Consider the following 57,671-nt stretch of genomic DNA (forward strand, 5'->3'; position numbering starts at 1 on the left):
CAGTGGATCTTTATCCAGCTTTTTGAATCCTGGTATGATCTTGAAGCTGAAAAATCCAGGGCAATTTCTGAATTAGAGGAAGTTTTTGCCTCGGAAGGGAATTCCCGGGTTAATGCTGCTTGCGATGATGATGTAGAAGAATTTTCAGCAGATAGCTGGAATAATTTCTCTTCAGAAGAAAAACAAAGAATATTACTGAAATACAGACTTACCTATTTAGCTGAAACTGAAGTAAACTGGTGCCCGCAGCTGGGAACCGTTTTGGCGAACGACGAGATTGTAAACGGCGTTTCTGAACGTGGCGGTTATCCCGTGGTACGTAAAAAAATGACGCAGTGGAGTATGCGAATTTCTGCATTTTCAGAGCGTTTGTTGCAAGGTTTAGATCAACTGGATTGGACCGAAAGTCTAAAGGAAAGTCAGCGTAACTGGATCGGGAAATCTGTGGGTGCGATGGTGCATTTCAATTTATATGGCGAGACCCTAAAAAAGGTGAAGGATGACGGAAGTCTTTCTGAACACCAAAAAAGAATATCAGTTTTTACAACGCGACCTGATACCATTTTCGGTGTAAGTTTTATGACTTTGGCGCCGGAACACGATTTGGTTAAAAAAATCACCACGCCGCAACAAAAAGAAGAAGTGCAGGCTTATGTTGCTGCCAGCGCAAAACGCAGTGAGCGCGAACGTATGGCCGATGTAAAGAGTATTACCGGTGTATTTACCGGTGCCTATGCCGAACATCCATTCACCAAAGAGCCGGTACCGATATGGATTGGTGATTACGTGCTTGCCGGTTACGGAACCGGGGCGGTAATGGCCGTTCCTTGTGGCGATCAGCGAGATTACGATTTTGCAAAGCATTTTGAAATTCCTATTCCTAATATTTTTGAAAACGCCGATATTTCTGAAGCCGCTTTTCCAGGAAAAGAAGGTACGGTGATCGCGAACTCCGATTTCCTTAGCGGATTGGAATATAAAGAAGCGCTTCAAAAAGTGATCCTGGAACTGGAAAAAACCGGTCACGGTTACGGAAAAACCAATTATCGTTTACGCGATGCTGTTTTCAGCCGCCAGCGTTATTGGGGAGAGCCATTTCCTGTTTATTACGTAAACGGAATGCCACAAATGATAGATGCGCAGCATTTGCCTTTGCGGCTTCCCGAAGTTGAAAAATATTTACCTACCGAAACCGGCGAGCCGCCATTGGGCAACGCGACAAACTGGGCCTGGGATACAAAAGCCAACGAGGTGGTAAGTAATAAGGAGATAGATGATAAAACGGTATTTCCACTGGAATTAAATACTATGCCGGGCTGGGCCGGGAGTTCCTGGTACCTTTTTAGATATATGGATGCCGGAAACGAGCAGGAATTTGTTTCTAAAGAAGCTCAAAAATACTGGGAAAACGTCGATTTATATATAGGCGGAAGCGAGCACGCTACCGGTCATTTATTGTATTCCCGTTTCTGGACAAAATTTTTACACGATCGCGGACAGCTTTCAGTTGAAGAACCTTTTAAAAAGCTGATTAACCAGGGAATGATCCTGGGGCAGAGTGCTTTTGTTTATAGATTGGAAGGAGAGAACGTGCTGGTTTCTAAAAATCTGTTAGGTAAGAATGAGGTTCAACCTATTCACGTAGATGTTTCTTTGGTGAATCATTCTGATGAATTGGATATTGAAGGCTTTAAGAAATGGCGTCCTGAATTTAAAGACGCTAAATTTTTAACCGAAAAAGATGGTTCTTATATAGTTGGTCGCGAAGTCGAAAAAATGTCGAAATCCAAATACAACGTGGTCAATCCCGATGACATTTGTGAAGACTACGGCGCCGATACTTTAAGAATGTACGAGATGTTTCTTGGTCCGCTGGAACAGGCAAAACCCTGGAATACCGCAGGAATCACCGGAGTGCATAATTTCCTTAAAAAGCTTTGGAAATTGTACCATAACGGGGAAGAATTTGAAGTTTCCGAAGAAAAAGCTTCAGCCGATTCTTTAAAAAGTCTGCACAAAACCATTAAAAAGGTAACTGAGGATATCGAGGAATTCAGTTTTAATACTTCGGTTTCAACTTTTATGATTTGCGTAAATGAGCTTTCGGCACAAAAATGCAACAGCAGGGAAGTTTTGGAACCTCTGGCTGTACTTATCGCGCCTTATGCTCCTCATATTGCTGAGGAACTGTGGAGTAAGTTAGGGAATTCAGAATCTGTAGTCAATGCTGAATACCCGGTTTATGAAGAAAAATACCTGGTAGAAAGCATCAAAAATTACCCGATTTCCTTTAACGGGAAAATGCGATTTACCATGGAACTTCCTTTGGATATGCAAAAAGATGAGATCGAAAAAACCGTAATGGCAGATGAACGTACCCAAAAACAATTAGACGGTAGAACTCCTAAAAAGGTAATAGTTGTTCCGGGTAAGATTGTAAATATTGTAGGGTAAAAAAGATCTGAAGATTATATAATTTGAAGATTTGAATAAATCCGTTTCCTTGGTTTGGGAACGGATTTTTTTATCTGTACTTATCGTCACCCTGAATTTATTTCAGGGTCTAACTTGTATAATTTAATTACCTTAAAAATCATTATATTTATTTGAAATTGTCTCATTATGAAAAAGCAAGCGATTTTAAAAAAGACAATGCAGGATATTTCCAGACTTCCTGAATGGAGGATTCGGGAAGTATCAGATTTTGTTGAATTCTTGCTACAAAAAAGTGAAGAGAAGGAATTGGTTAATGACCTTCAAAGCAACGCTGCAAAATCTAAATCTTTTCATTTTTTGGAGGAAGAGGAAGAGTTGTATAGTGATGAAGATTTAACTGAAAAATTTTGATCAATAAAGGAGATATTGTGTTGGTTTCTTTTCCTTTTACCAATCTAAAGGGTAGCAAACGAAGACCGGCGGTAATTCTTTATATTGGAGAAATGGATGTTGTTGCAGCTTTTATAACTTCCCGAATCGCTAAAATCTCTTCTTTCGAGTTATTAATAAATCCTTCTGAAACTAATAGATTAAAAAAGCCTTCTCTTATTAAAACTACAAAAATCTGTACGCTAGATAAGAATTTGATTGTTGGTAAATTAGGTGAATTGACTGAAAGGGAAAAAGAGCAATTAAATACAAAATTAAAAGAAGCCTTTGCTTTGTAAAGTGTTGAATTACTGTCCTCTGCCAACTAAAAAACTACCAACTGGATGCTACCCAAGATATAATTCAACCAAGCCTTCCGGAGTAGTTAAATAGATGGTGTTATTTTCCTTATCTATTTTCTCGATAAATTCATCATTCATAGGGATAAGGATTTGCTTTTCGCCTTTCTGAATTTCAAAAAGAGCCTGGGCGGTACTGTCATTTATGGAGGTGATTTTGCCAATATTGCCGTGGGTGGCATCTATAACGTCAAAACCTATAATTTCGTGAAAGTAGAACTGGTCGTCGTCCAGATCGGGGAGCATGGTGAGGGGAAGATAAGTATGTGCCCCTATAAGATCTTCAGCATCCTGCTCGGTTTCAATATCTTCAAATTTAACGCGAAGTAAAGTGCTTTTTTGTAGATTACTTCTTTCAATAAAAAATGGAACCAGGTTCTCATTATATTCAATGAGCACTGATTCCATTTCTGTGTAAGCTTCAGGTTCATCGGTGTCCAGTTTGATGAGCACCTCCCCTTTAAAACTAAATTTAGCAACGATTTTTCCTAAATAGAAACATTCATCTTTAGTCATCGCCGCCTAAGAATTAGTCTTTTTTCTCTTCTGTTTTTGCTTCTTCGGCAGTCTCTTGATCAACTTCCTTTTCCACATTTGCTTCTGGTTCACCTTCTTCGGTTACTGCAGCACCTTCAGCTTCAGCAGCAGCTGCCGCGTCGGCTTCTTTTGCTTCAGCTTCACGCTTAGCGTTCACCTCTTTTTCAGCATCAAGAGCTTTCTTTCTTGCTTCTTGTTCTTCTTTAGAAAGGTTGTCTTTTTTAGCAGCGATTTTAGCTTCTTTTTCTTCCAACCAGGCTTCGAATTTCTTCTCAGCTTCTTCTTCAGTTAAAGCGCCTTTTTTAACGCCACCGGCAAGGTGTTTTTTAAGTAAAGCACCTTTGTAAGAAAGAATAGCACGAGCCGTATCTGTTGGCTGTGCACCGTTTTCTAACCATTTTACCGCTCCGTCTACATCTAATTCGATAGTAGCTGGGTTGGTATTTGGATTGTAGATTCCTAATTTGTCTAAGAATTTACCATCTCTTTTTGAGCGCGCATCTGCGGCTACGATCCAGAAAAAAGGTTTTCCTTTTTTACCGTGTCTTTGTAATCTTAATTTTACTGGCATAAAAATTAAATTGTGGGGTTCCCGACCCCGATTATTAATAAGGCTGCAAAGATACTATATTTTTCTATTTCACAAGGAGTTGGCTAGAAATATATTTGTTGCTTTGAATTGCGCAAAATTAAAGAAAATTAGGAAGTTTTTTGGTTAAAATCGCGGTCGGCTGTTAAAAGCAGTTAATTAGTGCTAAACCCTGTTAAACAGGTTGTTGCTGTGGTTTGTGCAGATTATCTTTATACTACGAATTTTAATAAAATGAGAGAGGATGAGTTATTCTGAGAAAGTATCTAAGAAACTAAATATGTTGCTTGAAAAGAACTACGATGCCGAGAAAGGCTATAAATATGCTGCTGAAAATGCTCAGGATCCACAGTTAAAAGCGTTTTTTTCTGAGCGGGCTCAGGAACGTTACGATTTTGGCCACGAGCTTAAAACTGAAATCCGCAATTTCGGGGAAAATCCCGATAAAGGTTCCAGTTTAGCCGGAGATGCTCATCGAACGTGGATGAACCTAAAAACCAGTCTTTCTTCGAATAAAGATGATGCGGCTTTAGAAGAAGCAGTTAGAGGAGAGAAGGTAGCAGCAGATGAATACGAAGATGTTTTAAAAGATCCGGAAATTCCACCATCTACAGCCAACCTATTGTTGAAACAGAAAAATGGAATTGTAGCTGCCCTAAATAAATTAAAAAGTATGGAGCTGCAAAGTTGATTATAGGCTTCGAAAATTAAAGTGTACGAACAGATGTTTGATTGAAGTAGTAGTTTTTATTGTTCGTATAGGCCTCACAGGTTCCCGAAAACGGTATTTGTGAGGCTTTCTTTATTATTGAATATCGCAAACGGTCTTTGAAATGCGGAATATGGACCGTTAATAAATCCTGAAAAATTAACTTGAGGCTGCGCTAAATTATATGTAATTTTAGCCTCGAAGCAGGTGGTTTTTCTTCAGAAATAACCGCCTCATATTCAGCTTAATTCCTAATTTTCGCCGCACATGTACCTAATTTTTGATACCGAAACTACCGGTCTTCCCAAACGCTGGGACGCTCCCTTAACCGATTCTGATAACTGGCCAAGATGTATCCAAATTGCCTGGCAGTTACATGATGGAATGGGGAATTTAATCGAAAGTCAGGATTACCTGGTAAAGCCGGAAGGTTTTAATATTCCCTATGATGCTGAAAAGGTTCACGGAATTTCTACTGAGCTCGCTGCAGAAGAAGGAATTCCCCTTTCTGAAATGCTGGAGAAATTTCAGGAAGCCTTAACTAAAACCAAGTTTGTAGTAGGGCAAAATGTAGGTTTTGACCTGAATATTATGGGCGCTGAATTCCATAGAAAAGGAATGGAAAATATGCTTCAGCAGTTACCGGTTTTAGATACCTGTACCGAAGTTACTGCCAGGATGTGTGAAATTCCCGGTGGGCGTGGTGGGAAATTTAAATTACCGACCTTAACCGAACTGCACGAATTTTTATTCGATGAACCTTTTGGAGAAGCCCATAACGCAACTGCAGATGTTGAGGCAACTACACGTTGTTTTCTGGAACTGGTTAGACAGCGTGTTTTTACCAAAGAACAGCTTGATGTACCTGTAGATTATTTTGAAAATTTTTCAGAAGTAAATCCGCAGCCTATAGAGCTTATCGGGTTAAAACACATTAACCTTAAAAAAGCTTCCGAAGAAATAAGAAAAAGACTTCAGAAGCAACAACCCACTTCAGAAATTACCACCGAAGAGATAGAGGAAAACCTTGAAAAACTGGATGAGGTTCCTTTTGCTCATTTACACAACCATTCGCAGTTTTCGGTGTTGCAATCAACTATTAGCATTAAAGACCTGGTAAATGTTGCTGCAGAAAATAATATGCCTGCGGTAGCACTTACCGACCATGCGAATATGATGGGTGCGTTTCATTTTGTAAAAGAAATTGGTGATTATAATAAGTCAGTAAGAGCGAAAAATGAAGAGGCACTTGCCAATAACGAGCCTGCCGAGGCCAGAGAATTAAAAGGAATTGTAGGCTGTGAATTTTTTGTTTGTGAAAATCACGCCGATAAATCCCGAAAGGATAATGGCTACCAGGTGGTGATGTTGGCTAAGAATAAGAAAGGTTATCATAACCTGGCAAAAATGTCTTCAAAAGCCTATACCGATGGGTTTTATTATGTGCCGCGGATTGATAAAGAAATTGTAAAGCAATACAAGGAAGATATTATTGTGCTTACCGGTAACCTTTATGGTGAAGTGCCGAGTAAGGTTTTAAATGTTGGGGAACACCAGGCTGAAGAAGCTTTGCTTTGGTGGAAAGAAGAGTTTGGCGACGATCTTTACATAGAGATCATGCGTCACGATCAGGAAGATGAAAATCGTGTAAATACGGTGCTGGTAGATTTTGCTAAAAAGCATAAAGTAAACCTGGTTGCAACTAATAACACCTATTATTGCGCTAAAGAAGATGCCAACGCCCACGATATTTTATTATGTATAAAAGACGGGGAAAAACAGGCCACACCAATTGGTCGCGGCCGTGGTTATCGTTACGGTTTACCTAACCAGGAATATTATTTTAAGAGTGGGGAAGAGATGAAAAATCTCTTTAAAGATCTGCCGGAAGCCATTAGTAATGTGCAGGAAGTAGTTGATAAAATTGAACCATTTGAGTTAGCACGAGATGTACTTTTACCTGCTTTCACCATTCCTGACGAATTTTTAGTTGAAGAAGATAAGCAAGACGGCGGAAAACGCGGGGAAAATGCTTACCTGAAACACATCACTTTTGTTGGTGCTAAAAAACGTTACGGCGAACTTACTCCGGAAATTGAGGATCGACTTAATTTCGAACTTTCGGTTATTGAAAATACGGGGTATCCGGGGTATTTTCTTATTGTAGAGGATTTTATTCGCGAGGCCCGGAATCTCGATGTTTCGGTAGGGCCGGGTAGGGGTTCTGCAGCGGGAAGTGCCGTAGCCTACTGTTTGGCGATTACTAATATAGATCCTATTAAGTACGATCTGCTTTTTGAGCGTTTCTTAAATCCCGATCGTGTGAGCATGCCCGATATTGATATCGATTTTGATGATGAAGGTCGAAGCCGGGTTATGGATTACGTAATTAAAAAATACGGAGCCAACCAGGTGGCTCAAATTATTACCTACGGAACTATGGCCGCGAAATCTTCCATCCGTGATACGGCCAGGGTACTGGATCTTCCGTTAGGTGATGCCGATAGGATTTCGAAACTGATCCCTACCATGTCCAAGCTCGGAAAGATCTTTGGAATGGATGAAAAGGAACTGAAAAAGAAATTCAGGAGTGAAGATTTAGAGAAAGTAAATGAACTTTTAAATATTGCTGAAGGGGACGACCTGGAAGCGCAAACCGTAAATCAGGCGCGTGTTTTGGAAGGCTCGGTAAGGAATACCGGGATTCACGCTTGTGGGGTAATTATCACACCGGGAGATATTACGAATTATGTGCCGGTTTCGGTAGCTAAGGATTCCGATCTTTATGTTACCCAGTTTGATAACTCGGTTGTAGAAAGCGCCGGACTGCTGAAAATGGACTTTTTGGGGTTAAAAACGCTAACCCTGATTAAAGATACGGTTCAAATTGTAAAAGGCAGGCACAATATAGATTTGGTACCCGATGAATTTCCGCTGGATGATGAAGAAACCTATAAACTTTTTCAACGTGGGGAAACGGTAGGCATCTTTCAGTATGAATCGCCGGGAATGCAGAAGCATATGAAGGACCTGAAACCAACGGTTTTTGACGACCTTATCGCGATGAACGCCCTATACCGTCCTGGCCCGATGGAATATATCCCGAGTTTTATTGCGCGTAAACACGGAAGCGAGGAAATAGCCTACGATCTACCCGAAATGGAAGAATACCTCCAGGAAACTTACGGGATTACAGTTTACCAGGAGCAGGTGATGTTGCTCTCGCAAAAACTAGCAGGGTTTAGTAAAGGTGAAGCCGATGTTTTGCGTAAAGCGATGGGTAAGAAAATCTTCGCTTTGCTGGAACAACTAAAACCAAAATTTTTGGATGGAGGGGAAGCAAAAGGCCATCCGCGTGATGTTTTGGAGAAAATTTGGAAAGACTGGGAAGCTTTTGCAGCTTACGCTTTTAACAAATCTCACTCCACTTGTTATGCCTGGATCGCCTATCAGACCGCTTATTTAAAAGCGCATTATCCTGCGGAATATATGGCGGCGGTGCTTTCTAATAATATGAACGATATTAAGCAGGTTACTTTCTTTATGGAAGAATGTAAGCGAATGAAGCTTGATGTACTTGGCCCCGATGTTAATGAATCTTTTTACAAATTTTCGGTAAATAAAGATTATGCGGTGCGCTTTGGAATGGGTGCTATAAAAGGAGTAGGATCTGGCGCGGTAGCAACTATTGTGGAAAACAGAAAAACCGAAGCGGGACATTATAAATCAATTTTTGATATGGCGAAACGTATTGATTTGCGTTCAGCCAACAAAAAAGCCTTTGAAAACCTTGCCCTAGCCGGTGGCTTCGACGGATTTGGAGATACTCACCGCGCACAATATTTTCACGATGATGGCGACGGAATCACCTTTTTGGAAAAAGTGATAAAATATGCCGCGAAGTTTCAGGAGAATGAAAACTCTTCCCAGGTGAGTTTGTTCGGGGAAGCCAGTGAAGTGCAAATTCCGGAACCGGTGGTGCCTCCTTGTGAAGAATGGGGAACCATGGAAAAACTTAGGCGGGAACGCGAAGTAGTAGGGATTTATATTTCGGGGCACCCGCTGGACGATTTCAGGTATGAAATGGATTATTTTTGCAATTCGAAATTAGGCGAGTTTAATGATCTGGAAAAATGCGTAAACCGGGACCTTACTTTTGGCGGTGTGATAAGCGATGTGCAGCACCGGGTTTCAAAAATGGGGAAAGGCTGGGCGATGTTTAGCGTAGAAGATTATACCGATACTTATGAGTTTAGGATGTTTGGCGAGGAATATTTAAAATTCCGGCATTTCCTGGTACCAAATTCTTTTGTACATATCAAGATCTTTGTTAAAGAAGGCTGGACGAATAAAGAAACCGGGAAGAAAGGAGAGCCGAGAATTCAGTTTAATAATATTTATTTATTGCACGATGTGATGGACCAGTTTGCGAAAAAACTCACCATACAACTGGATATTGCCGATCTTCAGGAAGAGAAAATTAACTGGTTTAAAGATACTTTTAGAACCCACCGCGGAGAGCATAAGTTGAATTTTGTGGTTTATGAAATGAAAGAGCAGGTAAAACTGCATATGCCGAGTAAAAAGCAAAAAGTAAAGATCTCACAGGAATTATTACAAACCCTGGAAGATGAACAGGTGATGTATAAGTTGAATTGATTTCAGTTTGCAGTTTTGCAGTTGCAGTAGGCAGTAATAAATTTTTAAAGCCACGAATGCACGAATATTTTTCACCCTGCCCACTGCCTACTAAAGCCTGCTAACTGATATTTCCGGTTAGGGATTGAAGCAAGACCATGTAGCGCTGAAAGCCCGACCCCGTGCTACGAGCGCAAGGAAACCGCCAAATAAACGAGTTGAATAAGCGTATAACCAAATACAATATCGCTTCTGTAAGGAAAGCAAAAATATTTGACTAATTTTACACTTTAATGATAATAACAGAAATTAAAAATACATTATTATGGCTATTGAAATAACTGATGCGAATTTTGAAGAACAGGTGCTAAAAAGCGACAAGCCTGTAATGGTAGATTTTTGGGCTGCATGGTGCGGACCTTGTAGAATGGTAGGACCAATTATTGATGAAATTGGTACTGAATATGAAGGGAAAGCTGTTGTAGGAAAACTAGATGTTGATGCAAACCAGGAATTTGCTGCTAAGTACGGTGTGAGAAATATCCCGACGGTACTTATTTTTCAAAATGGAGAAGTAGTAGGCCGCCAGGTAGGCGTTGCGCCAAAAAATACTTATGCTGAAGCTTTAGACGAATTGCTATAAGTTTTAGCATTTTATATAATTTGAAAACCCGGTCTTGTGCCGGGTTTTTTTATTGGATGTTTTTTAGGTTTAAAACACAGGGCTTTTATTTATCTTAGTGGAGTATGAATATAAAGGAAGAAATATATAGTTCGGCTGCGGGTTTTACTCAGCTGGAATTGTTGGCAAAGCAGGTGGTAGAGGGCTATATTTCGGGAATTCACAAGAGTCCGTTTCACGGTTTTTCTGCGGAATTTGCCGAGCATAAGATTTACAACAATGGCGAAAGCACCAAACATATAGACTGGAAGCTTTTTGCTAAAACCGAGAAGCTCTACACAAAACGATACGAGGAGGAAACCAATTTGCGTTGTCATTTTATTATGGACAATTCGGCTTCGATGCATTATCCTGAAGTGAAGAAATTTTCGGCAGATTCGCTTAATAAAGTCGGTTTTTCGGTATTATCCATCGCCAGTATTATGCAAGTTTTAAAACGCCAGCGCGACGCGGTTGGTCTTAGTATATATAGTGATGAGTTCGAGTTTTACGCCCCTGAAAAAGGTAGTGACAGGCATCAGCATATGTTACTGGATGCCCTCAATAAAAGCCTGGAAAGGAAAACCGATCACAAAGAAACCAAAACCTATACTTTTCTTCATCAAATTGCTGAAAAACTAAAAAGGCGTTCTCTGGTTTTTTTGTTTACCGATATGTTCCAGGCCGATACCGAAGAAGCAGCGCTTTTTGAAGCTTTAAGGCATTTAAAATATAACAGACACGAAGTGGTGCTCTTTCACGTGATGGACAAAAAACGGGAATTCGACTTTGATTTTGAAAATATTCCTAAACGCTTTACCGATGTGGAAACCGGGGCTGAAATAGACCTTTATTCGGAAAACATTCGGGAAAGCTACCAGGAAGCGGTGCAAAAGTATGTTGCCGACCTAAAATTAGAATGCGCCAAATATAAGATCAACTACGTTGAAGCGGATATTAATAAGAATTTCGATAAAATTTTGACGGCCTATTTTATTGAAAGACAAAAGTTTGCCTAATGACTTAAAAATAATGCTGAAAAAACTTTAAAAAAAGGTTTGTGTAATAATAAAACAGATGTATATTTGCACTCGCAATAAAGCAACGGTCTGGTAGTTCAGTTGGTTAGAATACCTGCCTGTCACGCAGGGGGTCGCGAGTTCGAGTCTCGTCCAGACCGCTTTTAAAGTATCAAAATCACTCAAAAAGCCTCAAAATCAATGATTTAGAGGCTTTTTTTATTCCCCAACATATCAAAATGACACAAATTAACCTAAGTAATTGGTGCTGAATTCGGTGCGTCTTTTTTTCGTTCAAAAAGACGCACCGAATTTTTCGTAAAGTACTGTTAATAAAATGGTTGCGTAGTTTCTTTAACACTTTTGAACCTTCTCTTTTTGTACCTTTCAGGTGAGCATTTTAAAAGACGCACCTATGTCAACATTATTAAACATTCTATTTTTTCCAAAAAAAGGGAGATCCACACCGGAGGGAGAAGCAATTTTATATACCAGAATCACCTATAGAGGTAAACGGGCGGAATTTAGTACTAGCCGAAGAATTAATCTTAAGGTATGGAACAGTAAAAGCGGGAAGGCCAGGGGAACTTCAGAAGAAGCCAGGGTTATTAATAGATTTATTGATTCTATTCGTACCTCATTATATGATATACATGATAGGCTTTTAAGAGAGAATAAGCGTATATCAGCTTGTATTGTAAAAGATATTTATCTGGGCAAAGAAGAGAAACAGTATATGCTGGTAGAAATTTTCCAGGATCATAATGATCAAATGGAAAAACTAATAGGGAAAGGATATACCAAAGGAACCCTGCAGCGATATAATGCCTGCAAGAAACATATTGAAGATTACCTGGCATTCCGATGGAAGGTGAAAGATATCCCTGTAGAAGATGTGGACCATCAATTTATTACCGGGTTTGATCATTATTTAAAATCAGAAAAAGACTGCGCCCACAATACATCTCAAAAGTATATCGTAAATTTTAAAAAGATAATTCGTATCGCCTATGCCAATCAATGGATTGAAAAAGATCCATTTTTTCACTGGAAAGGAACTTGGAAATCTTCTGAGCGGGAATATTTGACAGACGCTGAACTTCAGCGCATGGTGGAACAGGAATTCGATATGTTGCGCATGGATAAGGTTCGGGATGCCTTTGTGTTTTGCTGCTATACCGGACTGGCATTCTCCGATATAGAAAAGCTTTCTGAAGATGATATCATAACCGATATAAATGGAAAGAAATGGATAAAAACAAAAAGGCAAAAAACAAAATCGCTCAGCAGCATACCTATATTGGATGTTCCGCAAGCGATATTGGATAAATATGCGGATCAACCTCGAGTAAAAACAGGTAAAGAGGTGATTCCGGTTTTATCAAACCAGAAGTATAATTCTTATTTAAAGGAAATAGCGAATGCCTGTGGCATTAAAAAGAACCTTACTACCCATTTAGCACGTCATACCTTTGCGACCACTGTAACACTATCTAAAGGGGTTCCTATTGAGTCTGTAAGTAAGATGTTAGGACATAGATCACTTAAAACAACTCAAATCTATGCTAAGGTTTTAGATGAGAAGGTAGAAAGAGATATGGATATGCTTCAGAAACAACTTAGGTTGGCGCAGAAAAAGGAAGGAAGATAGAAGTTAATAGCTACCAGCCACCTAATAAAGCTACTTTTAGTCTACTATAGGAGTGAGTTTCACATGGAATTAGTTCGGGGGAATTACCTAATGTATTAATTAACATTTTATAATAATACAATTATGACATCCTTATATTGTATGTCATTGATACAAAGACTAATCAAGGTTAAAATTATCACTGAAATCGATTGCATATGCCGCTACTTTGATCAGATAACATCAATTTTATTGTTAGAATACTGCCAAATACACTAATTTTTCAAACTTTATAAGAAAAAATATAATTTTAAAGTGTAAATGTTTTGGATATGTTAATTAAATGTTTACGTTTGTGTAATCGATTACAATAAATTGTTTAACTTAGAACAGGAATTGTACTTAGTACGTCAATTTAAACGAAATCGATATAGTATTAGAATTTAAATTTTTGAGAAATTATATCTAATAGATTCTCAATAACAATTAACCAATGAAAACTATTAATAATCAAAAAGATCAGTTATGCATCAAAAAATGCTGAGACTATCCCGAAGACAACTATTCTTGTTTGGGATGTTTATTTGTTTCTGTGCTCAATTAAGTGCTCAGGAGAATCAAGTGACGGGAACTATTTTAGATACTGAGACTAACGAACCCTTGCTCGGTGTAAATGTACTTGAGAAAGGAACTTCTAATGGTGCGATGACCAATTTTGATGGTGAATATTCACTTGAAGTTTCAAGTCCGGATGCCGTTTTGGTGTTTAGCTATATTGGCTTTCAAACCCTTGAGGTTAATGTAGATGGGAGAAGCACTATCAATGCCAGCCTTCAAGTAGATTCAGATTCACTGGACGAGGTTGTGGTGGTAGGATATGGTACTACTAAAAAATCAGATTTAACAGGTTCGGTGGTATCAATTTCAGGAAACGAGCTTACGGAACAGGCAAGATCCAGCGTGGCTGAAACGCTAACGGGTAGACTTGCTGGTGTGCAAGTGACTTCTACAGAGGGTTCTCCCGATGCTGAAATAAATATTAGGATACGTGGTAACGGCTCTTTGACTCAGGATAGTTCGCCCTTAATAATTGTAGATGGTTTTCCTGTGGGTAGCATGAATGATATAAGTCCTACTGATATTGCGAGCATTTCAGTGTTGAAAGATGCCTCATCTACCGCTATTTACGGTTCAAGAGGAGCAAACGGAGTTATAATTATCACTACCAAGGAAGGAAGGAGTGGTGAAATAAATGTGAATTTCAATACTTTTTATGGATTTCAAAAAATTGCCAATACCCTGGATGTTCTAGGGCCGGAAGATTATGTTAAGTGGCAGTATGAATATGCGTTGCTTAGAGATTCTGAAAACTTAGATTCTTACGAGAGATATTTTGGACTTTGGCAGGATTACGATCAGTATGTCGGCCAGGAAGGCAATAACTGGCAGAAACAGATTTATGGTAATATGGGCGAAGTTCAGAGCCATGATATTGCGATTAGGGGTGGTTCTGAAAAGGCCAGTTTCAACTTTAATTATGCTCATTATGATGTAAATACTATTATGCTTGGTTCAGATTATAAAAGAGACAACTTATCCTTAGCTCTTAAGAGTCAGGCTGGAGAGAAGGTAGATTTATCTTTTACCATTCGTTATTCCGAAACAGAGATCAACGGGGGTGGAACAAATGAACAAAATGAGATTTCTTCTGCAGATTCCCGATTGAAATATAGCGTTCAATATTCTCCTATTCCAATTTCAGGGCTTACAACTACAAATACAGACCAGGCCTTAGCCGGTTATCTGGTTAATCCTTTTGTAGCTACATCTGATAATCAAAGACAGCAGCTTAGAAAGAATTTTAATATGTTAGGAAGTTTTGGCTGGGATATAATAGATAATCTTAGATTTCAATCTGATTTTGGACTTGACCATCGTATTGAACAGGATTATCGCTATTATGGCCGCTCCACTTATTATTCGCGTAATAGACCATCTGCAGATAATCAGGGATTACCTGCGCTGGTTTATAGTGATCGAAAACGTGAAAGTTTTAGAAATGCTAATACGATTAATTATGATTTTAATAATTTCCTTAATGAAGATCATAATCTTAAATTGCTATTAGGTGAGGAGATGATTATCACCAGGGATAACGAGGAAACTTCTGAAATTCAAGGTTTTCCAAAGGATTTTGATTTCGAAACTACAAGAAAGTTAACTACTCAGGGTACGCCGCAAAGCGTCGATAATTTCTACAGGCCTGATGATAAGTTATTGTCTTTCTTTGGGCGTGTTAATTATGATTATAAAAGTAAATATTTAGTTACAGCTACTTACCGTGCTGATGGATCTAGTAAATTTCTGGGCGATAATCGTTGGGGATACTTCCCTTCAGCAGCAGTAGCCTGGAAGCTAAAAGAGGAGAACTTTCTAAAAAACGTGGAATGGTTAGACGCTCTTAAGTTGAGATTAAGTTATGGTGAAGCTGGTAATAATAATATACCTGCCGGTCAAACCGTGCAAAGCTTTCAGTCAAATACTACTACCTATTTGAATGATATTCCAACTTATTGGTCATCTTCAAGAGTTCTGGCTAATCCAGATCTTAAATGGGAAACTACGGTTACACAGAATGTTGGTCTTGACTTTGATATGTTCGGAGGTGTCTTAAGGGGTAGTGTTGAGGCATATAAAAATATAACTACAGACCTGTTGCTTGCATTTCGTACGCCGGGATCTGGATATGAGTTTCAGTATAGAAATCTTGGAGAGATTCAAAATACAGGTATAGAAGGCTCATTAAATATTAATGCAATTACTAGGCAAGACTATGGATTAAGTTTCGCTGTTAATGCATCCGCAAACAGGAACAAAATTAATTCCTTAGGTTCTCTGGAAGATTATCAGGAATACTCAGGTTGGGCCTCTTCAGAAATTGGAAGTGATTATGCTGTATGGGTTGGCCAACCTGTAGGTGCGATGTTTGGTTATAAAAATGATGGGCGTTATGAAGTATCAGATTTTGATTTTGATCCGGCCACAAGTACTTATACACTAAAACCCGATGTGGTAGATAATAGTGAGCTTATTGGTGAAGTAATGCCTGGTTCTTTGAAGTTAAAGGATATTAATGGCGATGGAGTAGTAGATATTAATGACAACTCTATTATTGGAGACTCTAACCCCGATTTTACCGGTGGTTTTGTGTTAGATGCTTATGCATACGGATTTGATTTTACTGCGGCTTTTAACTTTAGCGTGGGGAATGATGTTTATAATGCTAACAAAGTTCAGTATGCCACAGCCAACGAGAACAGTCAGTATCGAAACTTAAGCACAATTATGGGAGATGGAAGTAGGTGGACAAACCTTAATCCTGAAACTGGCCAGCTTATAACTGATCCTGATGCGCTTACAGCTGCAAACACTAACACAACTATGTGGTCTCCAAATATGCGAAGTTACGTATTTAGTGATTGGGCAATAGAAGATGGTACATTTCTTAGGTTGAATACACTTAGTTTAGGTTACACCATACCTAGTTCGCTGATATCAAAATATAATATTACTAAACTAAGATTTTACGCAACGGCAAGTAATGTGTTTATCCTAACCAATTATTCAGGTCTTGATCCAGAAGTTTCTACAAGGAGAAGTACTCCTCTTACTCCGGGAGTTGATTATTCTCCGTTTCCTAGAAACAGACAAGTGGTATTCGGATTAAACCTTAATTTTTAAAATTTAGATGAAAATGAAAAACTTAATAAAAATCTGTTCGGTATTTCTTTTAACAGGCCTACTACTATCCTGTGAAGAGGATTTTTTAGATGAGGACTTTTTGGAAGCTCCTGCAAAATCAACCTTGGATGAATCTACTATTTTTTCGACGGTTGGTTTAGCAACAGGTGCCGTTGATGGTATTCTTGAACCCATGGGGCAAACAAACTCCTATCGTGGTCGATTTATCCCTTTTTATGGATTTAATACTGATGTGGAATATCATTATCGTGCTGGTAATGAAGGCTCAGATGCTGATTTACTGTATTACGATGCCAAACCGGGCAATTCCAGAATGAATACTGATAATAACGCCTGGGCCATGATGTACCAGGGAATTGAGCGAGCAAATATTGTAATACGTGGTTTAAGAAATTTTGGCAACCCTGAGCCTGGTACCGAATTCGGTCAACTTTTGGGAGCAGCACTTACATATAGGGCTGTTTATTATACAGACCTTATGAAAGCCTGGGGGGATGTTCCCGCCCGTTTTGAGCCTATCACATCAGAGACTCTGTATTTGCCAAAAACAAGTCGTGACACAATTTACAAACGCCTTATCGCTGATCTCGGTGAAGCCTCAACATTAGTTGCATGGCCTAATGAAACTCCTGCTACCACTTCAGTAGAACGCATTAATAAAGCATTTGTCAAGGGACTAAGAGCAAGGCTTGCTCTGGTAGCCGCTGGCTATCAACAGTATCCTGACGGGGTAAGGAGAAGTAACGATCCCGATCTCTCTGTGGAGAATATGTATCGTTTAGCACTTGACGAAACTAGATCAGTTATTAATAGTGGGAGAGCTTCTTTAAACACTTCGTTTGAAGGATTTTGGAGAAGATATAATGAAGAAAACATTAACGCTGGTGGGGAATCATTATGGGAAATTCCTTTTGCTGATGGGCGCGGTAGGGTATTATTTTCATTCGCCGTTCCCCACAATAGTGTGGATCAGTTTACTGGTCAACCCAGGGGTGGAGATGCAGGTCCTACACCTACGGTTTGGTACGATTTTGATGAAGATGATACCAGAAGAGATGTTACCGCTGTACCGTACCAATGGGGTGCTGCAGTAGAAGGGATTGCCCAACAGGAGCTTCAGGGTATTGATACCTGGTACTTCGGTAAATATAGATACGAATGGATGGATCGTTATGTGACTTCTACAAATGACGATGGTGTAAATTGGATTTATATGCGCTATGCGGAAATTCTATTAACTGCTGCAGAAGCGGCCAATGAACTGGAAGGTCCAGGAGCTGCTGCTCCATATCTTAAAGAGATTCGTAGACGGGCTTTTCCGACAGACCAACATGCGGAAAAAGTAGATGCTTATGTAGATGCGCTCTCTTCCAAAGAAGCAATGTTCAATGCCATTGTAGAAGAACATAAATACGAATTTACAGGGGAAATGGATCGAAAAATGGACCTTATTCGCTGGAACCTTCTAAGTACAAAACTTGACGAAGAAAGGGAAGAACTAGAAAATCTGCAAAATAGAACGGGAGACTATGCCAATGTGCCCAACACACTTTATTATAGATATGAAGATGATGGATATACCTTGGATATTTACGGTTTAAATAGAGGTGAGACCGGTAATCCTGGGCCTGAGTATTCCGCATTCAATTGGGATCAGCCACTTGAGGAGATGAAAAACACGCTTTATAAGCCGGGAGTCAATCCAGATGACAAACAATTCTGGCCAATTTGGCAAGTCTTTATTGACGCCAGTAATGGTCAATTGGTAAATGATTACGGTTACTAGAACCTAAACAGAATTAATTTATAAGTTATGAAAGTAAAATATATCTTTAAGAGTTTGCTGATAGCTATTCTACTAGCAACTACGGTTACAAGTTGTGACTATGATAAAGAACTTATCGAAGAGCTTCCGGTGAACAGAGAATTCGCTCCAGTAGACCTCAGGGCCTTCGTAAGGAATCAGGTAAATGTAGAGTTAAACTGGACTGTTGATGAAAACCATAATAGTTATATTGTTGAGTTTTCTGATGATTCTACAAGCTTCGACAATATTGTAAAAACTGTTGAAGTTAATCCAGATGAATTGCCAGTTCTGGTTCCTTTAGAAAGTGAAACTTTTTATTCTATAAGAGTGAAAGCCATAAGTGACAGGGGGCTTGACGATTCCTCCTGGGCAACTCTCAGAGCGCGAACTTTAACAGAACAAATTTTTATAGAAGGGGAACCCGGGGATATTAAGGCCAAAGAGGCTATCCTGAGATGGTTGCCTGATAGTGAAGTTACTGAAATAAGCTTTAGTCCAGGTGATATCAATTACACCATTACAGCTGAAGATCAAGCCAGGGGTATAGCGACCGTAACTGGTCTCAGTCCAGAAACAGATTATACCGCGACCTTACTCAACGGTAGTCAAATAAGAGGCGTTAAAACTTTTACAACTGGAATTGATATAGGTACAGGTATTTTGGTTAAACCCGAGGACGACTTATTGCAAATGATCGAAAATGCCAGTTCAGGAGATATTCTGGTTCTGGAACCCGGTGATTATACTGAACAAACTGGTACTATTACTCTTGATAAATCTTTAACCATTAGAGGTTTGAGAAGTTTCGATAAACCACTTTTAAAATTAAATTTTGAACTTGTTGGAGGAGCTGAAGATGTTGAATTGATTGATTTAGATTTACAGGGACTTGGAGAAGGATCATCAGACCTACAGGACGTTGTAAGGTACACCGGTCCAGGAAATTTTAACTCTCTGCTAATAAGTGGTTGTAATGTCCATGATTATGCACGTTCCTTCATTGCTGGTAATGAAACCGATGCGATTTTACAAACACTAACGGTTGAAAATAGTATTGTATACAACATCTTTACTTCGGGAGGGGATTTTATTGACTTCAGGAATTCTGATGTACTTAATGTAAACCTTTTAACGAGTACATATTATAATTGTGCTCCAGGCCGGGACTTTTTAAGGATGGATGCCGGTGGCACCTCCAATGATACTGGTGTAACTTCTAGTATTGTTATTGATAGCTGCACCTTTTACGCGGTTTCTGATGATGATAGTAGAAGATTATTATATGTTCGATTTGTGTCGAATGACGTAACGGTGAGAAATACTTTGATCGCCGAGACTGAATCAGAAGGTTATGCCGATAGAGAGGGAATAGATGAATCTCCTTCATTTAGTAATAATAATTACTTTAACGCACCTGGATTCTATAATACGTCTCAGTATATTTTTGACGACAGTAATTATTTCAATTTAGATCCAGGGTTTGTAGACCCATCAACCGGAGATTTTACGATCACGAATCAAACTTTAATAGATAACAATGTGGGTGATCCCCGTTGGAGATAATATGAAAGGTAACTATATAAATATGAAAAGGGTTTGCATTGTAAAGATGCACACCCTTTTTTTCTATAGCTCTTAAGTTATTATATAAGGAACTACGCGTTTTTATGGTAAAAGCAGTTAACAATCCTGACATCAGGATATGGTACATTATAAATTTAAATCTTTAAGGAATGATGAAACAATTACACTTACTATGCCTCTTTCTCTTATTGGGAATCCACATGGGGTATTCACAGGACGAAACATCAAATCTGACCGATGTCTGGGATTTTGGGGCTACCCAACTTGACGAGTCTCAATTCAACAATATGTTAACGGAAGATATCATCAACTCATGGTATGATGAAGCCATTACGCCAGAAAGCTCAGGAAATACTATGCCCGATTTCACAGTTGGTGATCTTAGCTTTACCGGAGGCGGCAGTGACCGTTTACGCACCACCAATACGAATTTGACCCGATATGATGATGACATTGATGATCACGAGGAGTTCAAAGGAAGAGTTTATATTAATTCATCTGGAGCTACAGACAGGCATTTTAGTTTCGAATTAGAGGAGGGCGACGAAGTAACAATTTGGGCTCTTACCCAAAATGGTACTGGAAATATTCATTTTGAATATGTGGCTGATCCTTCACTACAAAATGATGTAGTAGCTGTAGGAGAAGAACTCACCGAATTAAACTTTACTGCAGAAGCTTCAGGAATTTATCATATCTATGATGATAACGATAAACCCAGCTATTTTAGAATTACACGAAAAAGTGCTGCTCCGGAAGTTGGAAACGGTGGGGACAATGGTCTAACCGATGTTTGGGATTTTGGTGCAACTCAACTTGCCGATTCTGAGTTCAACAATATGTTGACTGAGGATGTTATTAACTCATTTTATGATGAATCAATTACACCAGGAAGTGAAGGCAATAATTTGCCGGATTTCACAGTAGGTGATCTTAGCTTTGCCGGGGGCGGCAGTGACCGTTTACGCACCACCAATACGAATTTGACCCGATATGATGATGACATTGATGATCACGAGGAGTTCAAAGGAAGAGTTTATATTAATTCATCTGGAGCAACAGACAGGCATTTTAGTTTCGAATTAGAGGAGGGCGACGAAGTAACAATTTGGGCTCTTACCCAAAATGGTACTGGAAATATTCATTTTGAATATGTGGCTGATCCTTCACTACAAAATGAAGTAGTAGCTGTAGGAGAAGAACTCACCGAATTAAACTTTACTGCAGAAGCTTCAGGAACTTATCATATCTATGATGATAACGATAAACCCAGCTATTTTAGAATTACACGAAAAAGTGCTGCCCAGGAACCTGGAGGCGGGGGGAGCGATGGTCTTGCCGATGTTTGGGATTTTGGAGCTTCCCAGCTAGAGGAGACTCAATATAAAAACATGCTGGACGAAGCCGAAATAAACTCCTGGTATGATGAATCTATTACGCCGGGATCCTCGGGCAATACTTTGCCGGATTTTACAGCTGGTGATCTTAGTTTTGTTGGAGGCGGCAGTGACCGTTTACGAACCACTAATACGAATCTGACCCGCTATGATGAAAACATTGATGATCATGAGGAGTTTAAAGGTAGAATTTATATTAATTCATCTGGAGCTACAGACAGGTACTTTAGTCTTGAATTAAGTGAGGGCGATGAAGTAACTATTTGGGCCCTTACTCAAAATGGTAACGGTAATATTCATTTTGAATATGTGGCTGATCCGACACTACAAGATGATGTAGTCGCTGTAGGAGAAGAACTCACCGAATTGAATTTTACTGCAGAAGCTTCAGGAACTTATCATATTTATGATGACACCGATAAACCCAGTTATTTTAGGATTGCTCGACAAAGTTTCAATTATGCTACAGTAACCGGGAACGTAGATGCGGCAGAAGCTGAAGGTATTCCTTCAAATTATAATTTGGTATTCTCGAATGATTTCGGGAAGACCTGGAATATTTCAGTTGCAGAAGAAGGTTCGTACAGTGTAGATCTTCCTATTGGTTATCAGTATGATGTTTCTCTGGAAGGAGCTGAGGGTTATTCCATCAGCAGTGATTCTACTCTGGAAGTAACAGAAAGTACCGCTTCATTTGACATTGTCATAATGAAAGATGGAGTTTATATAGAGGGTCTTGCAGATGTGTGGGATTTTGGAGCTACCCAGCTCGAGGAGACTCAGTATAACAAGATGCTGAATGAATCCGAAATTAACTCCTGGTACGATGAATCTATTACGCCAGGAACTTCAGGCAATACTTTGCCCGATTTTACAGCTGGTGATCTTAGTTTTGTTGGAGGCGGCAGTGACCGTTTACGAACCACCAATACGAATTTGACCCGATATGATGAAAACATTGATGATTTCGAGGAGTTCAAAGGAAGAGTTTATATCAATTCCAGAGGTGCTACCGACCGTTATATGAGTTTGAATCTTAATGAAGATGACAAAGTAAACCTTTGGGTGCTTGGTCAGGATGGTGCCGGTGAGCTTCACTTTGAATATGTCGCAGATCCTGAACTACAGAATGATGTTGTAAGTGTGGGTGGTGATCTTCAGGAAGTGAGCTTTGTGGCAAAGGCGAGTGGAACCTATCACATTTATGATACGGCCGACAAGCCTAGTTATTTTAGAATTATTCGTAAACCTGCCACGTACGCCAACTTAACGGGTAATGTTGATGTTGCAGAAGCTCCAGGAATCCCCGAAGACTATTCAATAGAATTCTCCATTGAAGAAGGAAAAACATGGAACGTTACGCCGACTGATGGTTCGTACCAGGTTGACCTACCCACCGGCTTCGAGTATAGCATCTCTCTGGAAGGAGCTGATGGTTACATAATTTCTAATGATACTTCATTAGAAGTTACTGAGAGCACAACTACACATGATATAACTATTGAAAAAGTCGAAATTTATTCCGTTACCGGATCAATTACCGGACTTGACGAGAAAATCGGAGATTTAGGTTTAACATTTACTCCTGATCCTGGTGCTGATGGGCTTTACGTTCCAAAACCAGTAATTGATACAGATGCGGGTACATACAGCGTAAAACTCGAGCCAAATATTGAATATACCATAGAGAGTGAAGGTGTAGTTGGTTATTATATTCCGGAAAATAAATTGGAAATAACTGGTGAAGCCACGCACGATATAGTTTTTGAACCTAAACCAGAAGGGCCATATGGCGATATCGACAATGACGGTATTCTCAATGCTGATGATAATTGTGTCTCAACCCCTAACCCTGATCAGGCAGATTCTGATAATGATGGTGTTGGAGATGTATGTGAAGATGATGATGGAGATGGGATCATAAATTACGAAGATAATTGCCCGGATACTCCAGAAGATGCCACCGTAGATGTTTTTGGTTGTGAGATTTTAGAGCTGGCGGCAGATAATTTTAGTATATCTGTGCATGATGTAAGTTGTAATGGAAACGGTGACGGCTTTATAAGCATCAGCGCAGAAGACCCTAATTACACCTATAATGTATCAGTATCTGGTGCAGGTAGCGGATCTGCTACCTTATCATCTTCTAATGATTTTTCGGCGAATATTGAGAATCTCTCGGCGGGTACATATGCTATATGTATTACTATAGATGGACAGGATGAATATGAGCAATGTTTTGATGTAACCATAGAAGGACCAACGCCTTTAGAAGCCTATTCTTCTGTAAATTATGCAAATAATACGGTGAGCTTCTCGTTGGATGGAGCTAATCTTTATAAGATTGAGCACAATGGTAAAATCACAACCACATCACAGCCAAGAGTGGTTTTAGATTTGAAAACTGGTAAAAACAAGTTTACCATCTCTACAGATTCGGAATGTCAGGACGTTTTTTATAAGGAGGTCTTACTGTCTGAAGATATTGTAGTGTTCCCAAATCCTACCAAAGGCGACCTTAAGGTATATATAAATGGAACAGATACTAATGTAGATGTATCGCTAATTAATCTTAACGGTAAAGGATATATATCAAAAAATATGGAAGTTCCTTCAGACAGAGTTATACAACTTGACCTTACCAATTATAGAAATGGAATTTATTTACTTCTATTAAAGTCAGCAACTGTAAGTAAAACTATAAAAGTTATTAAATCATGAAAAAGCCTATAAATATACCTTATTTCAAACTGCTCCTGATCATTATCATGGGCGCTATAATGGTGTCATGCTCTAAAGATGATGATGCTGAGGTAATTAATGATACCGTCCCCGGAGTAGCCAGTTTGGTACTTCCGGAGAAAAATACAGAATGTGAGGTAGGAGCTGTTGTAGCTAATATGGCCGAAGTAGCTTTTGAATGGAGTGAAGCGAGTGATGCCGAAAGATATGATCTCGTGATTACTAATTTAGTTACTCAGGAAGTTACTCAGAGACCAAACCTTAATACGACCTCTCTAGTCGTAAGGCTTGAAAGAGGAAATCCTTACACCTGGAAGGTTATTTCAAAGAATGATGGAGAAGAAACTACAGCTTCAGAATCTTACAGGTTTTATGTTGCTGGCGTTCCTGGCTCTAATAATGTACCTTTTCCTGCAACGCTTGTATCACCTGCCTCTGGTGTAATGGTTTCACCCGTAGATGGAAAAGTTACGCTACAATGGGACGCTGCCTCTACCGATACAGATGGAGATCCTTTAACTTATACCTTGTATGCAGATACAGTAGACGGCGATCAGGAACCACCTGAAGAATGGACAGGTCTTACAGAAACCTCTATAGAAATTGAGGTTGAGCCTAATAGCATTTATTACTGGCACGTAGAAACCACCGATGGAAAGAATACAGCTATAAGCAACACATTTTCCTTCAGGACTGGTGAGAATACATCTTCTATACAAGGTGAAGTGGTAAGTACTTCACAGGAAATTTTAGATGCTATAGCAGCGGCTATGCCGGGTGAAAACATCTATATCCGTGGAGGTGAGTATACTTTTGATTCAACCATTAAAATTAACACTAGTGGTAGTGCAAGTAATATGATCTCATTACTAGCACACCCGGAAGATGATTCCAGGCCAAAATTTGATTTTTCCTCAATGTCTGAAAATTCTTCTAACAGAGGAATCGAATTAGAGGCCAGTTACTGGCATATTAAAGGCATTGATGTTTTTAAAGCAGGGGATAATGGGATGCTAATTACTGGTAATAACAATATTATTGAGTTCAGTACCTTTTCCGAATGTTCAGATACTGGACTTCAATTAGATAATGGTGCTGCTAATAACACGATCCTTAATTGCGACTCCTTCTTTAATGCCGATTCTTCACTTGAAAATGCAGACGGATTTGCAGCTAAGTTAGAAGTAGGGACAGGGAATAAGTTTATTGGCTGTAGAGCCTGGAGAAATCTTGATGATGGCTGGGATGGTTATTTAAGAAATAATGATAATGTCACTACCACTTACGAAAATTGCTGGGCTATTGAAAATGGTTATTTAAAAGATGGTTCCCCGAGCGGTGGTGATGGCAACGGATTTAAAACCGGAGGAAGTGATAACAAGGATTTAAAGCATGATGCTATTTATATGAATTGTTTAGCAGTTGGTAACGCATCTGATGGTTTTGATCATAACAGCAATAGGGGAGAGGTAACATTGTACAACTGCTCTGCTTATGATAATGGTAGGAATTATGCTTTTGGCAATACAAATCCTCTGGAGAAGTTAACCATAAAGAACAGTAATGTACTTGGAGAAGTAGGAAGCATAGATGCAACTACTCTCGATGTTACAAACAATAGCTGGATGGATGGTATTGAGACGACTTTTGAAGACTTTGAAAGCATTGATTATGAAGAGTTGACAGGACCTAGAAAAGAAGATGGAAGTCTTCCGGATGTTAGCTTCTTCCATCTAACCCCTAGTAGCGATTTGATCGATAAAGGAGTGGATGTAGGCTTGCCTTTTAACGGCTCAGCACCAGATTTAGGAGCGTTTGAATATTAAACTGAAATATTTATAATTTGGCACTATTAATTGAATTTTTTCGTAATTCGATTAATAGTGCCTTTAATTTAAAAAAACAGGTTTGCTGGGCTTAAGACCCAAATGCGAATCGGAAAATTAACCTTTTAGATCAATTTCACGGCAGTTACAGAACTATTCTAAGGCCGATAAGGAGAAAATGAAAATTGAACGAAACTTTCGTACAAGCAGTATCATTGATTTCCAGTCTGATGTTGGAGGTTGGCCGGAGCTTTCTTCAGAAGAGCCAGCCCTTGATACTTCAGGAGATGGAATGCCTGATTCCTGGAAAGAGGAAATGGGACTTGACCCTGAGGCAAAAGAACCTAATGGCCGTGATTTGAGTACAGCCTACGATAACGTTGAAGTTTATATAAATAGCCTGGTAGAGAATATTATTCAAAACCAATAACTAAAACTATATTAATGAAATTTCTTACAATCCCAAAAAATACAAGTAAGCTACTTTTAGTAATCTTTTTAATTTTTATATGTGGAGTTGAGGGAGTAATGTCTCAAAAAGCATTTCCTACGGCGGAAGGTTTTGGACAATATGCTTCTGGCGGAAGAGGTGGCCAGGTTTATATAGTTACAAATTTAAATGATGAGGGAGAAGGTAGCCTAAGAAAAGGTATTCTAAAACATGGTCCTCGTATTATAGTTTTTGCTGTTTCAGGAACAATTGCCCTTAAGTCAAACTTAGATATAAACAGAGGGAATCTTACTATAGCTGGGCAAACAGCGCCTGGTGATGGTATTACGATAAAAGGTTATCCGGTAGCTATAAAAGCCGATAATGTAGTTGTTAGGTATCTCAGGTTTAGACTTGGAGACGAAAATGAAGTAACCGATGATGCGCTCAAGGCAAGAGATGTGAAAAATGTAATTGTAGATCACTGTTCTATCAGCTGGGCTACAGATGAAAATGCTTCTTTTTATCAAAATAAGAATTTTACATTTCAGTGGAATATAGTTTCTGAAGCCCTAAATAATTCTGTTCATTCAAAAGGAGACCATGGTTATGGAGGTATTTGGGGTGGTGAAAATGTTTCTTTTCATCATAACTTAATAGCCAGTAATAATAGTAGAAACCCACGCTTTAGTGGTTCTAAAACCACAGAGAATTTAGATGGAGAATTTGTAGATTTCAGGAATAATGTAATTTATAATTGGGGCGACAATAGTATCTATGGCGGGGAAGAAGGACGGTATAATATTGTAAATAACTATTTTAAACCCGGTCCCGCTACATCTTCTTCTAAAAAGAATAGAATAATTGAGCCATATTCACCTTATGGTAAATTCTATGTTGCCGAAAATGTTGTAGAAGGAGCTTGTGAAATTTCAGAAAATAACTGGGCTGGTGGAGTGCAGGCAGAAAATATCGAGTCTGCAAAATTAGAAAATCCTATACCTATTAATAATAATATTTGCACCGATTCTGCTGAAAAAGCATATAAGCTCGTCCTTAAAAAAGCAGGAGCTAGTGCTTTTCGGGATCCTGTAGATAAAAGAATTGTAGCCGAAGTATCCAGCGGAATCACAATTTTTGGTGATGGAATTATAGACAGCCAGGAAGATGTAGGCGGCTGGCCAGAATTGGCAATATCTACCGGCTTGAAAGATACCTCTAAAGATGGAATGCCAGATGACTGGAAGGAAGAGAATGGCTTAAATCCCGAAGTATATGAAGCTAACGGGAGGGATTTAAGCGATTTTTATGACAATGTTGAGGTTTATATTAATAGCCTAATAAAGTAAATTATTTCTGAAATAAAGTACATGATGCCGAATAACAAGAAAAAAGGAAAGAGAGTATTATCATTGATTTGTATGATAATATCCTGTCTTTTTCTCCAGGTTATTCAGGCTCAGGAAAAAACTCTTTCCTGGAAAGAATCTCAACGTCAGGATAGTGCCTGGTATGGGAGTGACGCCGCTATTCGAATTGCAGATAATGTTTTGCTTTATCAAAATCATAATGGAGGCTGGCTCAAAAATATAGATATGGCCGAAGTGCTTACTGAAAAAGAAAAGCAAACCTTAGAAGAAGAAAAATCCAGAGAACTAGGGACTACTATAGATAATGGAGCTACCCACACGCAGTTAAGATATCTCGCCAAAGTTTACAATCAAACCAAAATTGATAAATATAAGCAGGCATTTTTAAAAGGAGTAGATTATCTTCTTAAAGCACAGTACGAAAATGGCGGCTGGCCTCAATTCTATCCCATAAAAGAAGGTTATTACGAGCATATCACTTTTAACGATAATGCTATGATTGGAGTGATGTTCTTATTACGAGATGTTTTAAATAAAAAAAGATTTGCTTTTGTAGATGTCCATAGAAAAAATAAAATAATTGATGCTCTAAGAAAGGGAGAAGAAGTTATACTAAATACACAAATTAGAATTGATGGTAAACCTACCCTATGGTGTGCACAGCATCACAGCAAAGATTTAAGTCCGGCAAAAGCAAGATCTTATGAGTTACCCTCGCTTAGTGGAAGTGAGAGCGTTGGAATAGTGAAATACTTAATGGGAATAGAAAATCCTTCAAAAGAAGTGAAGACTGCGGTGAATAGTGCAGTGGAATGGTTCGAAAATCATAAAATTAAAGGAAAAGATGTAGTTTATATAGATGCTCCTGAATTAAAAGGAGATAAAGATCGCGTGGTTGTAAAAGATGAAAATGCTGATCCTTTATGGGCACGCTTTAATGAGATTGGTACCGGCCGTCCTATGTTTGTAGGACGAGATGGAGTAGTTGAAGATTCACTCGAAAAAATAGAGCATGAAAGAAGAATGGGGTATAGCTACCTGGGAAATTATGCTGGGAACCTACTCAATGAAGACTATCCCAAATGGCTAAAAAGAATTTCAGAATGAAACTAAAATTTTCCATAGCTCTTTTAGTACTTAGCCTAAGTATTACATTTTTTTCCTTCAAAAGTCCGGAAGATCCACAGACTATTTATTTGGTGGGAGATTCTACAATGGCTGATTATTCTGACAATTATGACCCCGGAAAAGATTATATGAAAACACGATATCCAATTATGGGATGGGGACAGGTTTTTCAGCAATTTTTTGTGAGTGATAGTTTAAAAGAAGTAACCGGATTAATAAAAACAGATAGCGTTAAAGTCGACGATCGCGCCAGGGGTGGGCGTAGTACACGAACTTTCTTTCAGGAAGGTCGCTGGCGGTCTGTCTACGAGGATTTAAAGGAAGATGATATCGTAATTATTCAGTTTGGGCATAATGATGCCGCCGAAAGTAAACATGAAAGATATGTAGATGTAGAGGGTTATAAAGAATTTCTTAGACTTTTCGTGAAGCAAACCCGGGATAAAAACGCGATTCCTATTTTACTCACTCCGGTGGCCAGGAATTATCCGTGGGAGGATGGAAAACTAGGCAATATTCACGGGGAATATGATCCTGCTGTTAAAGAAGTAGCAAAAGAGCTTAACGTGCATTTAATCGATTTAAACAAGAAATCGCAGGAATTTTTTACCGAAAAAGGGAAGGATTATGTAACCGAAAATTATTTTATGAATCTTCGGCCCGGAAAATACGAAGCTTATCCCGATGGGCAGGATGACAATACTCATTTTCAACCGGAAGGCGCTAAAGCAGTTGCCCAATTGGTTTTTGATGAAATGAAAAACCTGACGCTATTTAAGGGAAAACCTATTTCAGTATCACCCTACACCATTGAAACCACCTACGAGAAACTTAAAAAAGATTATCCGTTTATAAAACCGATTCAGCCCTTAGATTCTGATAAAATTATAGCCCGGGAAAACTTGGTTTACCGAGAAATCTATGGAAGTAAATTAAAAGCCGACGTTTATTCGCCCAAAAAAGGAAAAAATCATCCTGCCGTTCTTTTAATTCACGGTGGGGGCTGGGTTTCCGGAAGCAAGGAGAACCAACAAATTATGGGTCAGCACCTCGCGAATAACGGTTATGTAGCCGTAGTGACCAATTACAGGTTAAGTCGTGAAGCTAAATTTCCGGCGGCAGTCCATGATTTAAAAACCGCCCTTTCCTGGATGCGAAAAAATGCTTCAGAATTTGGAATAAATAAAGATAAAATTGCTGTTTTGGGAACTTCAGCCGGAGCACAAGTCGCAACCTTAATTGGTGTTACTTCAGGAAATGAAAAATTTCTGGAACCCCAATATGAGAATCAGGATCAGGTTCAGGCTATTGTAAATATTGATGGCATCGTATCTTTTATTCATCCAGAAGCAGAAGAAAGTGAAATTGCCGGCTTATGGCTGGACGGACTTCAGGCTGATAATTCTCAAAACTGGAAAGATGCCTCTCCGTTGGAATATGTAAATAAAAATACTCCGCCAACACTTTTTATAAACAGCGCGCAACCTCGTTTTCACGCCGGGCGGGATGATATGCTTAAAACACTTGAAAAACACCAGATTTATTCCGAAGTGCACACCATTCCCAATTCACCTCATTCTTTTTGGCTTATGGAACCCTGGTTTGAAAAAACACTAACCTATACTCTGGATTTTCTGGATAAAACTTTAAAAAACGACCTTAAATAAATATTTCAATGAAAACAACAAAACTATTTCAAAAATCGCTTTTGCTTTTCTTGCTAACCGGAATGCTTTTTTCCTGTAAAAATGGAGAAGAAAACAAAGATTCCGCTCAGGTAGAAACAGAAGACACTACAGAAACAAAAGATTACTCCACCTGGATGGCAGATTCTGAAATTAAAAGAAACCCGGAAGGCTGGACGCTTGATTTCAACGAAAAGCCAAAATGGGAATATACCCACGGACTTATAATGACATCCATGGAGAAGCTTTATAAAGAAACTGGAGATGAGAAATACCTGGATTACATTAAGAATTTTGCCGATTTTATGGTGGAAGAAGACGGGTCGATTAAAACCTATAAACAGTCAGATTATAATATTGACCGCGTTCAGGGTGGCCGTTTCCTAATAGGACTTTACAAAGAGACCGATCAGGAAAAGTATAAAAAAGCCGTAGAGATGTTGCGTGACCAAATGCGGGAACATCCAAGAACCGAAGAAGGTGGTTTTTGGCATAAAAAAATCTATCCTTCTCAAATGTGGTTAGATGGGTTGTATATGGGCTCACCATTTTTGGCTCGTTACGCCAAAAATTTTGATGAGCCAGAATTGTTTGATGATGTGGCCAATCAAATTTCCCTTGTAAATAAATATCATTACAGCGAAGAAAGCGGACTTTTTCACCATGCGTGGGACGAAAGCAAAGAACAACGCTGGGCAGATCCTGAAACCGGCCTTTCTTCCAATTATTGGGGAAGAAGTATTGGCTGGTTTAGTATGGCCCTGGTAGATGTATTAGATTTTCTACCGGAAGATCACCCGGAACGGGAAAATATCATAGAAGTAGCTCAAAAATTAGCCGATGGAATTTTGAAATATCAGGACGAAACCGGAACCTGGTATCAGGTGATGGATCAGGGAGAACGCGAAGGCAATTACTTGGAAGCTTCAGCCTCAAGTATGTTTGCTTATTTTCTACTAAAAGGTGCCGAAAAAGGTTATTTAACTGAAGAACATAAACAAGCCGGAATTAAAGCTTACGAAGGCGTTATAGAAGAATTTATTCGTGAAAATGAAGATGGGACCATTAGTCTTACAAAAGTAAATGGTGTAGCCGGATTGGGTGGCGATCCTTATCGCGACGGTTCTTACGAATATTATATCAATGAGATTATTAGGGATGACGATCCAAAAGGAGTTGGCCCTTTTATTTTAGCTTCTATTTATTATGAAAATCTTAATCAATAAGCTCTATGCTATGTCGCTTATTCTTTATACTGTTTTTTACATTCCCCAGCCTTCAAGCTCAGGATTATGATATAGTTGTGGCTGCCGATGGTAGCGGCGACTATACCAAATTACAGAAAGCTTTTATGGCAGTACCCGATTTTAGAAAAAAACCGACTACTATTTTTCTAAAACCTGGCACCTATAAAGAAAAGTTAGTGCTACCAACTTCAAAAACCAATGTGCACCTAATTGCAGAAAATGCAGGAGAAACTATAGTCACTTACGACGATTTTGCTTCTAAAGAGAACAAGTTTGGTGAAGAAATGGGAACCACAGGTTCCACCAGTTTCTTTGTTTTTGGTGATGGGTTTCAGGCAAAAAACATCACTTTCGAAAATTCGGCAGGCCCGGTAGGCCAGGCTGTGGCAGTACGGATAGATGGAGATAAAGTTATTTTCGAAAATTGCCGTTTTCTTGGGTTTCAGGATACGCTTTACCCGCATGGACGAGACAGCAGACAATACTATAAAAACTGTTATATAGAAGGTGGCACCGATTTCATATTTGGATGGTCTACTGCGGTTTTTGAAGATTGCGAGATTTATTCCAAAGATGGCGGACATTATATTACCGCCGCTTCTACTGAAAAAGAAGCTGAACACGGCTTCGTTTTCCTTAACTGTAAACTTACTGGTGATGCGCCAAAAGAAAGTGTATATCTCGGCAGACCCTGGCGAGATTATGCACAAACTGTTTTTATAAATACTGAAATGGGCGATCACATTAAAAAAGAAGGCTGGAATAACTGGAGTAAACCGGAAGCTGAAAAAACCGCGTTTTATGCTGAATATAATTCCACCGGGCCCGGTGCAAATGTAGAAGGAAGGGTTTCCTGGTCTAAACAACTAAGCGAAGAAGAAGCGCAAAAATATTCCCCAGAAAATATTTTAAAAGGAGATGACAACTGGCAACCAACATTTAAAAAATAATACAATGAAAATTAAACTGCAATTAACAATGCTTGCCCTGGCCGTTCTTACGGTTTCCTGTAAAGAAAATAAAGAACAGGAAAAACAAGAGGAAGTCACCGAAACTGAACAAAAAGATGCCAGAACCACATATGCTGAAATTTCAGTGAAAAAAGGGGGAGAATGGGAAGGTCGAGAATATATGAATGGAGAGTTTGAAAATGTTTCCCGCCTGGAAGTTCCAGAAGAGCATACCGATCACTCCTGGTACATACGTTATGAAGGCCCCGGCTGGGAAAACTCACAGGTAGGTTACAGGCTTTATCTAGACTGGCGTAATGCGATAGATATCTTCGGAAAAAAGACCGATACAATGATTTTGCATCAGGTGGGACAGGATGGTTTTGATTCTTATCACGAAGAGGCCGATTGGGGAATGGATATCCTGAAAGCTGGAAAATCTCTTGGAATAGGGAGTTACGGCCGTTATATGAACGACACAGTAGCGCATTTCAGAGAAGTGGAAAATACGGTTGCTGAGGTTTCAAATTCAGAGAATTCTTCTGAAGTGAAAATTGAATATTCCGGCTGGACTACCGGCGATAAAACTATAGATCTAACGACTACCCTTAACATTTTTGAGGAAGACCGTTTTACAAAAGCAGAATTGGCACCATCAGAAGCTATTTCTGGTTTAACCACCGGAATTGTAAAATTTGATGATATTGAATTAATAAAAAAGGAAAGCGAAGATGGCCAGTGGGGTTATATCGCCACTTACGGCGCACAAACCCTTGTAGATGATGAAGATCAACTTGGAATGGCTATTTTTTATAAAACTGATGAGGTAAAAGAAATTGCCGAAGGACCGCACGATCACCTGGTGGTTTTTAAAGAGCAGGATTCACCGGTAACCTATTATTTTCTGGCAGCCTGGGAACAAGAACCGGGTGGAATTACTTCCAAAGAAGATTTTGAAGCCGATCTAAATCAAAAGCTGGAAACCCTTAAGGAAAACGGAAAACTGGAATAATGAAAACCGGTTTTAGGATAAATAATATCATTTTTTTTAGTCTGTTTCTAATATCATTGGATCAGCATATTCAGGCTCAGGAAAATTATGTTTCTGAAGTTTGGGTAAGCGATCAGGGTGACGGCACCTACAAAAACCCCGTACTTCATGCCGATTATTCCGATCCTGATGTGGTACGTGTGGGAGACGATTATTATATGACAGCTTCTTCCTTTAACGTGGCTCCCGGCTTGCCGGTTTTGCATTCCAAAGATTTAGTAAATTGGGAATTAATCGGTCACGCCCTAGAGCGGCAGGTTGCGGTAGAGCATTTTAAAACCCCACAACATGGTAATGGGGTTTGGGCGCCTGCATTTCGACATCATAACAGTGAATTTTACATTTACTGGGGCGATCCCGATTTTGGAATTTATATGGTAAAAAGCGAAAACCCTGAAGGTCCCTGGGAAGAACCGGTTTTGGTTGAAGAAGGCAAAGGCCTAATAGATCCTGCCCCTCTTTGGGACGATGATGGCAAAGCTTATCTGGTTCACGCTTATGCCGGAAGCCGTGCCGGAATTAAAAGTATTCTTGTGGTAAAACCTATGAATGAAGAAGGAACTAAAACCACCGGTGAGGGAAGAATTGTTTTTGACGGTCACGAAGATCACCCCACGGTGGAAGGTTCAAAATTCTATAAAAAAGACGGGTATTATTACATTTTCGCTCCTGCCGGCGGAGTTTCTACAGGCTGGCAATTGATTTTACGTAGTGAGAATGTATATGGTCCTTATGAAGAACATATTTCTTTGGCACAGGGTGAAACCGATATTAACGGTCCGCACCAGGGAGCTTGGGTAGATACCGAAAGTGGTGAAGATTGGTTTATTCATTTTCAGGATAAAGGGCCTTATGGTCGAATTGTGCATTTGCAACCTATGGAATGGAACAATGGCTGGCCTACAATGGGCGAAGATCCTGATGGTGACGGCACCGGCCAACCTGTACTATCCCATAGAAAACCAGACACTGGCGAACACCCAATTAAAACCCCGGCAGATTCTGATGAATTTGATGGTGAAGAACTTGGTTTACAGTGGCAATGGCACGCTAATCCGCACGCCACCTGGTCTTTTTTGAACCATTCAAAAGAGCAGCTTAGACTATACACGCAGCAAATTCCAAATGAGAGCGAAAACCTTTGGGATGCGCCTAATTTGTTGTTACAGAAATTTCCTGCGGAGGAATTTACAACTACTACAAAATTTACTTTCAATCCTAATGAAGATCTTGAGAATGAAAAAGCCGGATTGTTAGTTATGGGAATGAAATATGCCTATATCGCTGTAAAGAGTAAAGAAGACGGGCTTTATCTGGTATATTCTTATAATGATGATGCTGAAAACGGAGGTGAAGAAAAAGAAGAAGTAATCACAAAACTGAACGATAATACGGTGCATTTACGGGTAGAAGTTGAGAAAAATGCTCAGTGCACTTTCAGTTATAGTGAGAATGGAAGAAGCTTTAAAAAAGTCAACAACGAGGCTTTTAAAGCCGTAGAAGGAAAATGGATCGGCGCCAAGGTTGGAATTTTCGCACTGAAAGAAGATAAAATTAATGACTCAGGATATGCCGACTTTGATTGGTTCCGATTTTCTAAATAACTAATAAAAAATACTCGAAAATGAAGAAAATAGCTTTAAGCATTTTAGTGGTTCTTTTTATAAGCACTATTTCTGCACAAGAAATGACAATGGACGAGGTTTATGAAGGTATTGAATTTGATATGCCGAGAGTACCTGAACCTGAATTTCCCGATTATTCGGTGAAAATCACCGATTTTGGAGCTGAGGCCGGCGGACTAACAAAAAATACTAAAGCTATTGCCGATGCTATTGCCGATGTTCACGATAATGGTGGTGGAAAGGTCATTATTCCTCGTGGAATTTGGCTTACCGGACCTATAGAATTCAAAAGTAATATCAACCTGCATTTGGAAGCCGGTGCCCTTTTACTTTTTAGTCGTGATTTTGATGATTATGAGTTGATAAAAACAAGTTTTGAAGGTTTAAATACGGTCAGAAATCAATCGCCAATTTCTGCCCTGGAAGTTGAAAATATCGCGATAACAGGAAAAGGGACTATTGATGGGAACGGAGATGCATGGCGTCCTGTGAAAAAGGGGAAAATGACCTCAAGTCAGTGGGAAACGCTCTTAAATTCAGGAGGGGTTCTTTCTGAAGATGAGAAAATGTGGTTTCCTTCAGAAAAATCAAAAAAAGGCCATGAAAGCAGTAGTAACTTTAACGTACCTGATTTAATTGATGATAATGAATTAGCTTCAGTAAAGGATTTCCTTCGCCCTGTAATGGTAAGTATCGTTAAGAGTAAAAGCATTTTGTTGGACGGCCCCACTTTTCAAAATTCCCCGGCCTGGAATATTCACCCACTAATGAGTGAAAATGTGATTATAAGAAACTTAAATGTACGTAATCCCTGGTATTCCCAAAATGGGGACGGACTTGATTTAGAGTCCTGTAAGAATGCACTTATTTATAATAACACTTTTGATGTGGGTGATGACGCAATTTGTTTCAAATCTGGAAAAAACAAAGACGGTCGTGATCGCGGAATGCCAACGGAAAATGTAATTGTAAAAAACAATATAGTTTATCACGGGCACGGCGGTTTTGTAATTGGTAGTGAAATGTCTGGCGGGGTTAAGAATGTACATGTTTCAAATTGTACTTTCATTGGAACCGATGTTGGTTTGCGTTTTAAAAGTACCCGTGGACGTGGAGGTGTAGTAGAAGATATATTTATAAGCGATATAGATATGGTTGATATTCCTACAGAAACTATTCGTTTTAATATGTTTTACGGCGGAAACTCTCCTATCCTCGAAGGTGATCAGGATGCTGAAGATGAGGCTCGCGATGAAGAGCCTGAACCAGTGACTGAAGAAACTCCTTCTTTTAGAAATATTTCAATGAAGAATATTAGAGCCATTGGTTCAAAAAAGGCAGCATTTTTTATGGGTTTACCTGAAATGAGTCTTGAAAATGTAAGTCTTAAAAACGCGGTTTTTGAAGTAGAAGAAGGGATTACTGCCATTGATGCCGATGGCTTAAAACTAAAAGATGTAAAAGTGCTTTCAAAAGATGCCGCGCTAACTTTGTATAATAGCAAAAATGTTGAAGTAAAAGGATTGGAATACAGTGAAAATAACCAGCCTGCTGTTCGTGTGATGGGTGAAAAATCTGCTAACATAAATTTAAGTAAAAATGATTTTCCAGATTTAGAAACTCAGCTGCAAATTAATGATAAGGTTTCAGAATCTGTAATTAACGTAGATTAAACATAGGACAGTAGAAATAAAGAGGTCCCAGAATTTGATTTTTAATACGTAAATGTTACATTTGTGTAATCGATTACATAATTTCAGGTATGTACAGGATGCTAAAATTGCAAGAAAATCTGAGATTGTAATCGCGTTATTTTTAATTAATCAAAAACCACGTAATTATGACAAATTCAGAATTCAGATTTGCTCATCATCCCGATGATGTAAAGAAATATACAACGGAAGAATTGAGGGAACATTTTTTAATTCCTGAATTGTTCAAGAAAGATGAAATCAATCTTACCTACACGATGTACGACCGCTATATTGCGGGTGGAGCTTTTCCGGTAAGCAAGAAAATTAAGCTTGATACCATAGACGATCTTAAAGCCGATTACTTTTTGGAGCGTCGTGAACTTGGCGTGATTAACGTAGGCGGAAAAGGAAAAATTACCGTAGACGGTGAAGTTTATGAACTTGGCCATAAAGAAGCTCTTTATGTGGGTCGCGGTAATAAAGAAGTGTTTTTTGAAGCTACCGATGGCGAACAGCCTTATTTCTACTTGAACTCTGCTCCGGCGCATAAAGAATATCCGGTAAAGAAAGTCACTTTAAATGATGCTGAGGTCGTAGAGCTTGGCGATAGTAAAACTTCTAATAAAAGAAGAATCAATAAGCTAATTGTAAATAGTATTGTAGATACGTGTCAGTTGCAGATGGGGATGACAGAACTTATGGAAGGTAGTGTTTGGAATACAATGCCTCCACACACCCATACGCGTAGGATGGAAGTATATTTTTACTTCAACCTGGAAGAAGGGCAGAGTATTAGTCATTTTATGGGGCAGCCACACGAGACCCGTCATATTTTTATGAAAAACCACCAGGCGGTAATATCACCAGAGTGGTCTATTCACGCAGGTGCTGGAACTTCAAATTATATTTTTATTTGGGGAATGGCCGGAGAAAATCTCGACTATGGCGATATGGATAAAGTAAGCCCGGAAGAATTAAAATAAGGAGTAGATGATAGAAGAAATGTTTAGTTTAAAAGGAAAAACAGCTTTAGTGACCGGTTGTAAACGCGGAATTGGTTTCGCTATGGCCGAAGCTTTAGCTGAGGCAGGCGCCGATATTTTGGGAGTTTCTGCTTCATTAGATCCGGAAGGTTCTAAAATTGAAAAACGTATTAAAGAAATTGGAAGAAGCTTTAAAGGCTATCAATGTGATTTTTCCGATAGAAAATCGCTTTATGAGTTTATTGAAAAAATAAAGTCAGAGAATAGTCAGATTGATATTTTAGTAAATAATGCGGGTACAATTATGCGAAAACCTGCTGCTGAGCATCCCGATGAATATTGGGATAAGGTAATAGAAGTGAATCAAAACGCACAGTTTATTCTTACCAGAGAGATTGGTAAAGAGATGGTAAAACGCGGAAGTGGAAAAGTGATTTTCACGGCTTCGCTACTTACTTTTCAGGGCGGAATTACCGTGCCAGGCTATGCTGCTTCTAAAGGAGCGATTGGTCAGCTTACTAAAGCTTTCGCCAATGAATGGGCAGCTAAGGGCATTCAGGTAAATGCTATTGCCCCGGGGTATATTGCTACCGATAATACGCAGGCTTTAAGGGAAGACCAAGACCGCAGTGAAGCTATTTTAGCACGAATCCCAGCCGGGCGTTGGGGTAAGCCGGAAGACTTTAAGGGTCCAACCTTATTACTGGCTTCGGCTGCCGGAAATTATATGAATGGATCGGTTATGCTGGTTGATGGTGGCTGGATGGGGCGATAAGATCACTTTTAACCAAGCTCTTCAAAAATAAAAAATATGAATAAAGAAAAATTTATAAAAGACAATTTTCTCCTGGATAATAAATATGCAGAGGAACTGTATACTAAATATGCTTCAAAGCAGCCAATTATAGATTACCACTGTCATTTATCTCCAAAAGAAATTGCTGAAGACAGGGTTTATGAAAATATCACCCAGGTATGGATAGCCGGAGACCATTATAAATGGCGGGCTATGCGAACTTTGGGGATAGATGAAAAATTTATTACCGGGGATGCTTCAGATAAGGAGAAATTTATGGCCTGGGCCAAAACAGTGCCGCATACCTTAAGAAATCCCTTATATCACTGGACGCATTTAGAATTGCAACGCTACTTCGGTATTGAGGAATTATTGAATGAAGAATCTGCCGAGCGAATTTATGAAGAAGTAAACCAGCAATTGCAACAGCCCGAAAATTCATGTCGCGGACTTTTAAAGCAAATGAATGTTGAAACGGTTTGTACTACTGAAGATCCTGTAGATACTTTAAAATATCACCAGCAATTAGCAGAAAGTGATTTTGAAATAAAGGTAAGTACGGCATTTCGCCCTGACAAATCCATTCTAATTGATGCAGAAGGGTATAATGAGTACCTGGATAAACTAGGTGAAGTCGCTGAGATCTCGATAGATTCTTATGAAGATCTTCGAAATGCGCTACGAAAGCGAATTCAGCATTTTGATGAAAATGGCTGCAAGTTATGTGATCACGGGTTGAACTTCATTTCCTCGGAGAACTTTACTGAAAATGAGGTAAATCAGATTTTTAGTAAAAAACGAGAAGGAGAAGATATTTCAGATTTAGAAGCTGAAAAATTTAAAAGTGCAATTTTATTGTTCCTTGGTGAAACCTACCACGAGTTTGGCTGGGTGCAACAATTCCATTTAGGCGCTTTACGTAATAATAATAAACGTATGCTGCGCCAGCTTGGCCCGGATACCGGTTGGGATTCTATTGGCGATTACCAGCAGGCTGAAAATCTTTCAGCATTCCTTGACACCCTTGATGGGAAGGATAAATTAACAAAAACCATTTTATATAATCTGAATCCCTCAGATAATGAAGTTTTTGCCACGATGATTGGAAACTTCAACGATGGCAGTATAAAAGGAAAAGTACAACTTGGTTCCGGCTGGTGGTTTTTAGACCAAAAAGACGGAATTATAAAGCAACTTAATGCCCTTTCCAATATGGGACTGGTGAGCTGTTTTATAGGCATGCTTACAGATTCCAGAAGTTTCCTTTCTTACCCGAGACACGAATATTTTAGAAGGGTGGTTTGTAATTTATTTGGCCATGAAATGGCCAGCGGAGAATTACCCGACGATATTGAGCTTGTTGGTAAAACAGTAGCTGATATTAGTTATAATAATGCTAAAGAATATTTCGATTTTTAATGGGAAAGTCAGGCGAAAATAAAGGGAAAGTAGTGACTTTTGGCGAAGTGCTGATGCGTTTATCTCCTGCTGGAAATAAAAAGCTTCAGCAAGCTGACAGTTTAGAATTTTTCTTTGGCGGTACAGAGCTGAATGTTGCGGAATCCCTATCTTATTTTGGCTTGGAAGTAACCCATGTTTCCAATGTTTCCAATGATTTGGTAGGGGAGGCCGCTTTGGCTTTTATCCGTCAGTTTGGGGTAGATGTTTCGGCAATAAAAAAAGTAGATCACCCATTGGGACTTTATTTTCTGGAAGTTGGAGCCGCTATGCGCCCTAGTCAAATAGCCTATAACCGTCTGAATGCCGCTTTTGCAAATATTTCTCCCGAGGATGTAGACTGGGCGAATATTCTTAAAGATGCCGCCTATTTTCATTGGACGGGGATCACTCCCGGAATTTCACAAAATGCTTATGAAACGCTAAAGACAGGACTTAAAGAAGCTAAAAAACAAGGAGTAACAGTTTCAGCCGATCCGGCATATCGGAGCAATCTATGGAAGTATGGCAGGGAAGGCCGTGAAGTCCTGGCAGAGCTTACCGGGCTTTCTAATATTTTTATCGGCGGAGTGAATGAGATCAATGAAATTCTAAAAACCGATTTTGAATTTAGCGAAGAAGGATTTATTAACGCAAGCAAAAAGCTGATGAAAACGTATCCTTCAATCGAAAAGGTTTTCGACAAGGTACGCACCGGTCTTAGTGCTTCCTGGCAGAAAATTTACGGACAGGCCTGGACGGGTACCGAATATATAACTACCCAAGAACTTGAAATCACTGATGTTGTAGATAGAATTGGTACCGGAGATGCTTATGCTGCCGGAATTTTATATGGTTTGCAACATTTTGATGATCAAAAAACACTGGAGTTTGCCAATGCGGCTTGTGCTCTAAAGCATACTATTTTAGGAGATGCGAACCTGGTTAGTGTAGAGGAAGTAATGGAAGTTACCCGGGGAAATACCGGCGGAAGAATTAAAAGATAATATTCAGAAAAAAATATGGCAAAATATACAAGGATAGATACAGTACAGGTTATGAAGGAAACGGGCATAGTCCCTGTTTTCTATCATAAAGACCTGGAGGTTTGTAAAAAAGTGGTAAAATCTTGTTATGATGGTGGCGCCAGAGTTTTTGAGTTTACCAACCGTGGCGATTTTGCTCACGAGGTTTTTGCGGAATTAAATAAATATGTTTCCGAAGAATTAGATGGGATGATTCTTGGCGTGGGCTCAATTATCGATGAAGGAACTACTTCATTATACCTTCAGCTTGGTGCTAATTTTATAGTATCTCCTATTGTACAAGCAGAAATGGCCAAAACCTGTAACCGTAGAAAAGTAGCCTGGATTCCAGGTTGTGGAACTGTTACTGAAATTTCTTATGCGCAGGAATTAGGTGCAGAAGTTGTGAAAATCTTTCCCGGCGCGCAAGTTGGCGGGCCTTCGTTTGTAAAAGCCGTTAAAGGACCAATGCCCTGGAGTAGTATAATGCCTACGGGCGGAGTTAGTCCTTCTGAGGAAAATTTAAAAGAGTGGTTCGATTCAGGAGTCCACTGCGTAGGAATAGGATCAAAATTATTTCAGAAGAATACAGATGGTACTTTTGACTACAAGGAGATATCGAGAAGAGTAAAGTCGGCCCTTGAAATCGTTAAAAAATTGAAGTCATGAGAAATTTACAATTTTTTCGTGCTTTAAAAATTAGTTTCTGTTTCATAGTGATTTTCAGTCTTAGCGCATGCGACGCGATAAAAAGGGATGTTACTGTTATAAAATTAGGTCACGGTTTAGATACTTCACACCCTGTGCACGAAGCGATGCTATTTATGGCAGAGCGTGCTAAAGAAAAATCAAATGGCAGTATAGAAATTGATATTTACCCTAATCAGCAATTAGGATCAGAGCGGGAATCTTTGGAACTCCTTCAAATTGGTAGTTTGGGAATGACTAAGGTTTCAACTGGAGTTTTAGAGAATTTTATTCCTAGTTTAAAGGTTTTCGGACTTCCTTTTTTATTCCGGGACCGCGAACATCGGTTTAAAGTTTTGGAGAGTGAATTAGGAGAGAAACTTTTAAATGATGGGATAGGAAAACGATTGAAAGGTCTAACCTTTTATGATGCTGGAAGTAGAAGCTTTTACGGTAAAGAACCAATGGATAGTCCGGAAGACCTGGAAGGCCTTAAACTTCGGGTTATGGAAAGTAATACTGCAATGAATATGGTGCAAATGCTTGGTGGCTCGCCAACACCAATTGCCTGGGGCGAACTTTACACGGCCTTACAACAGGGAATAGTAGATGGGGCGGAGAATAACCTGCCTAGTTTCTATTTGTCCAGACATTACGAAGTGTGTAAATTTTATATGGTAGATGAGCATACCGCGCTTCCAGATGAGTTGCTTATAAGTACAATGGTTTGGAATAAACTATCAGAAGAAGAAAAAGTATGGCTCAAAGAGGCTGCTATGGAATCCTCGGAACATGAAAAAAAATTATGGCGAGAGGCCGAATTAGAAGCCTTGGAAGCAATACAAGAAGCTGGGGTAAAAGTAACATATCCTGAAAAGGAGAAATTTAGGGAAATGGTACAACCGATGTATGAAGAATTTTCCAAAGACCCGGAAATGAAGAAAATCATTGACGCCATACAGGCAGTAAAATAAAGATTATGAAACTAATTCTTGATAAAATTTTAGGCTCGCTGCTAGTGTTTTTAATGGTAGTTATGGTTACAGCAGTTTCCTGGCAAGTGTTTTCCAGGTATATCCTTCAGTCCTCCAGTTCGTTTACTGAAGAGATTGCACGTTATTTATTAATATGGATTGGCATATTGGGTGCAGCTTTCATAGCTGGCCAGCAACAACACCTTTCCATAGATATTTTAGCTCCCAAACTAAGCCCGAAAAATCGAATAAAACTTCGAATGGGAATTAATGTGCTTATTATTCTTTTCTGTCTTTTGGTGCTGGTTATTGGTGGTAGTAACCTGGTTTATTTGAATTATTTACTAGGACAAACCTCGGCAGCACTTAATATTCCCCTTGGAGCAGTTTATACTGTTATTCCTATAAGTGGAGTGCTTGTGATAATTTATAAAGTAAATGAACTATTGAACCCTAAACAGTATTTAGTATGATGTTAGAAGTATTAATACTGGTAATTTCTTTTATAATTCTCCTGAGTATTGGGGTGCCGGTAGCCTGGTCTATTGGTATATCCTGTGTACTCACCATGTTGGTTTCCATAGATTCCATGGCAGCTTATACTACGGTAGCGCAAAGAATGGCAACAGGTTTGGATAGTTTCTCCTTATTGGCTATTCCATTTTTTATCCTGGCGGGACAAATTATGAATCAGGGCGGGATTGCAACGAAACTTATAGATTTTGCCAAAGCGCTTATTGGAGCGCTCCCCGGCGGATTAATTTATGTAAATGTCATTGCGGCAATGCTTTTTGGTGCTATTTCAGGTTCTGCAGTAGCAGCAACTTCTGCTATTGGTGGAATTTTGGGCCCAAGAATGGAGAAAGAAAACTATTCAAGAGAGTTTGGTGCAGCCATAAACGTTACAGCCTCTACGACAGGTTTGGTGATTCCGCCTTCTAACGTCCTCATAGTTTATTCCCTGGCCAGTGGTGGAGTATCTATTGCTGCTCTTTTCCTTGCGGGTTATATTCCCGGGATTTTGATGGGACTGGCCCTAATGCTTACCGCAGCTGTATGGATTAAAAAGAAAAAATATCCACCGGGGGAGAGAAGCAGTTTTAAAAGAATTGGCTATACTTTTTTAGATGCTTTTCCTAGTTTATTCTTACTTATCGTAGTAATTGGAGGTATTGTGACGGGGATATTTACAGCAACAGAGGCTTCGGCTATTGCCGTTTTGTACACCCTAATCCTTTCAGGGATATACCGGCAATTAAATTTGAAAAAGCTGTATAATATATTTCTTAGCTCGGTTGGAACAACAGCCATAGTTATGTTGCTTATAGCTACATCTATGAGTATGTCCTGGGTAATGTCTTTTGAAAATATCCCACAATCGGTGAGTGAGGTTTTACTCGGCTTAAGCGACAATAAGTTTGTGATACTTTTGATAATCAATCTTTTACTTTTGTTTGTAGGGACTTTTATGGATATGACCCCTGCCATCCTGATTTTTACGCCAATATTTTTACCGGTAATGGAAAACCTGGGTATAGATCCGGTACATTTTGGGATTATAATGGTAATGAATTTATGTGTTGGCCTATGTACACCACCGGTAGGCGCGGTGCTCTTTATCGGTGTTAGTGTTGCTAAAACAACCATACAAAAAGTAATTAAGCCCTTGTTACCGCTTTATGTGGTAATGGCCATTGTACTTTTACTTATCACTTTTATCCCGGCGCTCAGCCTTTGGTTACCGGCCTTATTTGAATAATTAATTATTCCGAAAATCTAATATTATGAAAACACTAAACAGAAAAAATACTGGAATTGATATTGAACATCCAATAAAAGTAGTCCAGTTTGGCGAAGGGAATTTTCTACGTGCATTTGTAGATTATGTGATTGATAAGCTCAATGAACAGGCTGGTTTTAATGCCGGTGTAGCCGTGGTGCAACCTATTGCTTCAGGAATGGTATCTATGCTCAACGACCAGGATGGTTTGTATAATCTTTTTATGCGAGGAATTAAGAATGGGAAGGAAATTCAGGAAAAGCGTACTATTTCCTGTATTCAGAAAGGTATAAATCCTTACGAGGATTATGCGCAATATATGGCACTTGCGGAAGAGGAGCAATTACAATTTGTTATTTCCAATACCACTGAAGCAGGAATATCTTTTGATGAAAAAGATACGTTAGATGGAACACCTCATAATAGCTTTCCGGCAAAACTTACAGCCTTACTTTATAAACGATTTCAACATTTTAAAGGTGATAAAAATAAGGGACTAACTATCATTCCTTGTGAGCTCATAAACCATAATGCAGATACGCTAAAAGAAATTATTTTAAAGTATGCCAATTTATGGAAGTTGGAAAAGGAATTCAGCGATTGGATCAATCAATCTAACAGTTTTCATAATACGCTTGTAGATCGAATAGTTCCGGGATATCCAAAAGATGATATAGAAAATTATCAGAAGGAACTCGAGTTTGAAGATAAACTTGTGGTAACAGCTGAAGTTTTTCTGCTTTGGGTAATTGAAGGTGACGAAAAATTAAAGCAAAAAATCCCATTTGATAAAATAGATGAAAATATATTGGTTGTAAAGGATATGCAACCTTACCGTACCCGTAAAGTACGCATCCTAAACGGAGCGCATACTACAATGGTGCCTTTCTCATTATTATATGGTAACGAAACAGTAAAAGAAACTATAGACAACAGTTTTACCGGCGAATTTGTTAAGGAAGCTGTTTTTGAAGAAATCAACCCAACACTTTCTTTAGGCAAAGAAGAACTGGACACTTTTGCCAATGAGGTTTTTGATCGTTTTAGGAATCCATTTATTAAACATCAACTTGCGAGTATAGCCCTAAACTCTATATCAAAATTTAAAGTTCGGGTATTACCAAGTTTAATTGCTTACCAGGATAAAAATAACGAGTTGCCCTTACGTCTCACTTACGCTATGGCCTGTTTAATCAGGTTTTATCGCGGAGAATGGGAAGGCAAGTTACTTCCGGTAAAAGACGATGCAGAAATTACCGATTTCTTCAAAAAAGTATGGGAACAACATAGTTATAAAGATATTTCCAGGGATGTGCTTCAGAAGAAAGAATTCTGGGGGGAAGACCTTACTAAAATCCCGGTTTTAAAGAAGCATATCGCCTATGCTTTGGATTTAATTGAAAATAAAGGAATAGAAGAAGGTTTTTCCGTTTTTTCAGAAGAGCTAAGGGTGCAGTAAAGAAATAAGAAAAAGTATGGAAAAGAAAGCGATAAAGGTTCATCCTGATGATAATGTGGCTGTAGCCCTTATAGACGTGTGGGAAGATAACGTGATTCAGGTTGAAAATGATAAAGTAAAATTAGTTACCAATACTAAAGCCAAACATAAATTTAGCCTGGTAGATCTGGCTGAAGGTGACAAAATATTTATGTATGGTGTTCTTGTTGGAAAGGCAATGATGCCTATAAAACGTGGGGAAGTTCTCACGGTAAATAATGTAAAACACGAGAGCAATACTGCTTATAAAAAAACAGAAACTACTTCCTGGAATGCTCCCGATATTTCTAAGTGGAAAGACAGAACTTTTAACGGTTACCACCGTCCAGACGGGCAGGTAGGGACTAAAAACGTCTGGTTATTTTTTCCGTTGGTATTTTGTGAAAATAAAAATATTGAAAAGCTAAAAGACGTTTTTGAAAATGAATTGTCTTTTCATAAATCCTCGCGGCAACGATTGCTACTTCGAAAATTAATTCACGGTGAGGATTCCGATGTTATGTTAGACAACGAACCGGAAGAAAGTGCAATTTTTGACAATATAGAAGTAAAGTTTATCACCCACCAGGGCGGCTGTGGCGGCATTAGACAGGATAGTGCCTCATTGGCGAGATTATTATCAGGTTATGTGAACAATCCTAATGTTGCCGGTGCAACAGTGCTTAGTTTAGGCTGTCAGAATTTACAAATCGATATTTTTAAAAATGCCTTAAAAAGGATTAATCCCGACATCCAAAAACCGGTTCTAATTTATGAGCAACAACAAATGGGAACGGTAGATGAAATGATGGATACCATTATTAAAGAATCTTTTTCAGAAGTTAAGAAAGCAAATGAAATTAAGCGAAAACCGGCTCCACTATCAAAAATAAAATTAGGATTGGAATGCGGTGGTTCTGATGGTTTCTCGGGGATTTCAGCAAATCCCGCTCTAGGTTATGCCTCAGATTTATTAGCAGCTTTGAAAGGCTCCCCAATTCTTTCTGAATTTCCTGAATTATGCGGAATTGAGCAGGAATTGGTGAACCGTTGCGTTTCCGATGAAATCGCCGAGCGTTTTATTGAACTTACCCGGGCTTATGAAAAGGCCGCAATAGCATCAGGATCAGGTTTTGATATGAATCCGTCTCCGGGTAATATTAAAGATGGTTTAATTACCGATGCAATGAAGTCGGCTGGAGCTGCCAAGAAAGGAGGAACTTCTCCAATTGAAGACGTGTTGGACTACGGCGATTATGTTACAAAACCAGGTTTAAACCTTTTAAACACTCCGGGCAATGATGTGGAAAGCACAACCGCTATGGTAGGTGCAGGAGCAAGTGTGGTAGTATTTACTACTGGTTTGGGAACGCCTACAGGAAACCCTGTTGCACCGGTAATAAAAGTATCTTCCAATTCAACTCTGGCCAGGACAATGCCAGATATTATTGATATAGATTCTGGCGGAGTAATTCGTGGAGAAAAAACCATAGAAGAAATGGGCGAAGAAATTCTGGAATTCATAATTCAGGTTGCCAGTGGCGAAGTTGAATCTAAAGCCGATCAATTAAATCAGGACGATTTTATTCCGTGGAAACGAGGGGTTTCATTATAGATTAAACATTTAAAAAATGGCAGGGAAAAAAACTATAAAAGCAGGGATTATAGGATCGGGTTTTGCCGCCAAATTCCATTTCGATGCCATTCAAAGAGTTTTTAGTTGTGATGTGGAAGTGGTAGGGATTTATTCAAAAACCCCTTTAAATTCTCGATCTTTCGCTGAAGAAAGAGATTTGAAATCCTTTTCTTCTTTACCAGATCTCATTCAGGCTTCCGATATCATTCATCTTTGTACACCGCCCGTTACTCACGAGAGCATTGCTATAGAGGTAATGAAACTCGATAAAGATATCATCATTGAAAAACCACTTACCGGCTATTTTGGGGAAGGAAATGAAGGTTTTTCTGGGGATGATTTTTCAAAGGAAACAGGACTTAAAAAAGCCCTGGAAAGTATTAGCCGTATTCTCGATGCTGAAAAGCAAAGTAAGGGACGGGTAATGTATGCTGAAAACTGGATTTATGCGCCGGCTATTCAGAAGGAAAGAGAAATTCTTGAAAAAGCCGGTGGGCAGATCCATTGGATCCAGGCACAGCAATCGCATTCCGGTTCCCATTCCCAGGATTATGGAAAATGGCATTTATCCGGTGGTGGCTCGCTGATGGGAAAAGGTTGTCATCCATTAGCAGGAGCACTTTATCTAAAAGCGGTTGAGGGAAAAGCGCTAAACGGGAAACCAATTCGGCCAAAATCTGTATCCTGTAGAACCCACGCTATAACCCGCCAGGAAAATTTCAAAAATAAAGGCCATTTGCGCGATTCTTATACCGATGTGGAGGATTACGCTTTTACGCATATTGTTTTTGAAGATGGAAGTGTGGCCGATATTGTAGCCAGTGAATTACTGCACGGCGGAGTAAAAAACTACCTGGAAGTTCATGCCAACGATCATCGCACAATTTGTAATCTCACACCTAACAATGCGATGCAAACCTACAATCCCGATGATGAGAATTTTAAAGATATTTATGTGGTAGAAAAAACCGGCACTAAACAGGGCTGGTCCAATATTTCTCCAGATGAAGCCTGGTTTAATGGATACCAACATGAAATGGAAGCTTTTTATAGATCTTCAGCATTTGGAGAAGCTATTGAAAGCGACAGTAACCTGGCTGCAAATGTGATTGCTACTATTTATTCTGCCTATGTTTCTGCAGAAAAGAAGGGAATTGAAGTAGAAATACAAAGCTTTTAAACAATTCTCAGAATAATTTAAATCAGTTACTTTGTCTGAACCGGAACTATCCTAGGGATTTATTCAAAAAAAAGCCAAAAACGGATTTTTTAATTTCTAATAGAAGAACCTCTAACAATAAGTTCTGGAGTGAGGACTACTTTCTTTTCAATACTTACTTTCTTATTTTCATTCATTTGTTCCAGAAAAACCTGTGCAGCAATTTTCCCCATAGTGAGGGGTGTTTGATCTACGGTGCTTATTGGAAGTTCCATGTATTTTGTAAATGGTTCATTACTAAAACCGGTTACACAAACATCTTTTGGAATTTTAAGCCCCATTTTTTTTAGTTCCTGAATAGCACCTAAAGCGGTGTAATCACTGGCAGAAAAAATAGCATCGGGTTTTTTCTTTAATTTCCATAATTCTTCAATTGCAGATGCTCCCGATTCTATCTTACTATTGGTTTTTATTATAAAATCAGGTTCAACTTCCAGATTATTATCTTCTAAAGCTTTAATATAACCATCGTGTCGATTTTTATAAATTTCAAGGTTTAGATCGCCAGATAAATGGGCAATTCTCTTGCAACCCTGCTCAATAAGTTGCTGTGTTGCCATGTAACCGGCTTTAAAGTCATCAATTATTACAGAACTCACTCCGGGTACTTCTTTTTTACGGTCAAAAAATACTAAGGGAGTACCTTCTGCTAAGGCTTTTTCAATATGATCAGTATTTAAAGTGGTCTTGGAAACCGACATAAAAATACCATCTATCTGAGTATTGATAAGGGTGTTAATTTGTTCAATTTCATTTTCATAATTTTCATGGGTCTGGCAAATAATTACGTGATACCCATGAGGAGTAAGTTCTTCTTCAATTCCTCTAATTACCGATGAGAAAAAACTACGATTTATATAAGGCACAATTACGCCCACATTGTTACTCTTCCCGCTTTTTAATGCCTGTGCTAAACGGTTCTGTTTGTAATTCATTTCTTTAGCGGTCTTCAATACCAATTCCCGAGTACTTAAACTGATTTTTGGATTATTATTTAAGGCGCGGGAAACCGTTGCAGCACTAACATTTAGCTTTTTCGAAATATCGTAAATAGTTACTTTATCTTTCATAGTAATAAGTAGGAAAATATTTGAATCGTGCAATTTGTTGCATTACGAAAATATAAAAAAAGCTCAAAAAAAGCTTTTAATTGCGAAGAATGTAATTAAAAACTTTAACCTTCTGCCATTTTTGATGATTTTCTTGTTAGGAAATGGAATCGCAATGGAGTAATTTGAAGTAATCGATTCCAAATACGGTCTATTAATTTTTAAATGCAGACCTTTTCTTGGTAAAATTCGGCGGTTTTTTAATTAAGGGCGATTAAAATTTAATAATTTACTGATCTTTTTAGTGTGATTGTTATTTATTTTATATTTTAGTGTAATCGATTACAAATATTGCTAATTACTAATAATATGAATGTAAATAATAAAGGTGGGTTTAAAATTTTGTTCTTAATCCTGATGGGTATAATAGTGTTGTCTTGTAAGAACGATAAAAAAGATAAATCTGAAACCTCTCAAAATTCAGAATTGAGTCAATCTGAAAAAGCCTGGCAAAATGCCGATGAAATTATTAAAAATATAACGGTCCCTCAGTTTAAGGATACTGTGTTCAACGTAAAAGATTTTGGTGCCGTAGCTGATGGAGAAACAAATAATACGGAAGCCTTTGCCGATGCGATTAAAGCTTGTTCAGAATCAGGTGGTGGAAAGGTTCTGGTTCCGGAAGGGAAATATTTAACCGGCCCTATTCATTTAAAAAGTAATGTGAATTTTCATATTGCAGAAAATAGTGAAATATTATTCACAAAAGATAAAAAAGCGTACTTGCCAGTAGTTCATACTTCTTATGAGGGTATGGAGTTTATGAATTACTCTCCTATGATTTATGCTTACAAACAGGAGAATATTGCCGTAACCGGGAAGGGTGTTTTTAACGGCCAGGCCGATAATGAAAATTGGTGGCCATGGAGTGGTGCCGAGCGCTACGGCCACAAAGAGGGGGAGCCACAACAGCGAGATGAACACAACCTGCCGCGCTTGAGTAAAATGGTTGAAGATGGTGTTGCTGTAGAGGAACGAGTTTTTGGGGAAGGTCATCAATTTCGTGTACCATTTTTCGAACCCTTTGAATGTGAAAATGTATTGATAAAAGACGTGAAATTTATAAAAGCACCATTCTGGGTAATGCACCCAACAAAGTCTAGTAATGTAACTGTAGATGGTGTAACGGTAGAAAGCCACGGACCCAATAATGACGGCTGTAACCCTGAATATAGTAAGAATGTGCACATTAAAAATTGTCTTTTTGATACCGGCGATGATTGTATTGCTATAAAATCTGGAAGGGATAATGACGGAAGACGAGTAGGCATAAGCAGTGAAAATATTGTAGTTGAAGACTGTGTAATGAAAGACGGTCACGGTGGTGTGGTAATGGGTAGTGAAATTTCCGGAGGGGTTCGCAATGTATATGTTAGAAACTGTGAAATGAACAGCCCGAACCTTGACAGGGCTATTAGGATAAAAACCAATACCCGCCGGGGTGGAACCATCGAAGATATCTATGTAAAAAACTTAAAAGTTGGTCAGGTTAAAGAAGCTGTCTTGAAAATAAATACACACTACGCAATTTACGATAATCAGGAAGGAGAACATATGCCGGTAATAAGAAACATATTTTTAGAAAATGTAGATGTTGAAAACGGTGGTGAATATGGTATTCTTATTAGAGGGCGAGAAGAGTCTCCTGTAACAGGAGTTCATTTAACAAATGTCACTATCAAAAAAGCTGAAACCCCTCTTTTGATAGAAAATGCTAATGATATAGAATTTAAAAACACAAGCATTAACGGTAAGCAAATAACAAATGAGTAAATAGTTTTAGTTAGTTAGTTAGTTTTTCCATGCAGATATCTAAATGTGGTTTACAGTGTGTGATTATGGTATTTGGGCGTGCAGGTGTCTGCACATTAAGTTGAGCACGCCCTTATACCATATTATTAAGACAGACTTACTTGGATTTTAAACCATTAAATCAAATTAAATGAACGTGAAAAAACTAATATTTCTTTCTCTCTTCTTTCTGATTTCTAGCTTAACAGCTCAAGATGTAGAGGAAGTTTACCGATCTATAACAGTAGATAAAAACGGTACTGGCGATTTTACCGAAATTCAGGAAGCCATTAATTCCACTCGGGATTTAGGCCCTGGATTTGTTGAAATTTATATTAAAAATGGAACCTATAATGAAAAACTGGAGATTCCAACCTGGAAACATAAACTTCGTTTATTTGGGGAAGACCGGGATAAAACCGTTATTACCAATAACGACTATTCAGGAAAAAAAGAAAGTATAACCGGGGAGACCCTTTCAACTTTCACTTCTTTTACACTGCTGGTTTCAGGCGATGAAATCGAAATCGAAAATCTTACGGTAAGAAATAGCTCTTGCGGGGAAGGCCAGGCTGTGGCTTTACACGTAGAGGGCGATAAATTTGTAAGCAAAAATGTGAATATTTTAGGTTGCCAGGATACTATTTATGTAGCAACCGGAAGTAGCCGACAATATTACAAGAATTGTTATATAGAAGGTACTACCGATTTTATTTTCGGGCAGGCTACAGTTTTGTTTGAAGATTGTACAATTAAGAGTTTGAAGAATTCTTTTATCACTGCAGCGGCCACAACCCCACATCAGGAATTCGGTTTTGTATTTTTGAATTGTAAACTTATTGCTGCTGAAGAAGTTGATGAAGTTTACCTGGGCAGACCGTGGCGGCCTTATGCGCAAACCGTCTTTATCAATTCTGAATTAGGAGAACATATTGTTTCAGCGGGTTGGGATCCCTGGGAAGGTGATGAGATGTTTCCAGAGAAGCAGAAAACCACTTTTTATGCGGAATACAATAATTCCGGTCCCGGTGCTGAAACTTCAAATAGGGTAGATTGGTCCAGGCAGCTTAGTAAGAAAGAATCGAAGAAATATACCCTTGCTAATATTTTTGAACGTGAAGATTCCTGGAATCCATCAGAGTAATTGCTTATTTAATCTAATGGAAATAAATTACTATAAATGAAAATCTTTAATCCATATATATTACTTATATGCTTTGGTTTAGTACACATAAGCCTTCAAGCTCAAGAACCTACGCTTTACCTGATTGGCGATTCAACAATGTCTAATAAAAAAGATCCGGAAGAAAATCCTGAACATGGATGGGGACAGGTTTTACCCGAACTATTAACCAATAAAATTAAGGTTGAAAATCACGCTGTAAATGGTAGAAGCACAAAAAGTTTTATAGATGAAGGTCGATGGGAGAAGGTGTTAGAAAAGTTGCAGCCCGGTGATTTTGTGTTTATTCAGTTTGGGCATAACGATCAGAAATTCAAAGCCCCCAGCCGATTTACCAATCCTTTTACGGGTTATCGAAGTAATCTTGAAAAGTTTGTAAATGAAACTCTGGAAAAAGGTGCTACTCCTATACTTTTTAGCTCTATCGTAAGGCGAAATTTTAATGAACACGGAACTTTAGTAGACACCCACGGCGAATACCCTTTGGTGGTCCGATTAGTAGCTGAAGATTTGAAGGTTCCGTTTGTAGACTTACAAAGAGCTACCGAAGAATTATTACTTTCTTACGGAGAAGAAGATTCTAAAAATCTGCATCTTCATTTTGCACCCGGAGAAAACGATTATTATCCTGACGGAAAAACAGATGACACCCATCTTTCTAAAGAGGGAGCAACATTGGTGGCAAGCCTGGCCTTAAAAGAATTGGCGAAGTTAGATTCAGAATTTAAATCATTTATCAAAGAAAGCGTATTGCAAAAGAAAATCTCTGGTCATAATAAATAATTGAAGCTTGAACGCCGGGGAATATAATTACAACTTAACTGTAATTATTATTTTATAACTTAATTAGTTTTTCAATTATGGATAGACATATCACCCTGGGCGAATTTATTGTGGAAAATCAAAAAGATTTTCCCTATGCAAAAGGAGAGTTAAGCGGTTTGCTCAGTTCTATTAGGCTGGCCGGCAAAGTGGTTAATCAGGCTATAAACAAAGCGGGTCTGAGTGAAATTCGTGGAAAAGCAGGCCAGGAAAATATTCAGGGGGAATCCCAGGCTAAACTAGATGTTATGGCCAATGATGTTTTTGTGGAAACTTTGCGGAATCGTGGCGAAATATGCGGTCTTGTTTCTGAAGAAATGGAAGATTTCATTGCTTTTGATGGAGATATAAATAAGGGCGCTAAATACGTTGTGCTTATGGATCCATTGGATGGTTCCTCGAACATCGACGTAGGAATAACAGTTGGGACGATTTTTAGTATTTATCGAAGGAAATCTGAAGTTGGAAATAAAGTAGAACTCGAAGATTTTTTACAGCCGGGAGTAAATCAGGTTGCAGCGGGGTATATTCTTTATGGTACTTCCACTTTATTAATTTATACCACAGGAAAAGGAGTAAACGGTTTCACTTTCGATCCGGGTATTGGGTCATTTTTTCTATCCCATCCAAACATGAAAATCCCCGATTTTGGAAATATTTATTCTGTTAACGAAGGGAATTATGTTCATTTTCCCCGCGGAGTAAAGAAATTTATAAAATGGTTGCAGGAATTGGATGAGAAGGACAAAAGACCATACACGGCTAGGTATACCGGCTCTCTGGTAGCCGATTTCCATCGAAATATCCTGATGGGAGGAGTATATTTTTATCCTGAAGGAACCACTGCCCCAAAAGGAAAATTGCGGCTGTTATACGAAGCCAATCCCATAGCATTTATCACTGAACAGGCTGGCGGAAAAAGCACTAATGGTTACCAGCGAATAATGGAAATTCGACCAAAAGAGCTGCATGAAAGGGTTCCGTTTTACTGCGGGAATAAGGTTTTAGTGGAGAAAGCTGAAGAATTTTTAAGAAAATATGACTAATAATTATGAAGAACCAGAAATCAGAAGAGAAAATATTCTTTAAGGAAGCCGAAAACGAATGGAAAACGGTAGAAAAAGGCATTCAAAGGCAATTGGTTAATCATAACTCTCAAATTATGCAGGTAAAAGTAAAATTTGAAGAAGGAGCCATAGGTTATGAACATAGCCATTTTCATTCGCAAAGTACTTTTGTTGCTTCAGGAGAATTTGAGGTGGTTATTGATGGGAATAAGGAAGTGTTGAAAGCCGGAGATGGATTTTTGGTACAGCCTAATTTAAAACACGGTGTAAAGTGCCTGGAAGCTGGAATGTTAATCGATATTTTTAGTCCCTTGCGCGAAGACTTTTTAGAATAAATTTCACATAATAGCTGGAAAAGCTTTGTACCTTAAGAATTGACTAAAATTAAAATATTCTAACATGATATTTGAACAAAGTTGGCGATGGTATGGCTCAAAGGATGCGGTAAGCCTGGAGATGATAAAACAGGCAGGCGCGCACGGTGTAGTGACTGCCCTGCACCATATTCCGGTAGGTGAAGTCTGGAGTGTGGAAGAAATTGAAAAAAGGATTGCTGAACTTGAGGAAAGCAATAAAAAACATCCCTTCAAGCTACACTGGAACGTGGTAGAAAGTTTGCCCCTGCACGATGCCATAAAACTTGGAAAACCCGAACGCGACAAGTTTATCGAAAACTATAAAATTAGCCTCAGGAATTTAGGGAAATGCGGCGTAAAAACCATTTGCTATAATTTTATGCCTGTGCTGGATTGGTTGAGAACCAATGTGAAATTCAAGCTTGAAGACGGAAGTACCGCGCTGCTTCACGATAAAGTTGAACTAGCTGTTTTCGATTTATTTATCCTTAAAAGGGAAAATGCTGAAAGTGATTATTCTCAAGAAATTCAGAAAGAAGCTAAAAAGCGCTTTGAAGATAAAACTAGCGAAGAACTTGAGGTTTTGAAACGCAGTATGTTGATGGCACTACCTGGTGATGAAGAAGGTTTTACGATTGAAAAATTAAAAAATGAACTTGCAGCTTACGATGGAATTTCTGCTGAAAAATTGCGAGAGCATTTGGTATACTTTCTCAAAGAAGTGATTCCGGTAGCCGAGCAAAGCGGAGTGAATATGGCTATTCATCCAGATGATCCGCCATGGTCGGTATTTGGTTTGCCTCGAATTGTAAGCAATGCCGAAGGTTTAGATTTTTTGTTTAAAGCCGTGCCTTCAACTGCTAACGGGCTTACCTTTTGCAGTGGTAGTTTAGGAGCTTCAGCGAAAAACAATTTGACCGAAATAATTACAAAATATTACGAGCGAATTCATTTTGTGCATTTACGTTCGGTGCAGCGCGAGAAATCAGATTACTTCTATGAAGCCAATCATTTAGAAGGCAGCGCCGGAATGTATGATCTGGTAAAAACCTTTTTTGAGCTTCAGCAGAAAAACGGACGAAGACCATTACCGATGCGACCAGACCACGGTCACGAAATGATGTACGATCAGGAAAAACAATTCTATCCCGGTTATTCGGCAATAGGAAGAATGCGTGGTTTAGCAGAATTACGTGGATTAGAAGCGGGGATTATAAATTCTTTTAAATAAAAAGCAATGTTCAATTTAGATGGAAAAGTAGCAATAATTACAGGAGGAAACGGCGTACTGGGAGGTGCCATGGCCCAGGGCCTTGCAGCCCAGGGAGTAAAAGTGGGAATTCTAGGTAGATCTGTTGATACTGTTGAAAAACGCGTGAAGGAGATTGAAGACGCCGGCGGGACCGCAATGAGTCTTGTGGCTGATGTTCTCGATAAACAAAGCCTGGAAGAGGCTAAAGATAAAGTCTTAAAAGCCTGGAATAAAATTGATATCCTGGTTAATGGCGCGGGAGGAAATATGAAGGGAGCCACCATTGGACCCGATCAAAACTTTTTTGACCTTTCACTGAATGATTTTAGTAAAGTCAACGACCTGAATTTTAAAGGGACTGTGCTTCCCACTTATGTTTTTGGAAAACCTATGGCTGATGCCAAAAATGGGAGTATTATCAATATTTCTTCGATGGCAGCCCAACAAGCTATTACCCGAGTGGTGGGCTATTCGGCAGCTAAAGCAGCGGTAGATAATTTTACCAAATGGCTGGCTGTGGAAATGGCTCAGAAATATGGTGACGGAATTCGCGTAAACGCTATTGCCCCCGGATTTTTTATCGGTGAGCAAAACCGCGATTTATTATTGAATAAAGACGGAAGTTTAACCGCAAGGGGAGAAACCATCGTTTCAAATACACCAATGAAACGTTTTGGGGAGGCCAAAGAATTGCAGGGAGTGACCAACTGGCTGGCGAGTGATTCTGGATCTTTTGTAACCGGAATTGTAGTGCCCGTTGACGGTGGATTTA

The 57,671-nt window shown here is 38.9% G+C and carries 43 protein-coding genes and 1 tRNA gene (2 of these 44 cut by a window edge); 41 read left to right on the plus strand and 3 right to left on the minus strand.

Going from position 1 to position 57,671, the window contains the following annotated elements:
- The 3 genes from leuS to LB465_RS04385 form a co-directional block, all read left to right on the plus strand.
- Positions 1–2,454: the 3' portion of a leucine--tRNA ligase gene (gene leuS, locus LB465_RS04375; protein ID WP_224467446.1), read on the plus strand. 405 nt of this gene lie to the left of the window's left edge; 2,454 of the gene's 2,859 nt are visible here — the last part of the coding sequence; its start codon lies beyond the left edge, outside the window; it ends in the stop codon at positions 2,452–2,454.
- A 168-nt stretch (positions 2,455–2,622) separates the two neighbouring features.
- Complete coding sequence (locus LB465_RS04380) at positions 2,623–2,847, plus strand: DUF2281 domain-containing protein (protein ID WP_070053451.1); 225 nt, start codon at positions 2,623–2,625, stop codon at positions 2,845–2,847.
- A complete protein-coding gene (locus tag LB465_RS04385; protein WP_224467448.1) occupies positions 2,844–3,164 on the plus strand; it encodes a type II toxin-antitoxin system PemK/MazF family toxin in 321 nt (106 codons plus the stop codon). Before LB465_RS04380 ends, LB465_RS04385 begins: the two co-directional genes overlap by 4 nt.
- A 48-nt stretch (positions 3,165–3,212) precedes the next feature.
- On the opposite strand, the gene rimM is transcribed toward LB465_RS04385, so the two are convergent.
- Together rimM and LB465_RS04395 are read right to left on the minus strand one after the other, a co-directional pair.
- Positions 3,213–3,740 (minus strand): ribosome maturation factor RimM, encoded by a 528-nt coding sequence (gene rimM / locus LB465_RS04390; RefSeq protein ID WP_224467451.1) that lies wholly within the window; start codon positions 3,738–3,740, stop codon positions 3,213–3,215.
- 13 nt (positions 3,741–3,753) lie between these two features.
- Positions 3,754–4,332, minus strand: a complete 579-nt coding sequence (locus LB465_RS04395) for a 30S ribosomal protein S16 (protein ID WP_224467453.1) — start codon at positions 4,330–4,332, stop codon at positions 3,754–3,756.
- Between the two features lie 262 nt (positions 4,333–4,594).
- On the opposite strand from LB465_RS04395, the gene LB465_RS04400 reads away from it, so the two are divergent.
- From LB465_RS04400 to LB465_RS04550, 31 genes are all read left to right on the plus strand, one after another.
- Entirely contained in the window at positions 4,595–5,041 is a 447-nt protein-coding gene (locus LB465_RS04400; RefSeq protein WP_224467455.1) for a ferritin-like domain-containing protein, read from the plus strand.
- Between the two features lie 285 nt (positions 5,042–5,326).
- Entirely contained in the window at positions 5,327–9,718 is a 4,392-nt protein-coding gene (gene dnaE, locus LB465_RS04405; RefSeq protein WP_224467457.1) for a DNA polymerase III subunit alpha, read from the plus strand.
- 304 nt (positions 9,719–10,022) lie between these two features.
- Complete coding sequence (gene trxA / locus LB465_RS04410; protein WP_224467460.1) at positions 10,023–10,340, plus strand: thioredoxin; 318 nt, start codon at positions 10,023–10,025, stop codon at positions 10,338–10,340.
- A gap of 104 nt (positions 10,341–10,444) precedes the next feature.
- On the plus strand, positions 10,445–11,377 hold the full coding sequence (locus tag LB465_RS04415) for a DUF58 domain-containing protein (RefSeq protein ID WP_224467462.1): 933 nt from the start codon (positions 10,445–10,447) through the stop codon (positions 11,375–11,377).
- Between the two features lie 87 nt (positions 11,378–11,464).
- Positions 11,465–11,538 (plus strand) — tRNA-Asp (locus LB465_RS04420).
- 254 nt (positions 11,539–11,792) lie between these two features.
- Entirely contained in the window at positions 11,793–13,028 is a 1,236-nt protein-coding gene (locus tag LB465_RS04425) for a site-specific integrase (protein WP_224467465.1), read from the plus strand.
- A 516-nt stretch (positions 13,029–13,544) separates the two neighbouring features.
- On the plus strand, positions 13,545–16,748 hold the full coding sequence (locus tag LB465_RS04430) for a SusC/RagA family TonB-linked outer membrane protein (protein ID WP_224467468.1): 3,204 nt from the start codon (positions 13,545–13,547) through the stop codon (positions 16,746–16,748).
- Positions 16,749–16,761: 13 nt separating this feature from the next.
- Positions 16,762–18,555, plus strand: a complete 1,794-nt coding sequence (locus LB465_RS04435; RefSeq protein ID WP_224467470.1) for a RagB/SusD family nutrient uptake outer membrane protein — start codon at positions 16,762–16,764, stop codon at positions 18,553–18,555.
- Positions 18,556–18,582: 27 nt separating this feature from the next.
- Entirely contained in the window at positions 18,583–20,139 is a 1,557-nt protein-coding gene (locus tag LB465_RS04440) for a DUF5123 domain-containing protein (RefSeq protein WP_224467473.1), read from the plus strand.
- Positions 20,140–20,309: 170 nt separating this feature from the next.
- On the plus strand, positions 20,310–24,278 hold the full coding sequence (locus LB465_RS04445; RefSeq protein WP_224467475.1) for a T9SS type A sorting domain-containing protein: 3,969 nt from the start codon (positions 20,310–20,312) through the stop codon (positions 24,276–24,278).
- Positions 24,275–26,125, plus strand: a complete 1,851-nt coding sequence (locus LB465_RS04450) for a right-handed parallel beta-helix repeat-containing protein (RefSeq protein ID WP_224467478.1) — start codon at positions 24,275–24,277, stop codon at positions 26,123–26,125. The genes LB465_RS04445 and LB465_RS04450 overlap by 4 nt, the downstream gene beginning before the upstream one ends.
- Positions 26,126–26,303: 178 nt before the next feature.
- Positions 26,304–26,555, plus strand: coding sequence for a hypothetical protein (locus LB465_RS04455; protein WP_224467480.1), 252 nt, complete (start codon positions 26,304–26,306; stop codon positions 26,553–26,555).
- A gap of 14 nt (positions 26,556–26,569) precedes the next feature.
- A complete protein-coding gene (locus tag LB465_RS04460; RefSeq protein WP_224467482.1) occupies positions 26,570–27,904 on the plus strand; it encodes a pectate lyase family protein in 1,335 nt (444 codons plus the stop codon).
- A 72-nt stretch (positions 27,905–27,976) separates the two neighbouring features.
- Entirely contained in the window at positions 27,977–29,032 is a 1,056-nt protein-coding gene (gene pelA, locus LB465_RS04465) for a pectate lyase (protein ID WP_224467485.1), read from the plus strand.
- Positions 29,029–30,720 carry an alpha/beta hydrolase fold domain-containing protein gene (locus LB465_RS04470; RefSeq protein WP_224467487.1) on the plus strand — a complete coding sequence of 564 codons (1,692 nt, stop codon included), beginning with the start codon at positions 29,029–29,031 and terminating at the stop codon, positions 30,718–30,720. Before pelA ends, LB465_RS04470 begins: the two co-directional genes overlap by 4 nt.
- Positions 30,721–30,728: 8 nt before the next feature.
- Positions 30,729–31,964, plus strand: coding sequence for a glycoside hydrolase family 88/105 protein (locus tag LB465_RS04475; RefSeq protein WP_224467491.1), 1,236 nt, complete (start codon positions 30,729–30,731; stop codon positions 31,962–31,964).
- Positions 31,965–31,969: 5 nt separating this feature from the next.
- On the plus strand, positions 31,970–32,935 hold the full coding sequence (locus LB465_RS04480) for a pectinesterase family protein (protein WP_224467494.1): 966 nt from the start codon (positions 31,970–31,972) through the stop codon (positions 32,933–32,935).
- Positions 32,936–32,939: 4 nt separating this feature from the next.
- The gene (locus tag LB465_RS04485) at positions 32,940–33,947 is read left to right on the plus strand and encodes a DUF4861 family protein (RefSeq protein WP_224467496.1); all 1,008 of its coding nucleotides are present in this window, start codon (positions 32,940–32,942) and stop codon (positions 33,945–33,947) included.
- A complete protein-coding gene (locus LB465_RS04490; protein WP_224467499.1) occupies positions 33,947–35,590 on the plus strand; it encodes a glycoside hydrolase family 43 protein in 1,644 nt (547 codons plus the stop codon). The genes LB465_RS04485 and LB465_RS04490 overlap by 1 nt, the downstream gene beginning before the upstream one ends.
- Before the next feature lie 20 nt (positions 35,591–35,610).
- Positions 35,611–37,284: a glycoside hydrolase family 28 protein gene (locus LB465_RS04495; RefSeq protein ID WP_224467501.1), complete on the plus strand. Its 1,674-nt coding sequence runs from the start codon at positions 35,611–35,613 to the stop codon at positions 37,282–37,284.
- Between the two features lie 167 nt (positions 37,285–37,451).
- Complete coding sequence (kduI, locus tag LB465_RS04500) at positions 37,452–38,288, plus strand: 5-dehydro-4-deoxy-D-glucuronate isomerase (protein WP_224467504.1); 837 nt, start codon at positions 37,452–37,454, stop codon at positions 38,286–38,288.
- 10 nt (positions 38,289–38,298) lie between these two features.
- Positions 38,299–39,063, plus strand: a complete 765-nt coding sequence (locus LB465_RS04505; protein ID WP_224467615.1) for an SDR family NAD(P)-dependent oxidoreductase — start codon at positions 38,299–38,301, stop codon at positions 39,061–39,063.
- 36 nt (positions 39,064–39,099) lie between these two features.
- Positions 39,100–40,503, plus strand: a complete 1,404-nt coding sequence (uxaC, locus tag LB465_RS04510) for a glucuronate isomerase (RefSeq protein WP_224467506.1) — start codon at positions 39,100–39,102, stop codon at positions 40,501–40,503.
- Positions 40,503–41,528 (plus strand): sugar kinase, encoded by a 1,026-nt coding sequence (locus tag LB465_RS04515; protein ID WP_224467508.1) that lies wholly within the window; start codon positions 40,503–40,505, stop codon positions 41,526–41,528. Before uxaC ends, LB465_RS04515 begins: the two co-directional genes overlap by 1 nt.
- A 15-nt stretch (positions 41,529–41,543) precedes the next feature.
- On the plus strand, positions 41,544–42,215 hold the full coding sequence (locus LB465_RS04520) for a bifunctional 4-hydroxy-2-oxoglutarate aldolase/2-dehydro-3-deoxy-phosphogluconate aldolase (RefSeq protein ID WP_224467510.1): 672 nt from the start codon (positions 41,544–41,546) through the stop codon (positions 42,213–42,215).
- Positions 42,212–43,207, plus strand: coding sequence for a TRAP transporter substrate-binding protein (locus tag LB465_RS04525; RefSeq protein WP_224467512.1), 996 nt, complete (start codon positions 42,212–42,214; stop codon positions 43,205–43,207). Before LB465_RS04520 ends, LB465_RS04525 begins: the two co-directional genes overlap by 4 nt.
- A 5-nt stretch (positions 43,208–43,212) precedes the next feature.
- Positions 43,213–43,680, plus strand: a complete 468-nt coding sequence (locus LB465_RS04530; protein ID WP_224467514.1) for a TRAP transporter small permease — start codon at positions 43,213–43,215, stop codon at positions 43,678–43,680.
- A complete protein-coding gene (locus LB465_RS04535; RefSeq protein ID WP_224467516.1) occupies positions 43,677–44,966 on the plus strand; it encodes a TRAP transporter large permease in 1,290 nt (429 codons plus the stop codon). The genes LB465_RS04530 and LB465_RS04535 overlap by 4 nt, the downstream gene beginning before the upstream one ends.
- Before the next feature lie 25 nt (positions 44,967–44,991).
- Entirely contained in the window at positions 44,992–46,446 is a 1,455-nt protein-coding gene (locus LB465_RS04540) for a tagaturonate reductase (protein WP_224467519.1), read from the plus strand.
- Between the two features lie 16 nt (positions 46,447–46,462).
- Complete coding sequence (locus LB465_RS04545) at positions 46,463–48,079, plus strand: UxaA family hydrolase (RefSeq protein WP_224467521.1); 1,617 nt, start codon at positions 46,463–46,465, stop codon at positions 48,077–48,079.
- A gap of 16 nt (positions 48,080–48,095) precedes the next feature.
- On the plus strand, positions 48,096–49,280 hold the full coding sequence (locus tag LB465_RS04550; RefSeq protein ID WP_224467523.1) for a Gfo/Idh/MocA family protein: 1,185 nt from the start codon (positions 48,096–48,098) through the stop codon (positions 49,278–49,280).
- A gap of 89 nt (positions 49,281–49,369) precedes the next feature.
- Here the strand turns inward: LB465_RS04550 and LB465_RS04555 are convergent, their stop codons facing one another.
- Entirely contained in the window at positions 49,370–50,389 is a 1,020-nt protein-coding gene (locus LB465_RS04555; protein WP_224467525.1) for a LacI family DNA-binding transcriptional regulator, read from the minus strand.
- 348 nt (positions 50,390–50,737) lie between these two features.
- On the opposite strand from LB465_RS04555, the gene LB465_RS04560 reads away from it, so the two are divergent.
- The 7 genes from LB465_RS04560 to LB465_RS04590 form a co-directional block, all read left to right on the plus strand.
- Positions 50,738–52,201, plus strand: a complete 1,464-nt coding sequence (locus LB465_RS04560) for a glycoside hydrolase family 28 protein (protein WP_224467528.1) — start codon at positions 50,738–50,740, stop codon at positions 52,199–52,201.
- A 169-nt stretch (positions 52,202–52,370) separates the two neighbouring features.
- A complete protein-coding gene (locus tag LB465_RS04565; RefSeq protein ID WP_224467530.1) occupies positions 52,371–53,363 on the plus strand; it encodes a pectinesterase family protein in 993 nt (330 codons plus the stop codon).
- A gap of 36 nt (positions 53,364–53,399) precedes the next feature.
- Positions 53,400–54,185: a rhamnogalacturonan acetylesterase gene (locus LB465_RS04570; protein WP_224467532.1), complete on the plus strand. Its 786-nt coding sequence runs from the start codon at positions 53,400–53,402 to the stop codon at positions 54,183–54,185.
- Between the two features lie 77 nt (positions 54,186–54,262).
- Positions 54,263–55,270, plus strand: a complete 1,008-nt coding sequence (fbp, locus tag LB465_RS04575; protein WP_224467534.1) for a class 1 fructose-bisphosphatase — start codon at positions 54,263–54,265, stop codon at positions 55,268–55,270.
- Between the two features lie 5 nt (positions 55,271–55,275).
- Complete coding sequence (locus tag LB465_RS04580) at positions 55,276–55,626, plus strand: cupin domain-containing protein (protein WP_224467536.1); 351 nt, start codon at positions 55,276–55,278, stop codon at positions 55,624–55,626.
- A gap of 64 nt (positions 55,627–55,690) precedes the next feature.
- On the plus strand, positions 55,691–56,878 hold the full coding sequence (uxuA, locus tag LB465_RS04585) for a mannonate dehydratase (protein WP_224467539.1): 1,188 nt from the start codon (positions 55,691–55,693) through the stop codon (positions 56,876–56,878).
- A gap of 6 nt (positions 56,879–56,884) precedes the next feature.
- Positions 56,885–57,671, plus strand: the 5' portion of a protein-coding gene (locus LB465_RS04590; RefSeq protein WP_224467542.1) for an SDR family oxidoreductase. The gene runs 20 nt beyond the window's last position; 787 of the gene's 807 nt are visible here — the first part of the coding sequence; the start codon lies at positions 56,885–56,887; its stop codon lies beyond the right edge, outside the window.

The organism is Salegentibacter lacus, assembly GCF_020164555.1.
In the GTDB taxonomy this organism is placed as follows: Bacteria; Bacteroidota; Bacteroidia; order Flavobacteriales; family Flavobacteriaceae; genus Salegentibacter; species Salegentibacter lacus.

Coding starts and splice junctions, on each gene's coding strand:
- pelA (WP_224467485.1), top strand. CDS start 27,977: ATGATAATATCCTGTCTTTTTCTCCAGGTTATTCAGGCTCAGGAAAAA.
- LB465_RS04380 (WP_070053451.1), top strand. CDS start 2,623: ATGAAAAAGCAAGCGATTTTAAAAAAGACAATGCAGGATATTTCCAGA.
- LB465_RS04395 (WP_224467453.1), bottom strand. CDS start 4,332: ATGCCAGTAAAATTAAGATTACAAAGACACGGTAAAAAAGGAAAACCT.
- LB465_RS04580 (WP_224467536.1), top strand. CDS start 55,276: ATGAAGAACCAGAAATCAGAAGAGAAAATATTCTTTAAGGAAGCCGAA.
- LB465_RS04495 (WP_224467501.1), top strand. CDS start 35,611: ATGAAGAAAATAGCTTTAAGCATTTTAGTGGTTCTTTTTATAAGCACT.
- LB465_RS04535 (WP_224467516.1), top strand. CDS start 43,677: ATGATGTTAGAAGTATTAATACTGGTAATTTCTTTTATAATTCTCCTG.
- LB465_RS04440 (WP_224467473.1), top strand. CDS start 18,583: ATGAAAGTAAAATATATCTTTAAGAGTTTGCTGATAGCTATTCTACTA.
- LB465_RS04435 (WP_224467470.1), top strand. CDS start 16,762: ATGAAAAACTTAATAAAAATCTGTTCGGTATTTCTTTTAACAGGCCTA.
- LB465_RS04450 (WP_224467478.1), top strand. CDS start 24,275: ATGAAAAAGCCTATAAATATACCTTATTTCAAACTGCTCCTGATCATT.
- LB465_RS04530 (WP_224467514.1), top strand. CDS start 43,213: ATGAAACTAATTCTTGATAAAATTTTAGGCTCGCTGCTAGTGTTTTTA.
- LB465_RS04460 (WP_224467482.1), top strand. CDS start 26,570: ATGAAATTTCTTACAATCCCAAAAAATACAAGTAAGCTACTTTTAGTA.
- LB465_RS04565 (WP_224467530.1), top strand. CDS start 52,371: ATGAACGTGAAAAAACTAATATTTCTTTCTCTCTTCTTTCTGATTTCT.
- LB465_RS04515 (WP_224467508.1), top strand. CDS start 40,503: ATGGGAAAGTCAGGCGAAAATAAAGGGAAAGTAGTGACTTTTGGCGAA.
- LB465_RS04520 (WP_224467510.1), top strand. CDS start 41,544: ATGGCAAAATATACAAGGATAGATACAGTACAGGTTATGAAGGAAACG.
- trxA (WP_224467460.1), top strand. CDS start 10,023: ATGGCTATTGAAATAACTGATGCGAATTTTGAAGAACAGGTGCTAAAA.
- LB465_RS04415 (WP_224467462.1), top strand. CDS start 10,445: ATGAATATAAAGGAAGAAATATATAGTTCGGCTGCGGGTTTTACTCAG.
- LB465_RS04490 (WP_224467499.1), top strand. CDS start 33,947: ATGAAAACCGGTTTTAGGATAAATAATATCATTTTTTTTAGTCTGTTT.
- LB465_RS04400 (WP_224467455.1), top strand. CDS start 4,595: ATGAGTTATTCTGAGAAAGTATCTAAGAAACTAAATATGTTGCTTGAA.
- LB465_RS04470 (WP_224467487.1), top strand. CDS start 29,029: ATGAAACTAAAATTTTCCATAGCTCTTTTAGTACTTAGCCTAAGTATT.
- LB465_RS04555 (WP_224467525.1), bottom strand. CDS start 50,389: ATGAAAGATAAAGTAACTATTTACGATATTTCGAAAAAGCTAAATGTT.
- LB465_RS04545 (WP_224467521.1), top strand. CDS start 46,463: ATGGAAAAGAAAGCGATAAAGGTTCATCCTGATGATAATGTGGCTGTA.
- uxuA (WP_224467539.1), top strand. CDS start 55,691: ATGATATTTGAACAAAGTTGGCGATGGTATGGCTCAAAGGATGCGGTA.
- LB465_RS04540 (WP_224467519.1), top strand. CDS start 44,992: ATGAAAACACTAAACAGAAAAAATACTGGAATTGATATTGAACATCCA.
- LB465_RS04485 (WP_224467496.1), top strand. CDS start 32,940: ATGAAAATTAAACTGCAATTAACAATGCTTGCCCTGGCCGTTCTTACG.
- LB465_RS04445 (WP_224467475.1), top strand. CDS start 20,310: ATGATGAAACAATTACACTTACTATGCCTCTTTCTCTTATTGGGAATC.
- LB465_RS04550 (WP_224467523.1), top strand. CDS start 48,096: ATGGCAGGGAAAAAAACTATAAAAGCAGGGATTATAGGATCGGGTTTT.
- rimM (WP_224467451.1), bottom strand. CDS start 3,740: ATGACTAAAGATGAATGTTTCTATTTAGGAAAAATCGTTGCTAAATTT.
- LB465_RS04430 (WP_224467468.1), top strand. CDS start 13,545: ATGCTGAGACTATCCCGAAGACAACTATTCTTGTTTGGGATGTTTATT.
- fbp (WP_224467534.1), top strand. CDS start 54,263: ATGGATAGACATATCACCCTGGGCGAATTTATTGTGGAAAATCAAAAA.
- LB465_RS04570 (WP_224467532.1), top strand. CDS start 53,400: ATGAAAATCTTTAATCCATATATATTACTTATATGCTTTGGTTTAGTA.
- kduI (WP_224467504.1), top strand. CDS start 37,452: ATGACAAATTCAGAATTCAGATTTGCTCATCATCCCGATGATGTAAAG.
- LB465_RS04560 (WP_224467528.1), top strand. CDS start 50,738: ATGAATGTAAATAATAAAGGTGGGTTTAAAATTTTGTTCTTAATCCTG.
- uxaC (WP_224467506.1), top strand. CDS start 39,100: ATGAATAAAGAAAAATTTATAAAAGACAATTTTCTCCTGGATAATAAA.
- LB465_RS04425 (WP_224467465.1), top strand. CDS start 11,793: ATGTCAACATTATTAAACATTCTATTTTTTCCAAAAAAAGGGAGATCC.
- LB465_RS04455 (WP_224467480.1), top strand. CDS start 26,304: ATGAAAATTGAACGAAACTTTCGTACAAGCAGTATCATTGATTTCCAG.
- LB465_RS04525 (WP_224467512.1), top strand. CDS start 42,212: ATGAGAAATTTACAATTTTTTCGTGCTTTAAAAATTAGTTTCTGTTTC.
- dnaE (WP_224467457.1), top strand. CDS start 5,327: ATGTACCTAATTTTTGATACCGAAACTACCGGTCTTCCCAAACGCTGG.
- LB465_RS04480 (WP_224467494.1), top strand. CDS start 31,970: ATGCTATGTCGCTTATTCTTTATACTGTTTTTTACATTCCCCAGCCTT.
- LB465_RS04475 (WP_224467491.1), top strand. CDS start 30,729: ATGAAAACAACAAAACTATTTCAAAAATCGCTTTTGCTTTTCTTGCTA.